The 57,671-nt window shown below is 72.8% G+C and carries 48 protein-coding genes (2 of these 48 cut by a window edge); 22 read left to right on the top strand and 26 right to left on the bottom strand.

The window, feature by feature from the left end; translation table 11 throughout:
• From G443_RS25265 to G443_RS00455, 3 genes are all read left to right on the top strand, one after another.
• A protein-coding gene (locus G443_RS25265) for a cytochrome P450 family protein (protein ID WP_026418684.1) crosses the window boundary here: on the top strand, positions 1–1,171 show its 3' portion. Its footprint begins 29 nt before the window's first position; 1,171 of the gene's 1,200 nt are visible here — the last part of the coding sequence; its start codon lies off the left edge, out of view; the stop codon is at positions 1,169–1,171.
• Between the two features lie 422 nt (positions 1,172–1,593).
• Entirely contained in the window at positions 1,594–2,634 is a 1,041-nt protein-coding gene (locus tag G443_RS00460; RefSeq protein ID WP_081715402.1) for an MBL fold metallo-hydrolase, read from the top strand.
• Between the two features lie 132 nt (positions 2,635–2,766).
• Entirely contained in the window at positions 2,767–3,096 is a 330-nt protein-coding gene (locus G443_RS00455) for an FKBP-type peptidyl-prolyl cis-trans isomerase (RefSeq protein WP_026418683.1), read from the top strand.
• A 609-nt stretch (positions 3,097–3,705) separates the two neighbouring features.
• On the opposite strand, the gene G443_RS00450 is transcribed toward G443_RS00455, so the two are convergent.
• The 12 genes from G443_RS00450 to G443_RS00395 form a co-directional block, all read right to left on the bottom strand.
• Positions 3,706–4,746 (bottom strand): polyprenyl synthetase family protein, encoded by a 1,041-nt coding sequence (locus tag G443_RS00450; protein ID WP_026418682.1) that lies wholly within the window; start codon positions 4,744–4,746, stop codon positions 3,706–3,708.
• Positions 4,747–5,286: 540 nt separating this feature from the next.
• A complete protein-coding gene (locus G443_RS00445; RefSeq protein ID WP_026418681.1) occupies positions 5,287–6,231 on the bottom strand; it encodes a sugar kinase in 945 nt (314 codons plus the stop codon).
• A complete protein-coding gene (locus G443_RS00440; protein ID WP_026418680.1) occupies positions 6,228–6,875 on the bottom strand; it encodes a bifunctional 4-hydroxy-2-oxoglutarate aldolase/2-dehydro-3-deoxy-phosphogluconate aldolase in 648 nt (215 codons plus the stop codon). The genes G443_RS00445 and G443_RS00440 overlap by 4 nt, the downstream gene beginning before the upstream one ends.
• A gap of 65 nt (positions 6,876–6,940) precedes the next feature.
• Positions 6,941–8,086 carry a galactonate dehydratase gene (gene dgoD / locus G443_RS00435; RefSeq protein ID WP_026418679.1) on the bottom strand — a complete coding sequence of 382 codons (1,146 nt, stop codon included), beginning with the start codon at positions 8,084–8,086 and terminating at the stop codon, positions 6,941–6,943.
• The gene (locus G443_RS00430) at positions 8,083–8,898 is read right to left on the bottom strand and encodes a FadR/GntR family transcriptional regulator (RefSeq protein ID WP_026418678.1); all 816 of its coding nucleotides are present in this window, start codon (positions 8,896–8,898) and stop codon (positions 8,083–8,085) included. The genes dgoD and G443_RS00430 overlap by 4 nt, the downstream gene beginning before the upstream one ends.
• Positions 8,899–8,944: 46 nt before the next feature.
• A complete protein-coding gene (locus G443_RS00425; protein WP_051313948.1) occupies positions 8,945–9,733 on the bottom strand; it encodes an SDR family NAD(P)-dependent oxidoreductase in 789 nt (262 codons plus the stop codon).
• Between the two features lie 69 nt (positions 9,734–9,802).
• Positions 9,803–11,113: a DUF4380 domain-containing protein gene (locus G443_RS00420; protein ID WP_051313912.1), complete on the bottom strand. Its 1,311-nt coding sequence runs from the start codon at positions 11,111–11,113 to the stop codon at positions 9,803–9,805.
• Positions 11,110–12,195 (bottom strand): zinc-dependent alcohol dehydrogenase family protein, encoded by a 1,086-nt coding sequence (locus tag G443_RS00415; protein ID WP_026418676.1) that lies wholly within the window; start codon positions 12,193–12,195, stop codon positions 11,110–11,112. The genes G443_RS00420 and G443_RS00415 overlap by 4 nt, the downstream gene beginning before the upstream one ends.
• A gap of 46 nt (positions 12,196–12,241) precedes the next feature.
• Positions 12,242–13,264 (bottom strand): ABC transporter permease, encoded by a 1,023-nt coding sequence (locus G443_RS00410; protein ID WP_026418675.1) that lies wholly within the window; start codon positions 13,262–13,264, stop codon positions 12,242–12,244.
• Entirely contained in the window at positions 13,264–14,781 is a 1,518-nt protein-coding gene (locus G443_RS25260) for a sugar ABC transporter ATP-binding protein (protein WP_026418674.1), read from the bottom strand. The genes G443_RS00410 and G443_RS25260 overlap by 1 nt, the downstream gene beginning before the upstream one ends.
• A 49-nt stretch (positions 14,782–14,830) precedes the next feature.
• Positions 14,831–15,829 carry a substrate-binding domain-containing protein gene (locus G443_RS00400; RefSeq protein WP_030106098.1) on the bottom strand — a complete coding sequence of 333 codons (999 nt, stop codon included), beginning with the start codon at positions 15,827–15,829 and terminating at the stop codon, positions 14,831–14,833.
• Between the two features lie 526 nt (positions 15,830–16,355).
• Positions 16,356–16,691: a hypothetical protein gene (locus G443_RS00395; RefSeq protein ID WP_051313911.1), complete on the bottom strand. Its 336-nt coding sequence runs from the start codon at positions 16,689–16,691 to the stop codon at positions 16,356–16,358.
• Positions 16,692–16,915: 224 nt separating this feature from the next.
• Between G443_RS00395 and G443_RS00390 the strand changes: the two genes are divergently transcribed.
• The 12 genes from G443_RS00390 to G443_RS00335 all read left to right on the top strand — a co-directional run bounded on the left by G443_RS00390 (position 16,916) and on the right by G443_RS00335 (position 35,484).
• Positions 16,916–20,374: a lamin tail domain-containing metallophosphoesterase family protein gene (locus tag G443_RS00390; protein WP_051313910.1), complete on the top strand. Its 3,459-nt coding sequence runs from the start codon at positions 16,916–16,918 to the stop codon at positions 20,372–20,374.
• A gap of 296 nt (positions 20,375–20,670) precedes the next feature.
• Positions 20,671–20,874, top strand: coding sequence for a cold-shock protein (locus tag G443_RS00385; protein WP_016698275.1), 204 nt, complete (start codon positions 20,671–20,673; stop codon positions 20,872–20,874).
• A gap of 1,493 nt (positions 20,875–22,367) precedes the next feature.
• Entirely contained in the window at positions 22,368–23,543 is a 1,176-nt protein-coding gene (locus G443_RS00380) for a lysylphosphatidylglycerol synthase domain-containing protein (RefSeq protein ID WP_026418670.1), read from the top strand.
• Between the two features lie 968 nt (positions 23,544–24,511).
• Complete coding sequence (locus tag G443_RS00375; RefSeq protein WP_245588776.1) at positions 24,512–25,627, top strand: NAD-dependent epimerase/dehydratase family protein; 1,116 nt, start codon at positions 24,512–24,514, stop codon at positions 25,625–25,627.
• Between the two features lie 195 nt (positions 25,628–25,822).
• Positions 25,823–26,839 carry a UbiA prenyltransferase family protein gene (locus G443_RS00370; protein WP_051313909.1) on the top strand — a complete coding sequence of 339 codons (1,017 nt, stop codon included), beginning with the start codon at positions 25,823–25,825 and terminating at the stop codon, positions 26,837–26,839.
• A gap of 74 nt (positions 26,840–26,913) precedes the next feature.
• The gene (locus G443_RS00365; protein WP_051313908.1) at positions 26,914–27,945 is read left to right on the top strand and encodes a glycosyltransferase; all 1,032 of its coding nucleotides are present in this window, start codon (positions 26,914–26,916) and stop codon (positions 27,943–27,945) included.
• A complete protein-coding gene (locus G443_RS00360) occupies positions 27,938–29,023 on the top strand; it encodes an endonuclease/exonuclease/phosphatase family protein (RefSeq protein WP_155886108.1) in 1,086 nt (361 codons plus the stop codon). Before G443_RS00365 ends, G443_RS00360 begins: the two co-directional genes overlap by 8 nt.
• Positions 29,020–30,201, top strand: a complete 1,182-nt coding sequence (locus G443_RS00355) for a lysylphosphatidylglycerol synthase domain-containing protein (protein WP_051313906.1) — start codon at positions 29,020–29,022, stop codon at positions 30,199–30,201. The genes G443_RS00360 and G443_RS00355 overlap by 4 nt, the downstream gene beginning before the upstream one ends.
• On the top strand, positions 30,198–31,397 hold the full coding sequence (locus G443_RS00350; protein WP_026418668.1) for a glycosyltransferase family 4 protein: 1,200 nt from the start codon (positions 30,198–30,200) through the stop codon (positions 31,395–31,397). The genes G443_RS00355 and G443_RS00350 overlap by 4 nt, the downstream gene beginning before the upstream one ends.
• A gap of 7 nt (positions 31,398–31,404) precedes the next feature.
• On the top strand, positions 31,405–32,367 hold the full coding sequence (locus G443_RS00345; RefSeq protein WP_026418667.1) for an aldo/keto reductase: 963 nt from the start codon (positions 31,405–31,407) through the stop codon (positions 32,365–32,367).
• A 537-nt stretch (positions 32,368–32,904) separates the two neighbouring features.
• Positions 32,905–34,791: a hypothetical protein gene (locus G443_RS00340; RefSeq protein WP_026418666.1), complete on the top strand. Its 1,887-nt coding sequence runs from the start codon at positions 32,905–32,907 to the stop codon at positions 34,789–34,791.
• Between the two features lie 69 nt (positions 34,792–34,860).
• Positions 34,861–35,484, top strand: a complete 624-nt coding sequence (locus tag G443_RS00335; RefSeq protein WP_026418665.1) for a nucleotidyltransferase domain-containing protein — start codon at positions 34,861–34,863, stop codon at positions 35,482–35,484.
• A gap of 189 nt (positions 35,485–35,673) precedes the next feature.
• On the opposite strand, the gene G443_RS00330 is transcribed toward G443_RS00335, so the two are convergent.
• Positions 35,674–36,798 carry a hypothetical protein gene (locus G443_RS00330; RefSeq protein WP_026418664.1) on the bottom strand — a complete coding sequence of 375 codons (1,125 nt, stop codon included), beginning with the start codon at positions 36,796–36,798 and terminating at the stop codon, positions 35,674–35,676.
• Positions 36,799–37,000: 202 nt separating this feature from the next.
• On the bottom strand, positions 37,001–37,525 hold the full coding sequence (locus G443_RS00325; protein ID WP_245588775.1) for a GNAT family N-acetyltransferase: 525 nt from the start codon (positions 37,523–37,525) through the stop codon (positions 37,001–37,003).
• A 426-nt stretch (positions 37,526–37,951) separates the two neighbouring features.
• On the opposite strand from G443_RS00325, the gene secA2 reads away from it, so the two are divergent.
• The 3 genes from secA2 (at position 37,952) to G443_RS00310 (ending at position 42,417) form a co-directional block, all read left to right on the top strand.
• Complete coding sequence (gene secA2 / locus G443_RS00320) at positions 37,952–40,315, top strand: accessory Sec system translocase SecA2 (protein ID WP_026418662.1); 2,364 nt, start codon at positions 37,952–37,954, stop codon at positions 40,313–40,315.
• 72 nt (positions 40,316–40,387) lie between these two features.
• Positions 40,388–40,948, top strand: coding sequence for a GNAT family N-acetyltransferase (locus G443_RS00315; RefSeq protein ID WP_081715400.1), 561 nt, complete (start codon positions 40,388–40,390; stop codon positions 40,946–40,948).
• 122 nt (positions 40,949–41,070) lie between these two features.
• Complete coding sequence (locus tag G443_RS00310) at positions 41,071–42,417, top strand: cytochrome P450 (RefSeq protein WP_081715399.1); 1,347 nt, start codon at positions 41,071–41,073, stop codon at positions 42,415–42,417.
• Between the two features lie 315 nt (positions 42,418–42,732).
• Here G443_RS00310 and G443_RS00305 read toward each other — a convergent pair whose 3' ends face one another.
• The 4 genes from G443_RS00305 to G443_RS00290 form a co-directional block, all read right to left on the bottom strand.
• A complete protein-coding gene (locus G443_RS00305) occupies positions 42,733–43,041 on the bottom strand; it encodes an ESX secretion-associated protein EspG (protein WP_253860084.1) in 309 nt (102 codons plus the stop codon).
• On the bottom strand, positions 43,038–43,265 hold the full coding sequence (locus G443_RS00300) for a hypothetical protein (protein WP_156038366.1): 228 nt from the start codon (positions 43,263–43,265) through the stop codon (positions 43,038–43,040). Before G443_RS00300 ends, G443_RS00305 begins: the two co-directional genes overlap by 4 nt.
• Before the next feature lie 1,111 nt (positions 43,266–44,376).
• Complete coding sequence (locus G443_RS00295) at positions 44,377–44,985, bottom strand: DUF3558 domain-containing protein (RefSeq protein ID WP_155886162.1); 609 nt, start codon at positions 44,983–44,985, stop codon at positions 44,377–44,379.
• A 16-nt stretch (positions 44,986–45,001) separates the two neighbouring features.
• On the bottom strand, positions 45,002–45,415 hold the full coding sequence (locus G443_RS00290; RefSeq protein ID WP_026419194.1) for a hypothetical protein: 414 nt from the start codon (positions 45,413–45,415) through the stop codon (positions 45,002–45,004).
• An 869-nt stretch (positions 45,416–46,284) separates the two neighbouring features.
• Here G443_RS00290 and G443_RS00285 point away from each other — a divergent pair.
• Positions 46,285–46,995: a trimeric intracellular cation channel family protein gene (locus tag G443_RS00285; protein ID WP_081893708.1), complete on the top strand. Its 711-nt coding sequence runs from the start codon at positions 46,285–46,287 to the stop codon at positions 46,993–46,995.
• A gap of 137 nt (positions 46,996–47,132) precedes the next feature.
• On the opposite strand, the gene G443_RS00280 is transcribed toward G443_RS00285, so the two are convergent.
• The gene (locus G443_RS00280; RefSeq protein ID WP_026419193.1) at positions 47,133–47,723 is read right to left on the bottom strand and encodes a rhodanese-like domain-containing protein; all 591 of its coding nucleotides are present in this window, start codon (positions 47,721–47,723) and stop codon (positions 47,133–47,135) included.
• Positions 47,724–48,133: 410 nt separating this feature from the next.
• Here G443_RS00280 and G443_RS00275 point away from each other — a divergent pair, with 410 nt between their 5' ends.
• Positions 48,134–49,423 carry a C39 family peptidase gene (locus tag G443_RS00275; protein ID WP_026419192.1) on the top strand — a complete coding sequence of 430 codons (1,290 nt, stop codon included), beginning with the start codon at positions 48,134–48,136 and terminating at the stop codon, positions 49,421–49,423.
• Positions 49,424–49,483: 60 nt separating this feature from the next.
• On the opposite strand, the gene G443_RS00270 is transcribed toward G443_RS00275, so the two are convergent.
• Positions 49,484–50,548, bottom strand: a complete 1,065-nt coding sequence (locus G443_RS00270) for a sigma-70 family RNA polymerase sigma factor (RefSeq protein ID WP_051314055.1) — start codon at positions 50,546–50,548, stop codon at positions 49,484–49,486.
• 73 nt (positions 50,549–50,621) lie between these two features.
• On the opposite strand from G443_RS00270, the gene G443_RS00265 reads away from it, so the two are divergent.
• Positions 50,622–50,981, top strand: a complete 360-nt coding sequence (locus tag G443_RS00265) for a VOC family protein (protein WP_026419191.1) — start codon at positions 50,622–50,624, stop codon at positions 50,979–50,981.
• 87 nt (positions 50,982–51,068) lie between these two features.
• Positions 51,069–51,659 (top strand): DinB family protein, encoded by a 591-nt coding sequence (locus G443_RS00260; protein WP_026419190.1) that lies wholly within the window; start codon positions 51,069–51,071, stop codon positions 51,657–51,659.
• A 99-nt stretch (positions 51,660–51,758) separates the two neighbouring features.
• Here G443_RS00260 and G443_RS00255 read toward each other — a convergent pair whose 3' ends face one another.
• The 6 genes from G443_RS00255 to G443_RS00230 all read right to left on the bottom strand — a co-directional run.
• A complete protein-coding gene (locus G443_RS00255; RefSeq protein ID WP_026419189.1) occupies positions 51,759–53,312 on the bottom strand; it encodes a serine/threonine-protein kinase in 1,554 nt (517 codons plus the stop codon).
• A gap of 255 nt (positions 53,313–53,567) precedes the next feature.
• Positions 53,568–54,815 (bottom strand): styrene monooxygenase/indole monooxygenase family protein, encoded by a 1,248-nt coding sequence (locus G443_RS00250; RefSeq protein ID WP_026419188.1) that lies wholly within the window; start codon positions 54,813–54,815, stop codon positions 53,568–53,570.
• Between the two features lie 321 nt (positions 54,816–55,136).
• Positions 55,137–56,372, bottom strand: a complete 1,236-nt coding sequence (locus tag G443_RS00245; protein ID WP_026419187.1) for a styrene monooxygenase/indole monooxygenase family protein — start codon at positions 56,370–56,372, stop codon at positions 55,137–55,139.
• 49 nt (positions 56,373–56,421) lie between these two features.
• The gene (locus G443_RS00240) at positions 56,422–57,003 is read right to left on the bottom strand and encodes a GTP-binding protein (protein ID WP_026419186.1); all 582 of its coding nucleotides are present in this window, start codon (positions 57,001–57,003) and stop codon (positions 56,422–56,424) included.
• Positions 56,981–57,337, bottom strand: coding sequence for a DUF742 domain-containing protein (locus G443_RS00235; RefSeq protein WP_026419185.1), 357 nt, complete (start codon positions 57,335–57,337; stop codon positions 56,981–56,983). Before G443_RS00235 ends, G443_RS00240 begins: the two co-directional genes overlap by 23 nt.
• A gap of 52 nt (positions 57,338–57,389) precedes the next feature.
• A protein-coding gene (locus G443_RS00230) for a roadblock/LC7 domain-containing protein (protein ID WP_026419184.1) crosses the window boundary here: on the bottom strand, positions 57,390–57,671 show its 3' portion. It continues 144 nt past the right edge of the window; only the last 282 of its 426 coding nucleotides appear in the window; the start codon falls outside the window, past its right edge; its stop codon occupies positions 57,390–57,392.

Below are 57,671 nucleotides of genomic sequence, written 5' to 3'. Positions count from 1 at the left end.
CCCCTTCGACGCCGCCTGCCCGCGTGACCCGCACCCCGTGTTCCGCGACCTCCGGGAACGGTGCCCGGTACGGCACACCGAGCTTCCCGACGGAACGCACGCTTGGCTGGTGCTGGAGCACGAGCTGGTCCGATCCGGACTCGCCGACCCGGCGCTCTCCCTCGACAAGGCCAACTCCCGAGACGGGTACACCGGTTTCCGCCTGCCACCCGCGCTGGACCGCAACCTGTTGAACATGGACCCGCCGGACCACACCCGGATCAGGGCGCTGGTGGCCGGCGAGTTCACCCCGCGTCGGGTGGCGGCCATGCGTCCCCTGGTGACCAGGATCGCCGAGGGGCTCCTCGACCGCTTCCCGGCTCAGGGGCCGGTGGACCTGGTCACCGCCTTCACCGCGCCCCTCCCCGTGCTGGTGATCTGCGAGCTGTTGGGAGTCCGGGGAGCGGACACGGCGGCGATGCGCGGGTGGATGGAGAGCCTCTTCGTCCCCGACCCCGACGACCCGGCCGCCGCGGGGAGGTCCGTCGCCGCGATGGTGCGGTTCCTCGCCGACGCGGTCGCCGAACGCCGGCGCGCCCCCGGCGACGACCTGCTGTCCGCGTTGGTGACCGCGCGGGACGGCGAGGACAGGCTGACCGAGGACGAACTGACCTCGCTGGCCTTCGCGATGTTCTTCGCGGGGTTCGAGAACACGGTGCACGCCATCGGCAACGGGGTGCACGCGCTGCTCGACCACCCGGAACAGCTCGTCGCGCTGCGCGCCGATCCCGGCCTGGTTCCCGCCGCCGTCGAGGAGGTCCTCCGCTACGAGCCACCCGCGCAGTTCGCGATCCGGCGGTTCCCCCTGCGGGACCTGGACGTCGCCGGCGTGGCGGTGCCGGCCGGGCAGACCGTGCTGCTCGGCGTCAGCGCGGCCAACCGCGACCCGGCCGTCTTCTCCGACCCCGACGAGTTCGACATTCACCGGGATGATGCCGGCCGGCACCTCACGTTCGGGCGGGGGCCGCACTTCTGCGTGGGGGCGGCACTGGCCAGGCTGGAGATGGAGATCGCCTTCATTACGCTGTTCCAGCGGTTCCCGGACCTGCGGTTGGCCGTTGCCGAGGAGGAGCTGGTGTGGCGTCCCTCCCACCGCAGTCGGGGACTGGCCGCGTTCCCCGTGCTGTTCTGAGCCACCGGTACGGCCGGCGCGCCGTGCCCCCGCGCGACGCCGGTACCGGCGGCCGCGCCTCGGCCGAGGGGCCGAGGTCGTCCCGGCTGGTCCGCGCGGGCGCGGGACGCCCGGTCGGTCACGGCGGCGATGCCGCGCGCCGGGGCAGGGGACCGTGCCCCCAGGTCGGTCACGCTTCCGGGCGGGCGGCAGGTCGTCGCCGGCCCGGTACCGCGTGCCGTCCGACGGCCATCGGTCAGGCACCGGCAGCGATGTGGCGTAGGACGGCGCGAGCCGGGGACGCGAAGTGACGCACGGTAACGTGATCTCGCGGGACGTGACGAGATCGCCCCGGGCCAGCCCGGACCGACCGCCGCTCCCGGCGGCTGGCCCGCGCCCGGGCCAGCCGCGCCCCGGGCGGACGACGAGAGGAGCGGCTGGGCGTGGAGGGCCCCGGGAACCCGGCGAAGGTGCGCGCGCTGACCGACCAGGTGCACGCCTACCTCCCACCCGACGGCGGCTGGGGGTGGGCGAACTCCGGCCTGGTCAGGGGCGCGGAGGCGTCGCTGCTCGTCGACACCTCCTTCGACGCCCGGCTCACCCACGCCATGCTGGACGCCCTGCGGCCCCTGACCGAGGAAGCTCCCCTCCGCCTCGCCGTCAACACCCACGGCGATGGTGACCACTGGTACGGCAACCACGTGTTGCCCTCCTCCGTCGACATCGTGGCCACCTCGGCGGCGGCGACCGAGATGCGGGGCCTCACCCCCGACGTGCTGGCGAACCTGGTCCAGGCCGAACTGCCGCGCCCCACCAGGGACTACGTCCGACGCGCGTTCGGCGCCTTCGCGTTCGCCGACACCGGCGTCAGGCTCCCGACGGACACCTTCACCGGCCGGCTCAGCCTCGACCTGGGCGGCACCACCGTCGACCTCCTGGAAGTGGGCCCCGCCCACACCTCGGGGGACCTCCTGGTCCACGTGCCGGCCTCGGACACGGTCTTCACCGGGGACATCCTCTTCGTGGGAGTCACCCCGATCATGTGGGACGGCCCGATCGACAACTGGATCGCCGCCCTGGACCGGGTGCTCGGGCTCCAGCCGAAGCACATCGTGCCGGGTCACGGCCCGCTCACCGACGCGGCGGGAGTAGTGGCCGTCCGGTCCTACCTGGAGCACGTGCGCCGCGAGACCCGGGAGCGCTTCGACCACGGGATGCCACCGGAGGAGGCCGCCGCCGACATCGACCTCGGCGAGTTCGCCCACTGGCTGCTACCGGAACGCGTCGTGGTGACCGTGGACCGGCTCTACCACGAGTTCGACCCGGACCGGCCGCTGACCGGGAAGATCGCGATGTTCGACGCGATGGCCCGCTACGACGCGTCCCGTTTCCGGCGCGCCACGGGAACAGCCGCTGACGGCTCGACGGGCGGCAGTGGTCCCTCCGGCACGGTCGCCGTCCGACCGCGGGACGGACGCCCCTGACAGACGCGTCGATCGCCGGCCCGAGGGACGCTCCTGGGCCACCTCTCCCCCACCAGGTCAGCCCCATCGCGCGGAGGGCGGGTAGGCGTCCTCGATAGGGTGCGCTCCCGGAACCACGGTGAGAGGACGATGATGAGCGCGGAACTGGGCATCGAGGACGTCAAGATCGGCGACGGGGCGGAGGCGAAGGCCGGTGACTCCGTCACGGTGCACTACGTCGGCACCCTGACCAACGGGTCGAAGTTCGACTCCTCCCGTGACCGGGGCGAGGGCTTCACCTTCGGGTTGGGCGCCGGCCAGGTCATCAGCGGCTGGGAGCAGGGTGTGGCGGGCATGAAGGTGGGTGGGGTCCGCAAGCTGGAGATCCCGCCGCACCTCGGGTACGGGGCGCGCGGAGTGCCCCCGATCATCCCGCAGAACGCGACCCTTCTGTTCGAGGTGGAGCTGTTGGCCGTCAGCTGACGCCGAGCGGGGGCGCTGGTGGAACCGCACCGGCGCCCCTTCCCGGCCTGGGGAGCGCACGATTTCCCAGCTCGGGCCCCAGCACGTCCGATCGTGCGCGTCCGCCGGTCGTGCGCGAATCACGCCCCGCCGCCTGCCAGCTGCACGAAGCACGAAGCACGAAGCACGAAGCACGAAGCACGAAGCACGAACCAGCCTTACCGCCCACACGTCGAGGTCAGAGCCCGCCGCGTACCTCCGCCAGCTGGTGGTGCGGCTGGCTGGCACTGTCCAGCATCGACCTGGCGCGATCGTCCAGGGCCACCCGCCGCTCGGCCACCGCCGCGAGAAGGGCCCTGTACCGCAGCCCCGCCGCGGGTCGTCGAGCACCGGCCGCATGTGCTCGAACAGGTGGGTTACGGCGCCTCGGGACGTGCCGCGTGGCGGAGGGGTTGCGGAGACGGGGTTCCTGGTTCTGAGACGCCGGCCCCAGCGTCCGCTCGCTGGCGGGCACGTGCCGGCGTCCCGTGTTCGGGAACGGGGTGACGACCTCGTCGCGGCCGCCTTCCCGTCACTCGGCCCGCGACGGCGGGCCGGGGACCTCCGTCCCCGCCGGCGGCCGGGGGCGGATCAGTGGTCGCGACGGGCGAGCAGCTGGGCGAGTCCGGCCAGGTCCCGCGCTGCCGAGGCGTCGACGGCGGCGTCGTCGAGGTGGCCCAGCCCTTCCGCGAGGAGGGCGTCGATCCGTTCCCGGCAGTGCTCGCGCCCTCCGGCGAGTTCGACCAGCTCGGCGGCCCTGGTCACCTCGGCGTCGGCGAGTTCCCCCTGCCGCTCGTACAGCGCGGCCAGTTCGTCGCCGGGCGGGGTGGCGGAGGTGAGTGCCGCGGCGACCGGCAACGACTTCTTCCGGCTCCGCAGGTCGGAGTGCACGGGCTTGCCAGTGACCTCCGGATCTCCCCAGATGCCGAGCAGGTCGTCGGCGAACTGGAACGCGAGGCCGACCCGTTCCCCGAACAGGCGCAGCCGGTCCACCTGGTCGTGGTCACCACCGCCGAAGAGCGCTCCGAGTCCGCTGGCGGCACCGAGGAGCGCGGCGGTCTTGCCCTCGGACATGCGCACGCACTGGTCGAGCTCGACGGTCCGGCGGTGTTCGAAGTCGAGGTCCAGGCTCTGCCCGTGCACGAGTTCGCGGACGGCGGCGCCGAGCAGGCGACCGCCCTGACGCGCCTCGGGTCGGTCGCTGACGGTGAGGAGGTCCAGTGCCAGGGTGAGGAGCGCGTCGCCGGTGAGGATCGCGAGGTTGACGCCGAACAGTCGCCAGGCGGCCGGGCGGTGTCGCCGCACCGTGTCGCCATCCATGACGTCGTCGTGCAGCAGCGAGAAGTTGTGGACGAGTTCCACCGAGGTGGCCGCCGTGGTCGCGTGGGCAGCCGTGCCACCGACCGCCTCCGAGCACAGCAGGGTGAGCGCGGAGCGCACCGACTTGCCCGCGCCGGCCCGGGTGGGACGGCCCTGCGCGTCGGACCAGCCGAAGTGGAATCCCGCCACCCGTCTGAGGGTCTCGGGGAGGGTGTCGACCGCTGCTCTCAGTTCGGGTTCGACGGCCTCCCTGCCCCAGGCCATCACGTCACGACGCGAACGTTCTCCGGCCACCACGTCCCGCACGGCCATCCTCCGACACCTGCCTTCAGCCTCGCTGCCGTCTGCTTCGCCCCGTCGGTGCCGCCGGCACCCGGCGCCCGCCCGGGTCGATTCTCGCTGACCGTGACCGCCGGTGGGGCCGGGAACCCGGTGGGCGGGGTGACCCGACGGTGCGGAAACGGTGGGGTCGTCGCCCTCGACGACAGCGTCCGTCCTCGTCGGTCCCGGCCCTCGGGAGGAGCCGCCGGCCGACCGGACCAGGAGCCTCCCACAGTCAGAAGAAACCACAGTGGGCCGGACGGCGCCCGCCAAGGTGGTGGCGGGTAGTCCGAACGGGCCGGGTGCCCGACCGGAGCAGGTCCCCTGCTCGGGGTGGGTCCCCGTGGCACCAGCGGGCCGGGCGTGACCGGGGTCCGGGGGACTCGGGCCACCCACCGGGCGGGGCGGACCGCGTCGACGGTCGGGGTGGCTCCGGTTCACCGGTGGTGCCCCGGGTGCCACTGCCACCGGCGGGACGATGCTGGCGGGTGCCGTGCTCCGACTGGCCGGCTGGCACGGGCGAGGCCCAGCTCAGCGCACGGTGCTGCCGGGTGCGAGGTCGAGCAGGGGCAGCTCGGACCTGGTGGGCAGTCCCTCCCAGTCCCCGGCGCTGGCCACGGCGAACGCGCCCAGCAGCACCGCCCGGTGGAGTCGCTCGGGGGCGTCGAGCCCGTCGAGGCGGGCCGAGAGGTACCCGGCGCTGAAGGCGTCGCCGGCTCCCACGGTGTCGACGACGGGCACCCGGACCGCCGCGACCCGCTCGGTCCCTCCCCGGTGGTGCAGGTGGGCGCCGTCGGCTCCGAGTTTGACGACGACCTCGGACACCCCGGCGCCGAGCAGCCGCTGGGCGGCATCGACCGTGTCGCCCGCCCCGGCGGCGACGAGGGGGAGCTCGTCGTCGGAGGCGATCACCACGTCCGCCCGTTCGGCCAGCGGGGCCAGGACCTCGGTGGCCTCGTCGGCGGTCCAGAGGCGGGAGCGGAAGTTCACGTCGAGGGAGACGGTCCACCCGGAGGCCCTGGCGTGGTCGACGGCGCGGCGGACCGCCGCCAGCGGCTCCGGTCCCAGGGCGCAGGTGATGCCGGTGACGTGCAGCAGCCGGGCCCCCGAGGTGAGCGCGGGCACGAGGTCCCCCGGGTTCAGGCGGGACCCGGCCGAGCCGCTGCGGTAGTAGTTCACCCGAACGACGTCGGCGACGCGCGGTTCGAACAGGATGAGCCCGGTGGGGGCGTCCGGGTCGACCACGACCGAGGTGACGTCGACGCCCTCCGCCCGCAGCGTTCGGGTGACGAGCTCGCCGGGCTGGTCGGCGCCCACCCGGCCCACCCAACGGGTGGCGTGCCCGAGGCGGGACAGCCCGATGGCGACGTTGGACTCGGCTCCCGCGACGGAGAGCCGCATGTCTCCGCCGAGGCGCATCGGCCCGGTGCCCCGGAGCGCCGCCATGGTCTCGCCGAGGGTGATGACCTCGGTCATGCGGGTCCACCGCCCTGGTCGTGCTCGCGGGCCAGCGCCCGGAAGGCCTGGGCGCGTACCCGCATCTCGGCCGGGTCGGCCCCGTCGGCGGCGCCGGCGAGGAGGGGGGAACCCACGCCCACGGCGAGGGCCCCGAGTCGCAGATAGCGGCGCGCGGCGTCGACGTCGACGCCACCGACCGGGACGAACGGCACCGAGGGGAAGGGGTCCCGCAACGCCTTCAGGTAGTCGGGTCCGCCGCCGTGGCTGGCGGGGAACAGCTTCACCGCGCTGGCTCCGGCCTGGACGGCGGTGTACACCTCGGTGGGCGTGAGCGCGCCGACCAGGGTGGGCAGGCCGAGTTCGATGGCGGTGGCCGTGCCCGGCCCGATGGCCGGGGTGACGGCGAAGGTGGCTCCCGCGTCCCGGGCCCGCCGCGCGTCCTGCTCGGAGAGGATGGTGCCGGCTCCGAGCGCGGCCTGGCCGGCACGCGCCTGGGCGAGGCGTTCGATCACCGCGAGCGCGTCGGCGCCGGTGAGGGACACCTCGACCAGGTCGATTCCCTCCTCCCACAGGATTCGGACGGCGCGGTAGGCGGCCTCGGGGTCGCGACCGCGCACGATCGCCACCACTCGCTCCTCGGCGAGGCGGTCGAGAAGGTTCATGCTGCGTCTCCTGGTGTCTGTGGGTGGTGCGTGCCCGTCCGGAGCTTCCCGGCCGGGCGGGGGGATCACCATTCGGCGAAGGAGCCGTCGTCGTGCCGCCAGGTCGGCGACCGCCACTCGTGGCCCAGTTCGTCGGCCCGCCGTACCGCGTCCTCGTCCACCAGCACCCCCAGCCCGGGCCGGGTGGGGCGGGGGAGGTGGCCGTCGACGAAGCGGAACATCTCCCGGTCCACCACGTAGTCGAGGAGTTCCGCGCCGACGTTGTAGTGGATGCCCAGGCTCTGCTCCTGGATGAGGAAGTTCGGGGTGGCGAAGGCGATCTGGAGGCTGGCGGCGAGGGCGATCGGACCGAGGGGGCAGTGCGGGGCCAGTTGCGCGTCGTAGACCTCGGCGAGCGAGCCGATGCGCCGGACCTCGGAGATGCCGCCGGCGTGGGAGAGGTCCGGTTGGGCCACGGCGATGCCCGCCTGGAGGGCTGGCAGGAACTCGTGCCGCGAGTACAGCCGTTCGCCGCAGGCGATCGGGACCGAGCTCGACCGGACGAGGTCACCGAGGAGGTGGGTGTGCTCCGGCAGGACCGGTTCCTCGACGAACATGGGGTGGGCGTCGGCGAGGAGTGGGATCACCCGGCGGGCGGTGGCGGCGGTGAACCGGCCGTGGAAGTCGACCGCGACGTCGCGGTGGGGGCCGAGGACCTCCCGGGCGGCCGCCAACCGGGCGAGTACGCCGTCGATCTCGGCGACGGTGCCGGCCCGGCTCATCCGGCCGCTGCCGTTCATCTTGACGGCGGTCAGACCGGCCTCCACCTGGGCGGCGATGGCCTCGGCGATCTCCGTCGGTTCGTCTCCGCCCACCCAGCCGTAGACACGGACGCGGTCCCGGACCGGGCCGCCGAGCAGCTGGTGGACCGGGGCGTCGAAGGCCTTGCCCGCGATGTCCCACAGTGCCTGGTCGAGGCCGGCCACGGCGCTGGAGAGCACGGGGCCACCCCGGTAGAAGGCTCCCTTGGTCATGCGCTGCCAGTGGTCCTCGATCCGCAGGGGGTCCTCGCCCACGAGCAGTTCGGCCAGTTCGTGGACGGCGGTGCGCACGGTGTGGGCTCGTCCCTCCACCACGGGTTCGCCCCAGCCGACGATGCCCTCGTCCGTCTCCACGCGGCAGAACAGCCAGCGGGGGGCGACGAGGAAGGTCTCCACCCGGGTGATCTTCACGACAGCTCCTTCATGTGGTCGTCGGCGTGCCGGGAGGACGGGGTCCCCGCGTCCCGGGGCTCGGGGGTCGAGGGCTCCTCCGGGGGGTGCCCGTCGTGCTCGGCGCCGGCGAACCGGCCGTCGGTGACCCGGCGCAGGTCCGACGCGGACTTCTCCAGGAGGTCCCGCATGGCCCGTTCCGCCGCGTCCGCGTCGCCGAGCCGGATCGCGTCGACGACGGCCTGGTGGCTGGGCACCGGGTCGTCCTCGGCGGCGCCGTGCACCAGCCGGTCGCGTTCGGACAGCCCCGGTTCGATGAAGATCTCCATCCGGATGAGCATCTCGTTGTGGGTGGCGACCAGGAGGGCCCGGTGCCAGGCGAGGTCGGCGGCGGCCGCGGCCGAGGGGTCCCCGCCGACGGCGCGGGCCATCGCGAGCAGGGCCTCGTCGAGCGCGGCGAGGTCCGCCTCCTGTCTCCGCAGCGCCGCGAACCGGGCGGCGGCGGGTTCGACGACCGTCCGCACCTCGGCGAGGTCCTGGAGGAAGGCGGTGGCGGCTCCCGCGGCGAACTGCCAGCGGATGACGTCGACGTCGAGGAGGTTCCAGGTGGCCCGGGGACGCACGAAGGTTCCCCGGCGCTGCCTGGCGTCCACCAGGCCCTTGGCCGCCAGGACCTTCAGCGCCTCCCGCAGCGCGGTCAGGCTCAGGTCCAGCTCGCCGCTGAGGCCGGCGAGGTCGATCGTCTCGCCTTCGGCGAGTTCGCCGGAGACGATCCGCACGCCGAGCAGCTCGACGGTGTTCCCGTGCACTCCGCGCCCGATGTAGGCGGCCATCCTTCTCGTCCTCCAGTCGTCCCGGCGCGTGTTCGGGCCGCCGCCGTCAGGCGGAGGCCTTGAAGGCCGTCCACCCGCCGTCGACCACCAGTCCCGTCCCGGTGACGTAGGAGGCGTCCGGTGACGCGAGGAACGCGATACCGGCGGCCACCTCCTCCGGGGTCCCGAAGCGGCGGGTGACGGTCTGCTCGACGCTGCGAACCCTGTCCTCCTCGGACACCTCGTCCCACGCCGCCGTCAGGATGGGTCCGGGCAGGACCCAGGTCACGCGCACCTCGGGTCCGTACTCGACGGCGAGCTGCCGCCCGAGCGAGGTCAACCCGCCCTTGGTGGCGGCGTAGGCCGGCCTCCCCGGCAGTCCGACGACGGCGTGCACCGAGGAGGTGAGGACCACCGCGCCCCGCTGGGCGCGCAGGTCTCCCAGGCAGGCCCGGACTCCGAGGAAGGTACCCGTGAGGTTGACGGCGAGCTGCTGGTCCCAGGACTGGCGGCTCATCTCGTGGGCGGCCCGGACGTCGACGGTATAGGCGTTGCTGACCAGGACGCCGATCGGGCCGAACGACTGGCGGGTTGTGGTCACGGCGTGGTCCCAGGCGTCCTCGTCCGCGACGTCGCTGCGCAGGCCCAGCGCCCGCCCACCGTCGTCGCGGATGGCGGCCGCGACGTCGTGCACCCGGTCGTCGACGTCCAGCAGGGCGACGGCGGCGCCCTCCTGGGCGAGGCGGCGCGCGGTGGCGGCCCCGATCCCCGAGGCCGCGCCGGTGACGACCGCCGTGCGGCCGGCGAACCGGGACTCCCCGGCACGGGGGGTGCCCTCCTGGGGTGTGCTGTTCACCTGTCCCACCTCGTCCTTCGGAAACCCGCCCGTCCTCGCCGGGCCGGTGTTGGTTGTCGATCGACCCTCTCACCCACGGCGGACCACTCCGACGTCGACCGGCGTCGCGTCCGCCCGCCGCAGCACCGAGAGCCGGATCTCGGTGGCCGCCGGGGGCAGCTCGGGGAGTTCGGGGAGCGTCGCGGGCCGGCCGGGCCGCTGCCCGTCGTGGTCCACCACCGCGATCTCGGTGCCGCCGCCGTCGTGGCAGGTGGCCCGGAGGGCGCCGACGCTGTCGGGGACGAACACCCCGGTGAGCCGCCACCGTCCCGTGCCGGGGTCGGCGACGAGCCCGAGCGGGCGCGTCCAGTACCCGGCGTCGGTCACCGAGGTGACGGCGTCCCGGGTGGCACCGAAGCGCACGTCGACGGGCAGGCTGGCGCGGTCGCCGGGGTCCAGCCAGGTGAAGGGGCCCAGTGCCTCGCACTCGACGACCCGGTCCCGGGGTTGGAGGCCGCCCAGGTGGTCGAGGGGCCGGTCCAGGGGGTGTTCCAGCCAGACCTCGACCCGGGAGCCGCCGTCCGGGTACTCGGCCTCCTCCCAGACGGGGAACCGCTGGGTGAGGGTGCCGTGGGCGGCGACGTGCGCCAGCCATCCGGCGGCGTCGGGGAAGCCGACCTTGCCCACCACGTCCTGCGCGGGGACGAGTGCGGTCCGGCCGTCGTGGCGGACCTCGGGGTTGGCGGTACCGGCGACGAGGTCCACCGTGGTGGGCCGCCCCGACCCGGCGAGGCCCACGTACACGCCGGCCTCCGGCCCGGCCTCGGCCGGCGGGTGCCCGACGAGTTGGGTGACGTTCCACAGCCCCCACCGCACCCGCCGGTCGGACACGTTGTGGAACTCCAGGTCGAGCCGGTAGCCGGTGGTGCCGGCCGGCAGCCGCACGGTGCGGGTCGAGCGGAGCCCGGTTCGGGGGTCCGGGTCGCTGGTCATGGTGGCGATGGCCTCGCCGTCCTCGACCCGGGTGGTCAGCCGGTAGGCGCCGGAGTCGAGGACCGGGTCCGGCGGTCCGGCCCACTGGTCGGGGCCGTCCCACCCCTGCGGGGCCGGCCACGTCTTGTCGCCTCCGACGTTGTTCCAGGCCGACATGGGCCCGGCGGTGGGGGTGAGGCGGACGCCGTCCCTGGGCCGCAGGTCCTCGTCGAGCAGCCGGGGGTTGTGGTACAGGTGCTCGCGGCCGTCGACGCGGACCGAGAGCACCCGGCCGCCGAGGGTGGGGGCCAGGGTCACCCTGACCAGTCCGTTGTCCAGGTGGCACAGCGGAACCGGCCCCGAGGCGTCGTGCTCGACGCGCGCGGTGTCCGGGGGTGGTGGCGTGGTGTCGCCCCGCCCGGCCGTCACCGGTCGTCCCCGTCCGCCACCAGGACCACCTTGCCCCTGCTGTTGCCGGCGGCGAGCCGGTACGCGGCGTCGGCGTCGGCGAGGGGGAACCGGTCCGAGACCACGGCCTCGGGGCGGAGCCCCCAACGCACGAGGTTCCTGGCGAGCTGGGCCATGACCGGCACGGAGGTCACCCAGGACGCGTAGAGGGTCAACTGCTTGTGGAGCAGCGCGTCGGACACCTCCGTCTCCAGGGTGCCGCCCTCCCCGACCAACGACACGCGTCCCCACTCGGCCGCGTTGTCGATGACGGTGGACCTGCCGGGGCGGCTGCCGGAGCAGTCGATCCCGGTGCTCGCCCCCCTGCCGCCGGTGAGCCCGGCGACGACGGTGGCCGCCTGCTCCGGTTCGGCGGTGGCGTCGAAGACGCCGAGGGTGTTGGCCCAGGCCCGTCGCGCCGGCGACGGTTCGACGCCGATCACCCGGCGAGCGCCCATGCCCCTGGCGATCATCCCGGCCGCGAGGCCGACCGGTCCCAGGCCGACGACGAGGAGGTCGTCCTCCCCGCTGACGGCCACCCGGCGCAGGCCCTCGTAGGCGGTGCCGAAACCGCAGGCGATCAGGGCGCCGTCGACGTGGGAGAGCTCGTCGGGCAGGTGGACGCAGGTGGATTCCTCGACCAGCAGGTAGTCGGCGTTACCGCCGTCGCGTTGCCACCCGTAGGCGGCGCGGGAGTCCGCGGTGCAGCTGATCTGGTAGCCGAGCCGGCAGTTGTCGCACAGCCCGCAGCCGGCGATGTGGTAGACGATCACCCGGTCGCCGACGCCGAAGTCGCGGCAGCCGGGTCCGGCGGCCACGACCGTGCCGCTGGGTTCGTGCCCGGTGACGACTCCCCGGTAGGCGGGTCCGTCCTGGCCCCGGTGGGTCTTGTGCTCCCGGTAGATGTAGCCGATGTCGCTGCCGCAGATCCCGGAGGCTCCCACGCGCAGCAGCAGCTGCCCGGGGCCGGGACTGGGTACCGGCAGTTCCCGGACCACGGCGGTGGAGTCGCCTGGCAGGTAGACACCGCGCATGGTGGCGGGGGTGGTGGCTGGCGCGGTCATGTCGGTCTCCGTTCGGCTCGTGACCGGGTTCTGGTGGTCGTCGGGGTCATACGGTGCGGACCGCCCGGTCCCGGTTGCTGATGGCGACGTTGACCAGGACCGCGCCGACGATGATCACGCCTCGGACGACGTTCTGGAAGAAGGAGTCGACGCCCAGCAGCACCAGGCCGTTGGCGATGACGGTGATGAAGGCGACGCCGAGCAGGGTGCCCAGCAGGCTTCCCCGGCCGCCGGCCAACAGGGTGCCGCCGATGACGACGGCGGCGATCACGTCGAACTCCAGGCCGGCGGCCGCGCCGCCGTTCCCGGAACCGAGCCGGGCCGCCAGCAGGATGCCGGTGATGGCCGAGAGCAGGCCGGTGGTGGCGAACAGCGCGATCTTGACGCGGCCGGTGTTGATGCCGGCCAGCCGGGCGGCGGCGGCGTTGCCGCCGGTGGCGTAGATCGAGCGGCCGTAGGCGGTGTAGCGGGCGACGTAGGCGAAGACCGCGAAGAGGACGAGCATCACCAGCGCGGAGGTGGGCAGTCCCAGCACCGTCCCGCCGAGCGTGCGGAACAGCCCGTTGTCGGGCAGGGCGACGGGCAGGGCGTCGGTGAGGTAGAGCCCGAGCCCGCCGAGCACGCTCCACAGGCCGAGGGTGGCGATGAAGGAGGGCACGGTGAACCTGGCGACGAGCCACCCGGCGAGCGCACCCCAGGCGAGGCCGAGCGCGAGGGTGAGGGCGATGCCGCCCCAGCTGCCCAGTCCCCACGCCGTGGCGCCCTTGGCGACGAGCACGGAGGAGAACGCCACCGCCGGTCCGATGCTGATGTCGATCTCGCCGGCGATGATGACGAGGGTCACACCCCAGGCGGCGATGCCGATGGTGGCGGCGTCGCGGAGCATGCCGAGCTGGTTGTCCAGCGACAGGAAGCCGGAGGCGGTGCTGCCGAGGACGACGTAGAGCAGGACGATCGCGGCGAGCAGGCCGATCTCGTTCAGCCGTCGGCGCCGGGCGGTGCCGGCTGAGGGGGAGGCCGAGGGGGACGCGGCGGTGCCGGGCTGGGTCTGTTGCGAAGACGTGGTCATCAGTGCTCCACACTTTCCACGGCCATCGTGGCGGCCAGGATGTTGTCCAGGGTGATGTCGGGTCCGCTGAACTCCGCGCGGATGCGGCCGCCGTGCAGGGCGACGACCCGGTCGCACACCAGGGGAAGTTCCTCGAGTTCTCCGGAGACGAAGAGCACTCCGGCTCCGGCGGCGGCCAGTTCGCGTACCAGCCGGTAGATCTGGGCCTTGGCCTCGACGTCGACGCCTCGGGTGGGTTCGTCGAGCAGCAGGATGCGGCTCCCGGCGTGCAGCCACCGGCCGATGACGGCCTTCTGCTGGTTGCCCCCGCTGAGGTTGGTGATCGGCGTCTCGGGGCGCGCGGTCTTCACCGAGAGCCGTTCCACGAGCGCGGTGGCGGCGGCGCGGACCCGGGACGGTGAGACGGCCGGTCCCCGGGAGACCGCCCGGAAGTCGGACATCACCATGTTCTCGTCGACTCCGAGCAGGGGGACGATGCCCTCCGCCTTCCGGTTCTCCGGGGTGAGCCCGACTCCCAGTTCCTTCATGCGCCGGGCGGAGGGGCGGTCGACACGGCGGCCCTCGACCTCGACCGCACCCGAGTGGGGCGGGTCGAACCCGGCGATCGCCCGGAGCAGCTCGCTGCGGCCGGCGCCGAGCAGGCCGCCGATCCCGAGGACCTCCCCCGCGTGCAGGTCGAGGGACACCGACTCGATCTTGGGTGGTACGACGAGGTCCCGGATGCTGAGCAGCGGGGTGCGGGTGCGGTCGATGGTCCTGGTCGCGGGCCGTTCCGCCGCGCTGGTCTCGCCTCCGAGCATCAGGCCGACGATCTGTTCGGTGGTGGCGTCGCGCGCGGGGACGGTTTCGACGGTGCGGCCGTCGCGCATCACGGTGATGCTGTGCGCGACCTGGCGGATCTCGTCCAGCCGGTGGCTCACGTACACGACGGCGACGCCCCGGCCGGCGATGCGGCGGACGACGTCGAGGACCATCTCGACCTCGTTGACCGCCAGCGCGGAGGTGGGTTCGTCGAGGATGAGCACCCCGGGTTGGCCGCGCACCCCGCGTGCGATCTCCACGAGCTGCTGTTCGGCGAGGGAGAGGGTCGCGACCATCCGGTCGGGGTCGATCCGCAGGTCGAGTTCGGCGAAGACCGCCGAGGCCTCGCGGCGCATCCCCTCGTAGTCGACGCGACCGCCCCGGCGTGGCCAGGCGCCGAGGAACAGGTTCTCGGCGACGGTCATCCAGGGGACGAGACTGAGTTCCTGGTAGACGGTGGACACCCCGAGTTCGGCGGCGCGGCGGACGCCGCCGTCGCCCAGCGGGGTGCCGCCGATGCGCACGTCCCCGGAGTCGGGGACGTCCACACCGGACAGCATGCGGATCAGGGTGGACTTGCCGGCGCCGTTCCGGCCGAGCAGCGCTCGGACCTCGCCGGCCCGGATCTCGAAGTCCGCGCCGGCGAGGGCGCGCACTCCCGGGTACTCCTTGGTCACGTTGCTCGCCTGGGCGGCGAGGACGTCGTTGTCGGTCACCACGTGCTCCGATCTCTGGCGAGAGGCGGGGAAGGACTGGGGGTCCGGGTCAGGGCAGCCCGTCCGGGTGGTTCTCCAGCCACTCCTGGCCGTCCTCCGGGGTGGTGTACAGCTCGATCGGCGCGGGGAGGACGAACTCCTCCGGTTCGTCGCCGGCGAGGACGCGCTGCGCGGTCTCGGCGGCCATCCGGCCGACGGCGATGCCGGAGATGTCGACGTTGCCCTTGAGGATGCTGTGGTCCACCAGGGCGTTGGCGGCCTCGGTGGACATGTCGCCGCCGAAGACGACGGTCTGGCCGACCTTGTTCCTGGCCTGCACGGCGCGGATCGCCCCGAGCGTCGCGCCGCCGGCCTGGCCGAAGAACGCGTCGAGGTCCGGGTGCGCGGTGAGGATCCGCTCGGCGACGTTGACTGCCTCGTCGATGGTGGAGCCCTGCTGGTTGGCCACGATCTCGGCGTCGGGGACCTTCGCGAAGAGGGCTTCCTCGAAGCCGAGGCGGCGTTGGACGCAGACCTCGACCTGTTCGCAGTTGACGACGCCGATCTTGGGGGCGGTGATGCCCTCGGCGAGGAAGTGGTCGGCGGCGGCGTCACCGAGGAGCCGGCCGAACTCGACGGGGTCACCGAGGATGAAGGCGGTGACGTACTCCTGGGCCGCTTCCTCGGCGATGCAGGTGTTGTAGCAGATGACCGGCACGCCGCTGCGGTGCGCGAGCCGGATGGCGGGGATGGAGGCCGTCTCGGACACCGGCGAGAGGACCAGCGCGTCGACCTTGGCGGAGCTCACGGTGTCGACGAAGGTGCTCTCGCGGGAGGCGTCACCCTGCGCGTTGAGCTCCAGGAGCTGGATGCTGCGACCCGCCTCGGCGGCCTCGTCCTGCATGCCCTTGCGGACCCCGGCGTAGTAGCCCTGGGCGTCCATGTAGACGACACCGAAGCGGCCGCCCTCCCCGATCCTGGTGCCGCAGCCCGCCAGGGCCAGCGTCGCGGCGAGCAGGGCGACCAGTGCGGACACCGTCCGTCGGCGGCCCCTCGCGATCGTCGTCATCGGCTCTCCTTCGAACCTCGCGTCCGCGGCCCCGGTGCCACGGTTGCGGGGAAGTATTGGCCGCCAACGGACACCAGGTCAAGAAAAAATACTAATTAATTAATACTGTCACCGCAGGTCGTGGATCAGTCACCGACAGCGGCGAGCGGCGGCCGGGTCCGAGGTCCGCCGGCTGGACCCGACGTCATCCGGCGTCGTGGAACCCGCGTCCGCCGACCGCGCGCGGACGATGGGGCGCCGCGGCGCGCGGTGGACACCCGATCGGCGGGCCGGCTCGCCCTCGACCGCCAGGTCGGGACACCGGGGGCACCGCAGCCCTGGAACGCGTCCCGGCGCCCCCGAGGGCGGGGCGTCCCCACGGTCCGAGGTCTCCGCCACGACGGGGAGCGCGCTCAGCTGGTCCGCCGCGGCGGGCGCACGGCGGGAGCGCCAGGAGTCGACGGCGAGCGCCGCCGGGCCTCGACCGGGGCTCGTCCGGCGCGGCACCCCGTCCGCGCCCCCTCCGGAGGGCCGGGGGCGGGGCGTCTCAGAAGAGGGAGTCCTGGGCGTCGTCGAAGCTCAGCTGCCGGGCCGAACGGGACACGAGATCGGTGACCCCGACCGCGCCGGACCGCCGGCAGCGCCGACACGTCACCCCGTCCCCCGTCGGGTGGAAGGTGGTGAAGTCCCAGGTCCCGCTCCCCACGTGGCAGGCGGGAGCCGGGACCTCGACACCACCGACCCACCGCTGGAGCCGCACCGCGTGCACCGTCGAGGACGCTCCGAGCCGCCCGTTCCGGCGGTGGAACCCCGCGCGTGCCCGCTCGGCGGTCCCCGCGAGCAACGCACCCAACTGGTCGGTCTCCGGCGTCCATCCCGTCACCTCCCCAGGATGGCCCCTCCCCCACCGCCCCGAACGGCGGGGGCCACCGCTCACCCGACCGGTGCCACCGCCGATCCGATGTGTGAACCGCGTGAGTGTTAGCCGGCCGTTCACCACCTGATCAACGACCACCGCGCCACGGTTCACCCGGGCTGTCGAGGGTTGGCAGCTGTCAGCGCGCCGCCGACACGGGCCGGCGCACTTCCGCAGCCAAGGGAGCACACATGAGCCGCCGGCTCGGAGTTCCACGACCACTACCGGCGGCACTGGCCGCCGCGCTGGCGATCCCCCTGGTCGTCATCGCCCCTGGTGAGCAGGCCAGCGCCGGCGGCACGCCGGACGTCCGGATCAGCGAACTCGCCAACGGGGGCCCCGGAGGGACGAACGACGACTTCCTCGAACTGACGAACTACGGCGACGCCGAGGCCGATCTCACCGGGTGGTGGGTGTTCCGCTGCTCCGGGGAGGGCGCGCACGTGAGCAGCCCGCAGGTGCCGCCGCTCGACGGCGTCCGACTGGCCCCCGGCGAGAGTTACCTCATCACCCGGTCGGGCAACGCCAGCACCATCGAGGACCCGGACGCCCGGTACGACGTCAGCTTCAACAACAACGGGTTCGGCGTGTACCTGGAGGACGCCGAGCACCGCATGGTGGACTCGGTCGGCGTCTACCCCGCGCACGTGCACAGCGACTGCGCCCAGGGCGCCAACATCCCGAACACGCTCGACTACAAGCGGGCGCAGAGCTGGCAGCGGGTGTCCTCCACCGGGAACAACGCCGCCGACTTCATCGCCGCCCGCCGCACACCCGGAGCGCCGAACGCGACCACTCCCGACGAGGGGGCGCGCCCGGGTGACGTCCTGTTCAGCGAGGTCGCCAACGGAGGGCCCGGCGGCACCAACGACGACTTCGTCGAGCTCGCCAACTTCGGGGACGAGCCCGTGGACATCACCGGCTGGAGCTTCTACCGGTGCACCGCCACGGGCCGCCGGGACGCCGGCACCCGCCAGCTGGACCCGCTGCCCGAGAAGGTCCTCCAACCGGGCGAGACCTACGTGATCAGCCGGGCCGGCTCGGCGTCGACGGTGGAGGACCCGGACGCGCGCTACGGCGTCAGCTTCAACGACGCCGGCTTCGGCGCGCTGCTGGAGGACGCCGACGGTGCCATCGTCGACGCGGTGTCGGTCTACGACCACCTGGACAGCGCCTGCGCCCAGGGCGAACGCCTGCCGAACACCCTCGACTACGGGTACGGCGAGAGCTACCAGCGCCACCGCTCCACCGGGGACAACCGGGCGGACTTCGTCAAGGCACCCCGCACACCCGGCGAGCTGGTCATCCACGACCCGGAGGACCTGGTCGAGGAGCCCTTCGAGTTCGGCCCGGTGCGCATCAGCGAGTTCGCCAACGCCGGTCCGGGTGGCACGAACGACGACTTCGTCGAGATCGCGAACTACGGTGACGAGCCGGTGAGCATCGACGGGTGGTCGCTGCACCGCTGCGCCGGCACCGGGCGTCGGGTCACCACGCCGCAGTTCACCGCCCCGGCGGGCACGACCCTCGCCCCCGGTGAGACCTTCCTGGCCGCCCGCGCCGGCTCGGAGCTCGCCGACGTCGCCGACACCACCTACCCGACGAGCCTGAACGACGACGGTTACGGCGTGTGGCTCCAGGACGCGGACGAGCGGCTGGTCGACGCCGCCGGTGCCTACGTCCGCACCGCCGACTTCGGGTACCAGGACGTCACCAGCCCCTGCGTGCTCGGGTTGGCCCTGCACAACTCGCTGCTGACCTCCGAGGGGGAGAGCTACCAGCGGGCGCGCTCGACCGGGGACAACGTCGCCGACTTCGCCAAGGCGCCCCGCACTCCGGGCGAGTTGGTGACCCCGGAGCCCCGGGACCCGGCGGTGCCCGACCCGGCCGATCTGGAGCCGGTGGAGCTGGACACCCGGGCCCGGCCCTGGACGCCCGAGCTGGGCGGACCGGCGGATGGCGCGGTCGTGGACCGGGACGCGGAGCTGACGAGCCGGGTGCACCACCCCAACGGCGACACGATGCGGGTCTCATTCCGGGGCGCCCCGGTAATCCCGGTGGTGGACTCGGCCACCAAGTCCTTCAGCGGCGCCACGTCCGAGGCTCCCCCGAGCGTCCTCCGGGTTCCTGGGGAGGAGCGGGTGGGACGTCCGCACGTCCCCGGGGCTCCCGGTGCCGAACCGCTGGTGAGCGAGGACCGCTCCGGTGACTTCCCCTTCCAGCGCTTCGAACTGGTCGTCGGCGAACACCTCCGGGACGTCCCGGAGTTCCACGTGAGCTGGTCGGGGCGTTCCAGCGGCCGCAACGAGCTCCAGCTGAGGGCGTGGGACCACCGCGCCGGGCAGTGGACGCTGTTGGACGCGGGGGCTGGCGTCGACGGGGAGGAGATCGGCCTGCTGGGCCGGGTTGACGTGTCGAGCATGGTCCGGGGCCGGACGGTGAACCTGCTCGTGCAGGACGGCCCCCGGACCGGTGAGTCCTTCGGTGGCTCGGAGGAGCCGAACCAGGAGTTCGCCAACCCCCACGAGTACGACTTCTCCGTCGCGCACGTCACGGACACCCAGTTCCTCGCTGAGGACTTCCGCGAGGCCTACACGGCGATCAACTCCTGGCTGGTGGCCAACCAGGAGGCCAGGAAGATCGACTACTCGTTCCACACCGGCGACATCATCGAGACCTGGATCCGCGGCGTCGACCGCGAGGAACGGGCCCGCCACGAGTTCGAGTTCGCCTCCGACGCTCAGCGGCTGCTCGACGACGCGGGCCTGCCCAACGGCATCCTGCCCGGCAACCACGACAACAAGTGGGGCCTGACCAACGACCTGTACAACGAGTACTTCGGGCCGGACCGCTACGAGGACAAGCCGTGGTGGGGTGGGTCGTGGCGCGAGGGCGACAACAGCAGCCACTACGACCTCGTCGAGGCCGGCGGGCTGGACTTCCTGATGCTCAGCGTCGGCTACTTCGCCGACCCGGAGGAGATCGCCTGGGCCCGTCGGGTCATCGAGGCGCACCCGGACCACAACGTCATCCTCGGCACCCACGAGTACCTGCGGCCGGAGGGCGAGCGCGCCACCCGGGAGAACGGGCGGTGGACCGCCCAGGGCGACGTCTTCTGGGACGAGCTCGTCGAACCGCACGACAACGTGTTCCTGGTGCTGTCCGGCCACTTCCACGGCGTGTCCACCGTCGTCCAGCACGAAGTCGGCGATGGTGACCGGACCGTGGTCGAGATGCTCGCCGACTACCAGGCGTTCGAGGTGGACGGGCAGCGCAGGACCGGGTTCCTGCGCCTGCTCCAGTTCGACGCCGACGCCGGGCGGATGGCGGTGAACACCTACTCCCCGTCGCTGGGCGAGCACAACTCGTGGGAGTACGACGGCGAGGGCCGCTACGGCGACGCCGACGACGAGTTCGTGCTGGACGTCGACCTCCTGACCCCCAGGAAGGTGGAGACCACCGGTCTCGGGCTGCTCGGGCCCGTGGCGGAGATCGGCACCGTCCCCACCGAGTCGGGGCGGGAGGCGGCCCTGGAGTGGAGCGGGCTGCGAGAGGGCACCCGCTACGCCTGGTTCGCCGAGGTGAGCGACGCCGAGGGCGTGACGGCCCGCTCCGCGGTCCGCGGGTTCACCACCAGCGGCGGGCGCTGACCCGGAGAGGCGAGTGGGGGCTCCCCGGCCACCGGGGAGCCCCCGTCCGCGCCTCCCGGCGGCGCGGTTCCCGGACCGCCGGGAGGCCGACACGCGAGGTGATCGACGGGCGGTCGGGAGATGGATGTGATTCACTGTCGTCGGTCGTCGTTTTGTGTTCGTGTGACGCGCTCGCGAAACGTCGTGGTGGGCATGTGGTTTTCCTCAAGGCAGAGTCGGGGAACGCTCCCGTCTGAGACGACCCGGGTCGCGGCACCGGCGGCGACACGTACACGCCATCCACAGAGGAGACAGGCATGGCTCAGGGCACCGTGAAGTGGTTCAACTCCGAGAAGGGCTTCGGCTTCATCGCCCCCGAGGACGGCGGTCCCGACGTCTTCGTGCACTACTCGGAGATCCAGGGCAACGGCTTCCGCACCCTGGAGGAGAACCAGCGGGTCAGCTTCGAGGTCGGCCAGGGCACGCGCGGCCCGCAGGCCACCGGCGTGAGCGTCATCTGAGGCTTCGTCAACGACGGCGAGGGCGCGTTTCCCCCCGGGGGAGCGCGCCCTCGCCGTGTCCGGGGACCTCGTAGCCGCATCCCCGCCCCGCGACGGCTCCTCGTTCGCCCCGAGCCCGCCTGAGCTCGGGCCACCTGCCGTCGTCCGGCCTCGGGGCGTCCGTGCCCCGCGCCAGGCCCGGGGACGAGAGGCGGCCGGGGGTGCCGGGCCCGTCCCGGAACGGGTCCCCACGCCCGGTGGCCTTCGCGCGTGGTGATCGCGAGCGCCCAGCCCGGCCCGTGGACCGCCAGTCCCCGCCCCGGGGGGGGCGGTCGGCCTCGGGTGAGACGGCTCGTGCCGACACCGGATCCGGTCCGACGACGCCGCTCCCCGGCGTCCGCGTCGCGGAGGGGGCGACCGGACGTGGTGCTGGCACCACCTCCACCGCGCCGGGACGATCCCCGGGGACCGCGCGGACGACCTCGACCCCTGGCGGCACGAGGACGCGTGGTCCGCCCCCGGCCCCGGCACGCCGACCAGGTGCGACCACGTGATTCACCGGCCACGTCCCGATCCGACCCCGGAGCGCGGGGAAAACGAACACGATATGCACCCGGCCGCCAGTTCTCTCCTCCGAAAGAAGGAACAACGGCGGCGTTCCCGCCAGCCCCCGTTCTACTATTTCACCCGTCCGGACGACACATTTCCCGTCTCATTTCGCCGGGCACGACGACGCCCACTCCGTCACTCCGGGTCACCACCTGGCGGCTCGTGTCGCGCCTCCCGCCGGCGGCGAGAGGCGCTCCCGGTGGCGGGTCACGAAGGCCTCGACGGACACGGCAAGACTCTCACCTGGGCGAACATCCACGCGACAGGGGGCATGGGCCTTCCCCGATCACCCCATCCCCGGCCAGCGGTCCGGCCTCCCCCCGCGTCCACCGACCGTGACACTCCCACCACCAGGACGAGGACTACCTCCTTCCCGCGCGGAAGTCGTAGAGTTCCGAAGAGGCGACCGCCGAGAAAACTGGTGGGAAGCGAAACAATGCTGTTCTCACGCATCGGTCCGGGTGCGGGGACGTTTCTCGGCGAGGAGCGACCGGTTGTGTTCTCTCTGCTGGTGGGCCGCCGGACGAGTCCACCTCCTCGCCGTGGCGCGGCACACCGCGCGGCCGGTCCCACTCCGCCCGTGAGAGGTGCCGCCACCGGCACCGGGCACGGGCCGAGCACTGCCGAGACGTCCGCGAGGCGACCTCGTCCCGGTTCGTGGCCCTCCTCCAACGGCCGGCCCGGCCCGGTTCCTCCGCGAGGAGACGGTTCCGCCCCCGAGTTCGACGGCCAGGCCGCTGGCGAGCAGGCCCGCCTCCCGTCCCCGGCTCGCCCGTGCCCCCGGGTCGGCGGCCGCGACCGGGGCGGCGCATCCCAGGTGAGTTCCGTGCGTTCAACCCGATCCGCACCGCAGGACCGTCGGACCACGGTGGGCGGTCGGCCACCGTGGCGTTGGAGGAGCACCGATGACCGAGAAGACCAAGGAACCGGTCTCGCCGGACCGCGAACCGGCCGCCGGCACCGCCGTTCGCGTGGCTCCAGAGGGCGAACCAGCTCAGGACCAGCGAGGCAGGGCACCGGCGACGCCGTCGAACGACGGGGCCGGGCCGGACACGGCTGCCCCCGGCCAGGAGGAGGCGCGCGCGCCAGCCGGGAGGGCGCGTCACGCGGCCCACACCCTGCGGCGGCTCGTCGCGCTCCCCTGGGTCCGCGCGACGATCACCCTCGCGATCCTCGTCACCGCCGCCGTGATCGTGACGCGGGGGCTGTGGGACCAGCGTGGTGAGATCGGGGACGCGGCGCGCGACCTCAGCCCCCTGGTCCTGCTGCTCTCCTTCCTCCCGGCCCTGCTCGGCGTGGCCCTGATGGCGTTGGCGTGGCGTGAACCCCTCCAGGCGCTGTCCACCCCGCTCGGAGCGCGGGACACCGTTCGGTTGTACTCGGTGGGGGTGTTGGGCAAGTACGTGCCCGGCCTGGTGTGGTCGGTGGTGCTCCAGGCCTCGCTGGCCGCACGCCACCGCGTCACCGCCACGCACCTCACCGCCGCCTTCGGCGCGTTCCTCATGGTCTCGCTGACCGCCGGGATCCTGGTGGCGCTCCCCGTGTCCGCGCTGATGTTCGACGGCGGGGTGCTGGTCTTGCTCGGGGGGCTGGCGGGTGCGGCGGCGGCCCTCGTGCTCATCCCGTGGTCGCTGGCCCTCTGCCTGCGGTGGGCCGCCCGGCTCCGCCCACTGCGGTCCAGGCTGGTGCCGGTGGCGGTGGCCCCGCTCCGCCGAGGCGTGTGGATCTGCGCGCTGTTCTGGTTGGTCACGGGCGCGCACCTCTGGGTGTTGACCGTCGGGTTGGGAGCCGATCCCGTCGAGGCGGTGCTGCCAGCCGTGGGTGGTTTCGCGCTGGCGACGGTGGCCGGCAACATCGCCTTCGTCGTTCCCGACGGCCTCGGCATCCGCGAAGGGGTGCTGGTCGCGCTCCTCACCACCTGTCTGCCGCTCGGTGCGGCGGTCGTGGTGGCCACCGCCAGCCGGGTGTTGTTGGTCCTCGCGGACGTGGTGTTCTTCCTGTGGGGCAGCTGGTCCGTCCGGCGGGATGCCCGGCGGGGTGCCCTGCCCAGCCGGCCGGCGACGGTGGGGACCTCGCCCTGAGCCTGGCGGGTCCTCCGGCGACGCGACCGGAACCGCGTCGCTCAGTCCCTGTCCCGCGCGGCGAGTCGGAGCGGGTCGGCGGCGACCGGCCCTCGACCGGGTGGGCCCGCACCACGCGGCCGGGACCGGTGTTCCGCCGGGTTCGGCGGGGCGGTTCGGTGGGCCTGGTCGCCCGCGCCGTCGCGTCACCCGCCGCCGGAGCGGGCCCCCGGCGCCCGGCCCCGGTCACCAACCCGTCCCGCCCAGCCCTGATCGTCCGGCGGCACGTTCGGGGTCGCGCCGCGCCCGCCGGCTCCACGGCACCGGCTCGGGAAGGGCGGGGCCCGCCGTCCGCGCTCCCGCGTCGGAGGACCCGCTACCGGTGTGACGGTCCTGATGCTGCACGGGCGACGGGCGACGGGCGACGGGCGACGGGCGACGGGCGACGGGCGACGGGCGACGGGCGACGGGCGACGGGCGACGGGCGACGGGCGACGGGCGACGGAGCCCAGCAGATCACAGCTGCCCGGTGGTGCGGGCGGGACATGACCAGCCGGCCACACCCGACCGGGGATGTGGCGCCCCCGGCGCGAGCCGCCGGGGAGGACCGCCGCCCTGCCGGCGCCAGGCACCGCGCCAGGGGGCCGCTCCGGCGCGCTTCCCCTCGATCGACGGGTCCGGCCGCCGCGGGTGTCCGCCGGATGGCGTCAGCGGCACTTAAGGATCGATCGACCCTTCGGCCCCCTCGAGTAGGCGTTCCGGAGGCCACCCAACTCATCCCAACCGCGCAATTCCGGACCGCCGACGGAAACTCCTTGCACCCGCATTCAGCACTGGTTAGTGTCCGTCCGGAACATTCCAGACGGCACCGCCGCCGATCACCGTCTCCCTTTTTCGGACACCCCGGATTCGGCGAGTTGGCGGCGCTGCCAACCCCTTCGGGCTGTCCGACGTGGCGGGAGCACGTCCGGAAAGCTGGAGGGCACATGATGTCGGGACACACGGAGAAGAACTCCGCCGCCGAGGTGGGGACGCGGGGGGCCCGGGAACCGGGGGCCGCCGCGGAACCCCGGCGCGTCGTCGTCACCGGGGCGGCGGGGATGCTCGGGACGGCGTTGGTCGCGCAGGACTGGCCCGAGGTGCGGTGGGTGGGGGTCGACCTGCGCCCAGCACCGGCCCGGACCCGGGACCGCGCGACATTCCACACGGCGGACATTCGGGACACCACCACGCTGACCAGGATTTTCAGCGGAGCTGATGCGGTGGTGCACGCGGCGGCGGCGCTCCCGAGCCACCGCGCGTCCGAGATCAGGTCCGTCGACGTCGACGGCACGGACTCGGTGCTCCGCGCCGTCCGGGCCGCCGGTGTCCCCCGACTGGTGCACGTGTCGTCGACCGCGGTGTATGGGCTACCGAAGGACTGCCCCACTCCCGAGGACTACCCGTGCCGCCCCGTCGACCCCTACAGCGAGGCGAAAAGGGCGGCGGAGATCCTGGTCGAGCGAGAACGGGATTCCGGGTTGTGCGCACCGGTCCTGCGCCCGAAAACCTTTCTCGGGGAGGAACGTCTCGGCCTGTTTTCCATGCTCTTCGAATGGGCGGACGAGGGCCGGTCATTTCCGCTCCCAGCAGGAGGGCGAAAACGGGCCCAAATGCTGGATGTCGACGATCTCTGCGCGGTGGTGCGCGCGACGTTACGAATGCCGGACGCCACGGTGAACGACACGTTCAATGTTGGTGCCACGAGGTTCGGCACGTTGCGGGAGGATTTCCAGGGCGTGCTGGACGCGGCCGGGCACGGCGGGCGGGTCGTCGGTGTGCCGGTGCTGCCGGCGGTCGCCGTGCTCCGAGGGCTGGCGGCGCTCCGCCTCTCCCCCGTCTACAAGCGGTTGGTGCACAAACTCGTCCGGGACTCCTACGTGGACACCAGCCGGGCGAGCCGGGTGCTCGGGTTCGAACCCCGGTACAGCAACGGGGAGACCCTGCTGCGCACCTACGAGTGGTGGCGCGGACGGGCCACCGACCACGCCGTCACACGCACCGGGCGGACCCACCGGGACCCGTGGAAGCAGGGCGCGCTGCGCCTGGCCAAGGCCTTCTTCTGATCTCACCCCCCGAACGGGGGCCTCACCGGCACGCCGGCCGGACTCCCCGGACCGGTGCGCCGCGTGCTGCTCCGCCAACCCCTGATCGGCTCCCGAACACCGCTCCCTCGCCCGGCGACGATGCCGCGCGACCGAGGCCAGCCCCGGACCGCCCACCTCCGGTGGGGGACTGGACAACCGGACGAGAGGAACCGCGTGGACCACGCACTGGAGACCAACCAGACCCCGACGCTGCCCGCTCCCCGACCCGGGGACGTCGATCCGCCCTCCACCCCGCCCCCGACCGGCGACGCCTCCGCCAGGGGGAGCGCACCGCTGGCCCCGGCGAGATCGGGGCGCGCCGGGCCCCGGGACCTGTTCCGCCTGGTCCGGCCCAAGCAGTGGGTGAAGAACGTCGTGGTGGTGCTCCCCCCACTGCTGACCGCACCCGCCGCCGTCCTGCCCGGACTCTGGCCGCTCCTCGCGACGGTGCTGGCCTTCGTCGCGGCGTCCTCCACCGTCTACGTGCTCAACGACCTGCGGGACAGGGAGGCCGACCGGCTGCACCCGGTGAAGAGGAACCGCCCGCTCGCCAGCGGCCGGGTCAGCACCGCGACCGCGTGGTTCCTCATCGCGGCGGGGTGCGCCGCGATGGTCCTCTGGTCGCTGCTGCTCCCGTGGGCGGTGTCCCTGGTGATCGGCGGCTACCTGGCCCTGAACCTCGCCTACTGCCTGGTGCTCAAGAACCGCCCGCTCGTCGACGTCTCCGTGGTGGCCACCGGGTTCGTCCTGCGGGCGGTGGCCGGTTCGCTGGCGGTCGGCGCCGCCATCGACCCCTGGCTGATGATCTGCGTGTACTGCGCGTGCCTGCTGTTGGCGGTGGGGAAACGCCGCCACGAGCTGACCCTGGTCGAACGTGACCCGGCCGCGCTGGCGCACCGCCCCACCCTGGCCAGCTACTCGGTGACGTTCCTCGACCACGTCATCGTCGTCACGCTCGCCGCGGCGCTGCTCAGCTACGCGAACTTCGTCGGGTTCGGTCCGACCGCCGCGGCCTCGGCGCTGGTGGTCCTCACCTTCCCGCTGGCGGCCTTCGCGGTCTTCCGGTACCTCCAGCTCGTCACGGTGCGGCGGACCGGCGGCGACCCGGGATCCGACCTGTTCCGGGACGTGCCGACCGTCGTCAACGCCGGCCTGTGGCTGGCGGTGCTCGTCGTGGCGGGTGCCCTGTGAGCGCCGGGCGGGTCGCGCCGCCGGGAGGAGCCGCCCCCGATCCAGGGCGGGGCGCACCGGACTGGACGCCGTTGGTGTCGGTCATCATCCCCAACTTCAACTACGCGCGCACCCTCGGCCGCTGCCTCCAGGCGGTCCTCGGGCAGACCTACCCCCGGGTGGAGGTGCTGGTCGTCGACGACGGCAGCACCGACGGCTCGGTGGCGGTGGCGAGCCGGTTCGACTGCCGGGTCATCCGCACCCCGAACCAGGGGGTGTCGGCGGCGCGGAACACCGGTGTGGCGGCCAGCCGGGGGGAGGTGCTCTTCTTCCTCGACTCGGACGTCGAACTGGCGTCGGACGCGCTGGCCACGGCGGTGGAGCTGCTGCGCCGGGAACCCGACGTCGGGTCGGTGTGCGGCATCTACGACTCGGTGCCGCTGGTCGACGACGGTGCCGTCGAGCGGTACAAGGTGTTCCACGGGCACTTGTGGCGTCGTCGGTGCGCCGGGGACGTGCGGGCTGCGTTCTTCTCGCTCGGGGCCATCCGCCGGTCGGTGTTCGACCAGGTCGGACCGCTGGACGAGAACCTCCGCTCCACCGAGGACGTCGAGTACGGGGCGCGGATGGCCGAGGTGTCCCGGATCGTGCTGAGCCCCGAGGTCCTGGGCCGGCACGATGACGACGACCGGCTCGGTGTCCTGCTGCGCAAGCAGTTCACGCGGTCGGTGCCGCTGGTGGCCCTCTTCGCCCGGCCGGGTGGGGCGCGGCCGTCGACCCGGGACACGGCCTACCGGCCGGTGGCGGTCGGATCGGCCGCGCTGTCCCTGGCCTCCGCCCCGCTCCCGCTGTTCCTGGGGTGGCCGGGCGCCGCGGTTCCACTGGCCCTGTTCACCGCGTTCGCGTTCTGCGATCGCGCGCTGTTCCGCGCCGCCCTCGGCCACGGTGGTGCCCGGTTCCTGGCGGCGGTGGTACCGCTGCACTGGCTGATGAACGTGACCACCGCGGCCGCCGCCGGGTGCGGGGTCCTGCGCTGGGTGACCTCCCGTGGTTTCCGCCGGCGCTACCGGCCGGCGGGCGAGCGGCCGGTGAGCCATGCGCTGCGTGAGGGGGTGGCTGGTGGCTGACGCGGTGCTGACGCGGAACCCGGGCCCGCCACCGGGCGGCGGCGGGCCGGACGCGGGCGGGGGTGGGCGGGCGCGGCACGTCCTCCGAACGCTGGTTGGCGTCTCGGCCTGCGGTTGGACGGCCTTCGTGCTGCTCAACCTCGTGGTGTCCGGCCGGTGGCACCTCTGGCTGGCCTTCTCGGTGGTGCCGCCGATCGCCTACCTGGTCGGTTCGGCGTCGCTCGCGCTCGCGGTGCCCCTGGTACGGGGCGGCTGGCGCCTGCTCGCGGTAGCCCTCGTCGGCCTGGTCGCGGCGGTGCCGCAGAGCGGTCTGACCCTGGGGGTGCTGACGCCCGGCCCCGGGGACCCGGCCGGCCCGACCGTGACGGTGGTGTCCTGGAACACCGAGTACTGGGATCGCACCGACGACTCCGATGACTTCTACCAGCACCTGCGTGATCTCGACGCCGACGTCTACCTCCTCCAGGAGTACCTGGACTTCGTGGACGGCCGCATCGTGTCGATCGACGAGGAGGCGGCGTTGGAGGCACGCTTCCCCGACTACGACATCGTGATCAGGGGCCACCTGGTCACGCTGTCCCGGCTCCCCGTCCTCGACGTGCCCGCCGTCGGTCACCGCGACGTCCTCCGGGTGGACGTGGCCGCTCCGGGAGGTGCCGCGTTGTCCACCTACAACGTGCACGTGCGGGCCCAGATGGACCCGACGTTGAGCCCGTTGTCCGGCGAGTTCTACCGGACGCTGCGTGCCCGCGACGAGCGGCGGGTCGCCGCCTACGACGCGCTGCGGGCGAGTGCGACCCGGGACGAACGCCCGGGGGTGATCGGGGGTGACCTCAACACCACCCCGGCCATGGGCGACCTGCGCCGGATCCGCGACCTCGGCCAGGACGCCGCGGACGCGGGGTCCTCGGTGCACCCGGTGTCCTGGGACCTGAGCTCCGCGCTCCGGCTGTGGCGGTTGGACTGGATGTTCGTCCGCAACGGCGTCGTGGCCCACGACTACCGGCTGGAGGACCCGGCGGGCCTGTCCGACCACTCCGTGCAGATCGCGCGCATCTCGGTAGGAGGGGACCGGTGAGCGGGTACCGCGACGCCCGGGACGTCGCCGGGTTCGAGGCTGACGGCGCCGCCGTCGCGTCGGCACCACACCCCCAGCGGGAGACGGACGGGGCGGGGCCCGGAGGTCCCGCCGTCGGCGCCAGTGCGCCCGCCCGGCACGACGAGGGGCCGAGGACGCTGGTGGCGTCGCTGCTCGCCACCGTCACCAGACTGGCGGGCCTGCGCTGGCTGCGGACCACGGTGACGGTGGGGATCCTGCTGGCCGCCGCCGTGTTCGTCGGGCACGGCATCGTGGAGCAACGCGACGAGCTGGGGGCCGCGCTCGGCGCGCTCCACCCCGGGTTGTTGGCCGCCGCGTTCGTGCCCGTGGTGCTCGGGGTCGTGGTGACCGCCCTGTCGTGGCGGGCACCGCTGGTGGCGCTGGCTGGTCCCGTGTCCGCGCGTGACGCGGTTCGGCTGTTCGCGGCCGGCGCGATTGGGAAGTACGTACCGGGGGTGATGTGGTCGGTGGTGCTCCAGGCCCAGCTCGCGGCCGGGCTCGGGATCAGGGCGGCGCAGATCACGGCGGCCTTCGGCGTGTACCTGGCCGTGTCGGTGGCGACCGGGGCCGGGGTCGCCCTGCCGGTGGCGGCGGCCCGGTGGGAGGACGAGTGGCTGGTGTTCGGCGCCGTCGCCTGCGCGGTCCTGGTGCTGCTGCTGACCCCGTGGCTGCTCCGGCTGGCGACGCGCCTGGCCACCAGCGTTCCGGCGGTGCGCGCCCGGCTCGCGCCGGTACCACTGGCCCCGCTCCGCCGTTCGGTGTGGTTGTGCGTGTTGTCCTGGTTGGTGACCGGCGCGCACGTGTGGGTGCTCGCGGTCGGGCTCGGAGCGGACCCGGCGGCCGCCGTGCTGCCCTCGGTCGGCGGGTTCGCCCTGGCGATGGTGGCGGGCAGCCTGGCCTTCCTCGTGCCCGACGGCCTCGGGGTCCGGGAGGGCGTGCTGGTCCTCATGTTGAGCACGTGCCTCCCGGTGCCGGCGGCGGTGGTGGTGGCGACCATCAGCCGGCTGCTCCTCGCTCTGGCGGATGTCACGCTCTTCGCCCACAGCTCCTGGTCGGGGCGCCGGCGGGCGAGGCGGACGCCGTCCCCCGTGGTCGCGGTCCCCTCCGCCGGCCGCGTTCCCCCCTCGATCTCCTCCTCGGGAAGTGATGCCTCGTGACCTCAGCTCCGTCGCCGGCCGTCGACTACGACCTGTGCGTGGCGGTCAACTACTACGCGCCCTACGTCAGCGGGTTGACCGAGGTGGCCAGAGTGGTCGCCGAGGGGCTCGCCGAGCGGGGGTGGCGGGTTGCCGTCGTCGCCGCCCGCCACGACCCGGCGCTGCCGACGCGGGAGCGGTTGGGGGGTGTGGACGTCCACCGGACACCGGTGGTGGCCACGGTGGGCCGGGGCACGGTCAGCCCGTCCTTCGCCTCCACCGTGCGGCGGGTGGCGCGTCGCTCGCGCGTCCTGCACCTGCACCTGCCCATGTTGGAGTCGGCGGCGGTCCTGGTCCCCCGGCTGCGGGTCCCGGTGGTCAGCACCTACCACATCGACCTGTGGTTGCCACCCGGTCTGGTCAACAGGATCGCGACGGGGGTGGTGCGCCGGTCGGTGCGCACCGCGCTGCGCCGCTCGACGGCGGTCGTGGTGAACAGCGAGGACCAGGCGAGGCACTCGGAGCAGTGGCCGACGCTGACCGACGCCCGGCTCACCGCGATCCCCGCTCCGTGCCTGGACAGGTCCGGCGGTGAGCCCGGGTACCGGGAGACCACCGGCCCGCACATCGGGTTCCTCGGCAGGATGGTTCCCGACAAGGGCCTGGAGTACCTGGTGCGGGCCTTCGGTGAGATCGAGGACCCCGACGCGCGCCTGCTGTTGGGCGGGGACTACGAGACCGTCGCCGGTGGCAGCGTGATCGGCATGGTCCGGGCGGCGGCGGCGAGGGACGACCGCATCCGCGTGCTGGGCCTGCTGCGCGGGCGGGAGATCAACGACTTCTACTCCTCCGTGGACGTGTTCGCCCTGCCCTCGGTCGCCGAGTCCTTCGGCATCGCGCAGGCGGAGGCGATGATGTGCGGGGTGCCCTCGGTGACCACCGACCTCCCCGGCGGCCGTTTCCCGGTGTTGGCGACCGGGATGGGCGAGATCGTGCCGCCCCGCGACGTCCCGGCGTTGCGGGACGCCCTCCGATCGACCCTCACCTGGGACACGGCGATCCGGGAGGCGGGCCGCGACCGGGCGCGCCAGGAGTTCGGGGTCGAGAGCTGCCTCGACCGCTACGAGAACCTGTTCCGTTCCCTGCTACCCCCCGCCGTCGAGGGCCGGCGGGAACCTCCCGCCCACCAAGCTGACCGACACGAGACGAGGTCGTGAGAACACCGTGACGAACCCCATCGGCGACAACCCCACCCGTGGCCCCGAGACTCCCGGACCGTGGTTGGGGACCATGTACTTCGGCACCCGGGTCGACGAGAACCGCTCGCGGGAGATCCTCGACCGGTTCGCCGAACGGGGAGGCCGCCACCTCGACACCGCGAACTGCTACTGCTTCTGGGCGGACGGCGGTACCGGCGACGAGTCGGAGGCCGTGCTGGGCCGGTGGCTGTCCGACCGAGGAGCGCACCAGGAGATGGTGGTGGCGACCAAGGTCGGCTCGCGGCCGGCCACCCTCGGGGCGCCGTGGCCGGAGCAGGCGGAGGGCCTGTCGGCTGCCGTCATCCGCGAACAGTTCGAGCGCAGCGCCGAGCGGCTGCGCACCGACTCCGTGGACCTCCTCTACGCGCACGTGGAGGACGAGTCGACCGACCTGGAGGAAACGCTGGGCGCGTTCGCGGAACTGGTCGCCGCCGGTCAGGTGTCCCACATCGGGTTGAGCAACCACCGCCGCGAGCGGACGGTGGCCGCGCTGGAGCTGGCCGCCCGGCACGGCTGGCCCCGGTGCTCCCACCTCCAGCAGCGGTACACCTACCTCGTCCCGGACCGTTCGGTCCCCTTCGGTCCGCAGCGGGCGTTCGACGACGAGGACCTGGCGCACGCCAGCGCGGAAGGCCTCAACCTGGTCGGCTACTCCCCCCTGCTCTCGGGTGCCTACACCCGGCCGGACACCCCGCTGGCGCCGGAGTACCGGGGCGCGGCCTCCGCACGGCGTCTCAGGGCGCTCCGCGACGCGGCGGACGCCGTCGGGGCCACCGTCAACCAGGTCGTCCTTGCCTGGATGTCGTCCGGTGATCCGGTGGTCACGCCCATCGTGGGGGTGAGCGCGGTCGCCCAGCTCGACGAGGCGCTGGACGGCGCCCAGCTGGTGCTGCCCGAGGAGGTCCGAGCCGCCTTGGACGCCGCCTGAGTTCCTCCTCGGGTGGCGGCACCGACCGTCCGCCCTGGCCGGGAGGTCGGCGGCTGGCGCCGACCTCCCGCTCCGGTGGCCACGCCCGCGAGCGGAGCAGCTCCGGACGCGTCCGGGGCGGGGCGGGGCCGGGCACCAGCGGATCGGCAGGGCGACTTCCGGGGGCGGGGTGGTCGGCCGCCGTTCACCTGACGGGGGCGAGGGCTCTCCCGGGGTCCCTCCGCCGCTCGCCCCAATCCTCGAAGGACGTCCGCTCGACGAACTGGCTGGTCAACCAAGGAATCCTCGGCCAGGAACCGCCGCGGCCCCGGTGGTGGGCGCGCTAGGCTGGACCACCCGGCCGAACGCCGCGCACTCCCCGTTCCGCTGTTCCCGTGCTCCAGGCCCCGCCCGTCCAACTCCGCACCCTCCGTCCGACAGCTCAGCCACCCCTCGGTCCGGTGTCCCCCGCCGCCGACGAGGGGTGCGGCGAGAGCAGCGCGCCCGGGCACTCCACGGCGTCCGACCGGTCCAGCCGCGATCCCGTCCGGAGGAGCCATGCTCGGGTACCGCATGTTCGGCGAAGTCCACGGCGACCGAGACCACCTCGTCAGAATCGTGCTCGGCCAGTTGCGTTCCTGGTTGCGCGGCAAGGGCTACGAGGCCGACGCGCTGACCCCCGGGCGGTCGGTGCGCCTGGAACGGGACGTGGAGGGAGCTCTGCTCGAACGGCGGTTACGGGACGGCTCCCACCAGGTGCGGGCTCGGATCCGGGAGCCACGCGGCTGGGTCACGCAGCTGACCGTCGCGGTGCCCAGGCGGGAGCGGGACCGACCGTGGCTGTGGCTCGACGTCGAGTCCCCCGGACCGCGAGGAACCAGCGACCGCCGCGTGTGGACCGGAACACCCCGGTTGGCCACCGCCCTCACCGAGGTGCTGGACGTCCGCGACGGCGCGCACACCCTGCGCCCCGCGCCCGCCCGCGTCGGTGTCGACGACACCGACTGGCTGCTCACCGTCCTGGCTGACCCGGGGCGACGGGGACTGGCGATCCTCGCCGGATCGTCCGGGGGTGACGACGTGGAGTTCGCCCGGTGGGAGGGCCTGGCCGGTCGGCTCCTCAACCAGACCACGGGGCTCGCGACCACCTACGTGCTCGATCCGGCGGCGACCGAGGCGTTCAACCGGGACGCCGGCCCCGCCTACGCCGTCCCGCCCTGGAGCCTGCGCAGCTACCGCCCAGGTCTTGACCTGACCGACCGCGTCGGCGCCCGGCAGCACCGGTTGCTGGGGCTGTCGCGGATCGTGGAGTCCGACGATCGCGAGAACGCCAGGATCCTGGGGTGGAAGGCGCGGGAGGTCGCGGAGAACTCCCCGCTCCCGGGCGCGGTGCTCCGGGCGCACCGCGCGCTCGAGGAGGAGATGGACAGCCTGGTCGTCGCGGGCCTGTCCGGCGACGGATCACCGGCAGCCCCCGCCCGCCCGGCGGTGCCGCCACCGGCCCGAACCGCCCCCGACGACCACGGGAGCGAGCCGGTCCCGGAGGAGGCCGGCGAGCCCACCGGCACCCCCCGGGACGAGCCGGCACCGGAGGGGGTGCTCGTCGACCGGGCACGGTGGACCGCCCTGACCGAGGCCCTGCTCGCCGCCACCGGCAGCGCGGAGGTGACGGTGGAGTCCCTGACCGCGCTCGGGTCGCTCGGTTCCGCCGCCCGGCACGCCCGGTCGACGCGCGAGTTGATCGCGGAACGCCTGCGGGAGCGGACCTCCGAGATCGACCGGCTGCGTGAGGAGCGCGACCTGCTCCGACGGGGCTGGGAGGACGAGCAGCTGGAGCACGCGGAGACCGCCGAGGAACTGCTGACGGTCGAGACCCGGCTGCGCCGGACCCTCGCCCTGTGGGCGCGGGACGCCCGGGTGTCCCACCTGGAGCCCCCGTCCGGCGACGACGACGCCCGACCGCACACCTACGAGGAGCTCTTCGAACACCTCGACAAGCTGGCGCACGTCGCCTTCACCGGGGACCAGCAGATCACCCGGGCCCTCGCGGACAAGGACACCCTGTGCGTGTGGGTGGGCAAGATCTGGGCCGCCCTGGTCGCGCTGGAGGACTACGCCGCGGCCAGCGCCGAGGGCCGGTGCGAGCGGGACGTCGCCGGCTACCTGCGCGACCTGCCCCGGGGCTGTCGGGGCGTCTCCGCGAACCGCCACGCGCACAACGAGACGAACGACGTGCAGAACAACCAGTACTTCAGCTCGGCCCGCACCTTCCCGGTACCCGTCGAGGTCCGCCCGGAGGGCAGGGCCTTCATGGGCGCCCATTTCAAGATCACCAAGCAGGGGATGACCAGCCCACGCCTGCACTACCTCGACGACACGGCGCACTCCGGCCGGGTCTACGTCGGGTACATCGGACGCCACCTGCCCAGCAAGCGGACCAACTAGGACTCCGACCAGCCGGCCTGAGCCCTCTGGTGGACCTCGGGGGTTCACGGGAGGTGGCAGGCTGGGGAGGTGATCGCGGAGGATGACCTGGGACGGTGGGACCCGCTCGGTGTTCCGGAGGTGGCCGCCCTGCTGGCCGAGGTCGCCGCCCCGTGGTGGGTGGCCGGCGGGCACGCCGTCGAACTCGCGGTGGGCCGGCCGGTCCGCGCGCACTCCGACGTCGACGTCGTCGTGTTGCGGCCGGACGTCGCGACCTTCCGGCTCGCCCTCGCCGACTGGGAGCTGTGGGCCGCCGACCCGCCAGGCACCCTGCGGCGCTGGGACCCTGGCGAGCCCCTCCCGACACGGGTGCACGACATCTGGTGCCGCCCGACGGCTTCGGCTCCCTGGCGCCTCCAGCTGATGGTCGACGAACGCGTCGGCGGGGAGTGGGTCTCCCGCCGGGATCCCCGGGTGCGCCGCCCGGTGGCCGGGCTCGGCTGGCGGACCGCGACGGGGGTTCCGGTGCTGGCGCCGGAGGTGCAGCTCTACTACAAGGCGGCGGCTCCCCGGCACCGCGACGAGATCGACTTCGCCGCGGTGCTGCCCCGACTGGACGAGGGGCGACGGACCTGGCTCCGGAACCACCTCGGTGCCGACCACCCGTGGCGGACCAGGCTGGACGACGAGGGGCCTACTCCCCGGCGGGGATGAGGCACCGGTGACGGGTGGGGCCCCTCTCCCGGTGATCCGGTAACCGCCCCGTGGTCGGCGGGTCGGTACGGCCCGACCGCCCCCTCCCCGGGACCACCTCGGGACTCCCGCCCGGCGAGGCCCGGGACGCGGGACGGGACGGAGGGGCGCTGGCCGGGCTGGCACCGCGTGGCCGGTGGCACCGGCGTCTCAGCACGCTGGTGGATCCCACCCGGCGAGCAGCTCGGTCGACGCCGACTCGAACCAGCGGCGGTCCAGGCCCACCCCACTGCCGCTGACCAGCCGGAACTCGACACCGTTGGCCGCGCGCCCCACGCAGTCGAAGGGGCCGTGGTCCTCGTCGATCCAGCCGAGCCATACCGTGGTCCCCCGCAGGGTCGTGGTCGTCCTCGTGGCCCACTCGTGCGCGGAGGGCCGGGGTGGTACGACCAGCCGCCCCCGCCCGGTGCGCTGCGCGACCAGGCGCAGCTCCCGTCCACGGTCGGGGCCGCCGCTGTAGAGGACCTCGACCTCGGTGCGGCCCTCGGCGTTGGTGAAGCGGGCGGCGCTGTCCACCGCCAGGCCACCAAGGCGCTCCGGGAGACCGAGGGCGCCCAGCAGCGCCGCGTGGTGGGGCGGCGTCACCCAGTCCCCTTCGTGCGCGGTGTCCCCGTCCCGGTCGAACCGCCAGATCCCGGTCGGGACGACGACCATCTCGACGTCGTGGTGCCGGGCCCAGTAGCTCAGTTCCGCGAAGGGAACGGCGGCGAGCCGGGACGGGGCGTCGGCGTCCGCTGGTCGCAGCGAGCGGTGCAGGTCGAGGAGCTCCTCCTCGGTGAACTCGCCGTCCAGGACGGACAGCTCGACCATGGTCCGCCCCAACCGCGCCGAGGTCCCCCTGTTGCCGAGGTAGTCGACCCCGAACCACAGCACGTGCCGCCCGTCCAACGGTCGCGCGGAGGTTCGGCTGCGCCAGAGGCTCGGGTGGTCGAGGGCGGGCACGGCCCAGTCGTAGAGGAACTGCTTCACGCGCAGGCGCCGGCCCTCGCCGACCACCTCGAACCGGTAGGCGCAGGGGTTGGCGCGCGACCAGGGGGACCTGCCGACGTCGCTGCCGTCGGGGCGGCCCGGGGGCGCCTCCCGGCGCAGCGTGCCCGCCCGGGCCACGCACCCGGTGGGGAGGCGGTCGGGGACCCACACCACGAAGGAGCACCAGGCCTGGGCGTCGGTCGGCGGGACCTCCTCGGGGACGGCGGGCAGGTCGGCGGGATCCGACAACACGCGGAACGGCGGATCACCGGCCGGTGCGCTGGTCGGGGGGAACGGGGTCGTCACGGCTCGCCCTTCGTCGGGTGGTCGGGGAGGGACGAGCCTGACACCTCGACCGCGGTCGAGGTCAAGATCCGAGGGAGGCGCCCGGGCGCGGCACCGGGGTGCGACTGGTCCGATGAGCCCGTGGCCCGGTTGCGGCCGGGGGTGACGGCCTCCCGCCCACCCGGAGGCGGAGCGGCGGGGCTGCTGGAGCGGCTGCGTCTCGTCAGGGGTCGAGGGAGAACGGCAGGCCGCGCTCGAACACGAGTTCGACTCCGTCGACCGGGTCGAGGCGTTCACCGACCTGGCGGAAGCCCAGCGAACGGACCAGCGACAGGGACTCCTCGTTCGTGGGCGCGACGCTGGCCACGCAGGTCAACGCGGCACCGCTGGCGTTGGCCCAGTCCGCGAGGGCGAGGACCGCCTCCCGCGCGTAGCCGCGACGGCGGTCCCCGGGCAGCACCTCGTAGCCCACCTCCGCCCGCCCCCGGTCGTCCGGCCGCCCGTGGAAACCGGTCACCCCGACGATCCGCCGCTCGTCCCGGTCGACCATCGCCCGCACCAGCCAGGGCAGTTCGGCGGGGTCCTCGGCGAGCTGGTCCAACCGGAGGCGGGCGGGCACGGTGGCGGGCCACTCCGGCGGCACCACCACGCCCAGGGCCCGCTCCAGCCCGGGGACGTCGCCGACCACCACCAGCGACAGCGCCTCCGCGTCGAGTGGAACCAGGTCAAGTCGTTCCGAGCTGATCACGTCACCCACTCCTCCAGCGAACCAGACGTCGCGCCGAGGAGAAAGACGATTTCCTTTCACGTTCGGGGAGGGGCCGGCTGCCGGCACCGCCACCCGGGTAGCGGTGCCGGCGAAGCGTCGAGGCCGTGCGGGCCTGCCCGGAAGGGGACGCGAACGCGGGCATGGCCGCCGCGTCCCAGCCCACACCCCCGGCCCTGGCCGGGGCCCCAGGCGGGCGCTCCCGTCCCGGGAACGCCCGCTTCCCCGGTGCCACCACCCTCCCGGAACGGCCGCGCACCACCAGCTCCCGGTCCCCCGGAGCGCTGCGCGGCGGAAGGCGGCCGGGATGCCCCTGGCCCCATCGACTCATCCGGTCAGGCATGGTGGGATCTGAGTGAAACGGGCATTCAACAGGAATTCCCACGGGTGTGCTCCGAGGAAGGCGGCATGGGCCGACTGAGCAGTGCGTTCTGGAAGGTGCTTGGTGGTTCGCGGCGGCGGGCCTTCTCGCGTTCCCGGGCGGTGGTCGCCACGGCCGCGAAGCTGGAGGGTGAGTACCGGGAGCTCACCGAGTCGGACCTCGCCGAACGGCTCGCGGCACTGTCGCGTCGGCACCGACCGGTCGACGGGGACGACGGGGCCGGGAGCACGGCGACCTTCGACCGCGACGAGCTGGTGCGCTTCCTCGCCCTGGCCAGGGAGGTGAGCAGGCGACGGTTGGACATGCCCGCCTTCGACGTCCAGCTGCTGGCGGCCGCGCGAATGTTCGCGGGGGACGTCGTGGAGATGCTCACCGGCGAGGGCAAGACGCTGGCCGGCGCCATCGGCGCGACGGCGTTCGCGCTGCGGGGACGGCAGGTGCACGTGATCTCCGTCAACGACTACCTGGCCCGCCGGGACGCGGAGTGGATGGCGCCGCTGTACGAGGCCTTCGGGTTGAGCGTGGCGTGGATCTCCTCCACCTCGACCCCCGAGGAACGGGAGGCCGCCTACGCGGCCGACGTCACCTACGCCGCCGTCAGCGAGTTCGGGTTCGACGTGCTGCGGGACCGGTTGGGGACCGACCCGATCGTGCCCGCGCCGCAGGTGGCGCTGGTCGACGAGGCGGACTCCGTGCTCGTCGACGAGGCCAGGGTCCCCCTGGTGCTGGCCGGGTCGACCGCCGGAGCCGCCCCGGACAGCATCATCACCGACCTCGTGCGGGCGTTGAAGCCGGACCTGCACTACCGCACCGACGAGGATGACCGGAACGTGTTCCTCACCGAGAAGGGGGCCGCGGCCGTCGAGGACGCCCTCGGCGGGGTCGACCTGTACTCGGAGGAACACGTGGGCACCACGTTGTCCCAGGTGAACGTGGCCCTGCACGCCAGGGTGCTGTTGCGCAGGGACGTGCACTACCTGGTGCGGGACGGCCGGGTCCAGCTGATCAACGAGTCGCGGGGCAGGGTCGCCGAGCTCCAGCGCTGGCCGGACGGCCTCCAGGCCGCCGTGGAGGCCAAGGAGGGGCTCGCGGTCAGCGACACCGGTGAGGTGCTGGACACCATGACCGTGCAGGCGCTGATCAGCCGCTACCCCACCGTCTGCGGGATGACGGGGACCGCGCGGGCCGCGGACGAGCAGCTCAGGACCTTCTACGACCTCGGGGTGTCGATCATCCCGCCCAACCGGCCCTGCGTCCGGGTGGACGAACCGAGTCGCGTCTACGCCACGATCGCCGACAAGGAGGCCGCGATCGTCGACTACATCGCGCGGACCCACGAGACGGGCCAACCCGTCCTGATCGGGACGATGGACGTGGCCGAGTCCGAGCACCTGGCGAAACTGCTCGAACGCGCCGGCGTGGACTGCGTGGTCCTCAACGCCAAGAACGACGCGGCCGAGGCCGCGATCATCGCGGAGGCCGGCGCGTTGGGGGCGGTGACGGTGTCCACCCAGATGGCCGGGCGGGGCACCGACATCCGGCTGGGCGGGTCCGACCAGGCCGACCACGAGAAGGTCAAGGACCTCGGCGGCCTCTGCGTCGTCGGCACCAACCGGCACGTCTCCCGCCGGTTGGACGAGCAGCTGCGGGGCCGCGCCGGCCGGCAGGGCGACCCCGGCCGGTCCATCTTCTTCAGCAGCCTGGAGGACGACCTCGTCGTCCGACACGCCCCGGACGCCCGGCTGCCCACCACCACCGAGGAGGACGGTCAGGTCACGGGGCTGGCGGCGGAACGGCTGCTGGACCACGCCCAGCGGGTCGCCGACGCCGCGCTGCTGGAGATCCACAGCAACACGTTCCGCTACAGCCGGCTGTCGGAGCGCCACCGGGCGATCCTCGACGAACGGCGCGAACTGCTGCTCGGCACCGACACCGCGCTGCGGGAGCTGGAACGGCGCTGCCCCGACCGCTACCGGGAGCTGAGCGCCGAGATCGACGAGGAGGTCCTCGTCTCCGTGGCCCGCCGCATCACCCTCTTCCACCTGGACCGCTGCTGGGTCGAGCACCTGGCGTTCCTCAGCGACCTCCGGGAGAGCATCCACCTGCACGCCCTGGGCAAGCAGAACCCGCTGGACGAGTACCACCGGGCGGCGATCCCCGCGTTCAGGGACCTGCTCGGCGAGGTCGACGAGCGGGCCGCCAGGACCTTCGAGGAGGCGACGATCACCGCCGAGGGCATCGACCTCGACGACGCCGGCCTGGTGCGGCCCACCGCGACCTGGACGTACCTGGTCCAGGACAACCCGTTCGGTTCCGAGCTCGACCGGGCGTTCCGGGGGATCAGGCGCATGTTGGACGGCCGGCGCGGACGCGCGGACGACGAGGACTGACCGCCGCTTTGATGCCCCGCGTCCTGGTCGGACTCGGGTGACCTCGAAGCACGCCCGCGAGGAGGAGACGCCATGCTGGTTCGGGAGGGCACCGAACGGGACCTGCCCGTGCTGCTCACCCTGTTCGACGGGGCCGTCCGCTGGTTGACCGCCCGAGGGCGGGAGGCCCAGTGGGGCAGCGTGCCCTGGTCCGAGCGGCCGGAGGCGGTGGACCGGCTCCGGGGCATCGCCACGGCGGGTGGGTTGCTCATCGCGGAGACCGGCGGAACACCGACCGGGGCGCTGTCGACCAGGGAGGTACCGCCGGAGTACGTGGAGCCGGTGGAGGAACGCGAGCTGTACGTGCACCTGCTGATCACCGACCGCGAGTCGGCTCCTCGGGGGTTGGGGCGGGCCCTGCTCGACCACGCCGTCGGGCAGGCCCGCGACCGGGGGATCGACCTGGTCCGGGTGGACTGCTGGGCCGGTGGCGGGGGCGCGCTCGTGGACTACTACCGGAGCACCGGGTTCACCCCGTCCCACCGCTTCGAACGGAACGGCTGGCCCGGCCAGGTCCTGACCCGCCGGGTCTCCGACGAGCCAGCCGTCACGGCCCCGGTCGGCCGGGGAACGGCGGATCGGGCGGTCCCGTGACAGGTCGACCACGGCTGGACCCGGTCTCGGCCCGCCGACCAGGGTGCGCGGCTCGTTCCCTTCCCGCTGGCCGCCTTGATCGCTAACCTCGGCGTCCTGGTGGCGGCGGCAGGGAGGCGCGGATGTCGGGGGGAGTCCTCCAGAGGTCCGGGACGCGGCACACGGTGTGGCGGTTCCGGAACCGCACGGTGCGCTACCGCCCCGGCGACGCGTTGTTGGCGCTGCGCGCCAGGCGCGGTCCCGTCACCCGCCTGCGGGTGGGGTCGCGCGACGTCGCCTTCCTCCTCGGCCCCGAGGCCAACCGGTTCGTCTTCGCGAACTCACACCTGTTCCGGTGGCGGGAGGCCTTCCAGAGCCTGGTGCCGGTGGACGGGCCCACCGCGCTGATCGTCAGCGACGGCGCCGAGCACCGCCGCCGGCGACGCCTCGTCGCGCCGGCGATGCACCACCGCCAGGTCGCGCGATACGTCACCACCATGGCCGCCAGCGCGGACGAGGCGGTGGCGGACTGGCGGCCCGGGCAGGTCGTCGACGTGTACGCCACGTTCCGGCGGGCGGTCCTCCGGAGCACCCTGGAGTCGCTGTTCGGACGCCGGCTCGCGGCCGACACCGCGTTCTTCGGTGACCACCTGGAGGTACTGCTCCGACTCCTCGACCCGCTCCCCCAGCTCAACGGCCCGAGGGAACGCCTGGCAACGCCGCTGTGGCGTCGTGCGACCGCCGCCCGCGAGGTGGTGGACGAGCGGATCCGGAACGAGATCGCGCGGGTGCGGGGCGGCATCGTCGACTCCGACGACCACGTGCTCGCGGCGTTGGTGAACGGGGTCGACGAGGAGGGCACCGCCCTGTCGGACGCGGAGATCAGGGACCAGGCCGTGAGTCTGATCGCCGCCGGCTACGAGACGACGAGCGCCGCGATGGCGTGGGCCGTCTACGCGATGCTCTCGACGTCGGGGGTGTGGGACCGGGCGCGAGCCGAGGTGCTGGCCGAATGCGGCGAGGAACCCCCGACGGCGGCCGCGTTGAAGCGGTTGACGTTCCTCGGCGGGGTCGTCCACGAGACGCTGCGGCTCTACCCGCCGGCGGTGCTGTCGGCCAGGACGGCGGCGGTGGACCTCACCGTGGCTGGCCAGCCGGTGCGGGCCGGGACGACGATCCTGTTCAGCCCCTACGTCACCCACCGGATGCCGGGGGTGTGGGCGGAGCCGCTGCGGTTCCGCCCCGAACGGTGGGACCCGGCCTCACCCGTCCACGAGAGACCGACGACCGCCACCTACCTGCCCTTCGCCGCCGGACCGCACCGCTGCGTGGGCTCCGTGTTCGCCACGACCGAGCTGACCGTGATGCTGGCGCGGTTGCTCACCCGGACCTCACTGCGCCTGGTGCCGCAGTGGATCCAACCCACGAGTTTCGCGGCCATGCGCCCTCGGTGGGGGTTGCGGGCCGTCGTGTGCCCGGGCCGGGGCTGAGCGCGGCGGGCGGGCACCGGTCGGTGGCCGCACCACGGGTGACGGGCGCCACCTGACCAGCCACGTCGCTCGGGCCGCCGCCGGACGCCAGACCCCGCCACCGGTGTCAGGGGCGAACGCCTGTCCTGAATCTGACCGGGGTGGCCCGCAACAGGGAACGGGCGGACGGATGGTGTGATCCGACCGCCCAGTGAGGCAGCCATGCTGTCAGCACGTCACAGGAACGGCGCTTCGCCCTGGTTGGCCAACTCCTCCTGGCCCCAGCGATGTCGGTGTTCGGGTAGCGCTCCAGCATCGCGGCCAGCTTCCGTTGGGTCATTTGGTGGAACTGTTCCCGTCGATGCAGTTCTCCCGGTCGGTTTGGAGCAGTGCCCAGACCGCGAGTGGTGGCCGGGCGAGGATCTGGAACGCGTCCTCCAGGAACGGGTCGAGGTCACCGTGCCGGACCAGGCCCCGGGCCTCCAACTCCTGCCACGCTCGTTGGTGCAGCATCCTGCGTTCGTCCTCGGTGGACCCGAAGCCGACCGTTTTCAATGCCGCGGGGAGCGTGGCCCGGAGCCTGGTCTGGATCACGTCGACGGCGATCGCCGGTAGCGTGATGCGCCCTCGTGGTGACACGCTCACCGTCCGGTCGGAGGTTGGTCGCCGAGCACGGAGGGCGCGACCAGGCGGCCGTCACCGAAGACGTCGTCGGTCTCGAGCAGGTAGTCGGCGCGCTTGTGCTCGCCGTCGTCCTCGCCCTGTCCGCCGCGGCCTCGGGCACCGCCGCCGGCCATGCCGCCTCCGCCGCCGGCCGCGCCACCGCCCATGCCAGCGCCACCGCCCATGCCGCCGCCGGCGCCGCCCATACCGCCACCGGCCATACCGCCGGGGCCACCGGGTGTGGAGCCGGGGCCGAAGCCGCCACCGCCGGGGCCGAAGCCGCCGCCGGGGAGCCTGCCGCCGAACCCGCCGCCGGGCCCGCCCGGGAGGCGCCCGCTGCCGGGCCCGCCGGGGCCGCCGCCCCTGGCGGCCTCCCGCCGGGCGGCATGCCTCCGGGGGACATCCCGCCGGGGGGCATACCGCCCCACCCGCCGCCGGGGCCGCCACCGGGGAGGGGGCCGGCGCCGGGGGCAGGTTGCCGCCGGGGAACTGCCCGCCGGGGCTGGGGGCGACGAGGTCGGGGCGGACCGCGCCGGGTCCGTCTCCGATGGGGGTGACGGGGGCTCCGGGGTTGGGCGCGGACGGGCTGGGGGGCGTGTAACCGCCGCCACCGCCACCGCCCCCTCCGCCGGTGCCGTTCCAGTTCATCCCGCCACCGGGAGTGCCGCCACCGTAGCCGCCGCCCCCTCCGCCGCCGCTACCGCCGACACTGGGCACCGACGGCGCGCCACCGGGGATCCCGTTCCCGATGGAATCCGGGTTGGTGGTGCCCTTGGCGGAGTAGGAGGTGCTGGGGACCTCCTCGAAGGAGGGGACGGACATCAGAACGTTGTTGGTCTCGTTCTGGTAGGTCTGCATGACCTCGCGGGCGGCCTCGTTCTCCGCTTCGTAGGCCTCCATGCGGTCACCGTGCCCGGTCCAGCTGGAGGGGAGGATGACCTCGAACCCCTCCTTCTTGGGCTCATCCTGCCCCTCGGGGATGTTCAGGACGGCGACATTGCGGCTGGTGCTTTGGGAGGAGACGCCGGAGCCGATCGCCTGTGCTTGGTCCTTGGCCTGTTCCGCGTAGGTGACCAAGGGGAGGGTGGCGGCTCGTGAGGTGTCGGCCGCTTCTCCCTGGTGGGCGTCGGCTGCTCGGGCGAGGGAGGTTTTGATGTGGTCGGCGAGTTCTGCGAAGCGGATGGAGACGTCGCTCCACTCGCCGTAGACGTCGCTGGCGTTTCCGCCGTGGCCTTCCCCGGTAATGTCCTGCCGGAGTTGTTTCGCGTTCTTGCCAGCGAAGGTCTCACACGTCGTCTCGAGGTGCATGATGTCCCCTTAGGAAGCCGCTGGCAGTTCGGCGATCACTGCCTCGGTGAATTCGATCGCGGCCTGGCACGCGTCGAAATCGTCAAGCGTGTTCCGAACGAAGTTTGTGTTCAAGTACTGGTCGTCAGCGATTCCGGTGTACAGCACGCATCGCGATTCATCCTCGATGGTGTGGGCGTGTACCGCCGGGTATTCTCCGACCATCATCTCGTCGAAGACGCCGTACCTGTCGCGGATCTGGTAGATCCATGACAGCCCGCCGTCTTCGGTGTTCGCGCGTAGGGTGGCTCTGCTGCCCTCGTGTTCAGTGGAGTCCCAGGTGCAGCTGTTCTCAAAGCCGGTCCGGGCTGAACCTGCGTCGTACCCCATAGCGCTGACTTCCTGGTCGGAGATCAGGGCGCACGGCTCGATATCGGTCGCGTCGAGTGGGGTCGAGACGGGTGGCGCGAGTAGCTCCGTCTCACGTGGAAACTCCTCGGTCAGACTCGGGGCCGCAGTGCTCTCGGTGGTAGCGTCAGTGGTGTCTGGCTCCGAGGCATCCTCGGTCGAGCAGGAGGCGAGAACCAAGGCGGCCGCCAGGAGCAGTGCGCCCATGACACTACTGCTGTGTTTCTGCACGAAAGTTCTCCTTACCTCAGATGGCGACGTAGTCGCCGCCGGATCGACGACCGTTGTTCAGGGCCTGTCGTTCCCAGTAGTCCGGAGGCAGACTGACCTGGCTGACCTCGCCGTCGTACTCAGGTAGCGTGGCGGACTGCTCGAGCTCCAGGTACTCCCGAAGCATTTCCTCGAAAGCAAAGATGGTGTTGTCGAGCTCAGCACGGAGCTTGGCTGCGGTCGCGGCGAGTGATCCTTCGCCTGGGTCGCCCCCCAGCCGAGCGAGCTGATCTCCCGCGTTCATGCTCACGCCGTCGTCACCCCGCGTGGAGCGCTTCGCGGAGATGGCAATTCCCCGGTCTTCCAACTCCGCGACAACCTCCCGTGCTTCCTTGAGTTCCGCGATGGCCCGAGGCAGGGCCTCGGGGTCCACTTCGTAACTGCCGCTCACGGCGGTTCCTCCCCAGGAGATCCTCAACCAACAGCACACTGTGCGGGCGCCCGAGGCTGCTCGGGCCTCGCTGGCCCGCACACCCCCTCGCGTCAGACCCTCGGCGACACCGCCGGGTCAAACAGAACGGTAGCAGCGTCGGCGGTCCCGACAGGGGGGAAACCGACCAAGCTGCCGCAGCCCTGTGGGAGGACCCGGGCGGAGCCTCCACAGGATGTGTGACGCCCGCGGATTCGAGCCTTCGGGAGGGGCGGTGTCTGTTGCGGGCTGGTCGCCCACGACCAGCAGCGGCCCGTGGGCGGCAAGTGTGTCGAACAGGGCCCGGAGTTGGGGTTGTTGGGTAGTGGCCGGTCGTGCAGCCGAGTCCAGGCCCACGGCGTGGCGGGAGTCCTTCCCGACGTCGAGACCGAGGAACACGCCGACGTTGCTGGTCATGCGGGTTCTGCCGTTCGTTGTGGGTGGTCACCGGTCGGGCATCGAGCGCCGACACCCCCGTGACGACGAGACCGACCGTGGTGGTGGCCGTGTCCCCTGTCAGCGGTCCCTCGATGCCACCAGGTCTGGTGACACCGCCCATGGGATCATGGGTTCGCCTGGGGCGTGAGTCATGCCGGACCTGGGGACCACGGCTCCTGGCCAGGAGCAATGAAAAGGTAACGGGGAACGGCGTCCTTCTGGGACGCTCCTGCCCCGGGGCGCGCCGCGCCGACCGGGCGGGTGCCTCCCCGGCCTCGCGGGCGAGTCGACCGCTCGCCTCCCGGCTGGTCGCTCCGTGGGACACTCGCGGGCGCCAACAGCCCTCCTGCCACCGCACCGCGTCGTCCAGGTCGTGGGGGCGATCGTGACGGTGCGGGGAGAACGGACGAGACGTGAGCGGAACCACCTCGATCGTCGCCCTCGAAGGGCTCACCCGGACGGTCGACCTGATCGGTGTGGGCGCGAACGCGGTGCTCGGCGGGATGTTGGCCCGCTCGCGGAACTTCGACGCGGTCGGGTTCCTGGTCCTCGCGATCGTGTCCGGTCTCGGTGGTGGTCTGATCAGGGACACCCTGCTCCAGCAGGGCACCCCGGTGGCCCTGACCGACTACGCCTACCTGCTGACCGCGCTGGGCGGGGCGCTGGTGGCGTTCCTCCTCCAGTTCGAGCACCGGGTGTTGTGGCGGAGGGGGTTCCCGGTCGTGGACGCGGCCGCCGTGGGCTGTTGGGCGGCGGCCGGCGCCGGGAAGACGCTCGACGCGGGGCTGGGCTGGCTGCCGGCGGTGCTGCTCGGCACGATCACCGCCGTCGGCGGCGGGATGACACGGGACATCATGCTCGGTCAGATCCCCAGGATCTTCGGCGGCGGTCCGCTGTACGCGACGTGCGCCGCGATCGCGAGCGGGGCGTTGGTCGTCCTCGCCGGCCTGGGCCTCCGGGAGATCGGGGTCCTGGCGGCGCTCCTGCTCGGCACCGGGCTGTGCCTGGTGTCCCAGTGGCGGGGTTGGACCGCGCCGAGAGGCCGGACGTGGGGCGGGGGTCGCGCGGGCCCGCCGGAGGGCTCCGGACCGCCCGAGGGACCTCCCCCCGCGCCGGGCTCGTAGGGGCGGTCGGCCACCGCCACGTCGAGCGGGCCGCCTCCCGGAAACCCACCCACCACCCGATCCGGGGCCGCCCGACCACCCACCGCCGCGCGCACCACACCGGGCGAGCCGGGCCCGCCCGGGTCACCGCTCGCGGATCAACTCCGTGCGGAACGGCCCGCGCCCAGCACCTCCCCGATCCGGCTCGGTGCCGGCTCCCCCGCCCGGTTGTAGGGCAGGAGCCGCAACACCCGGGCGAGACCGCAGGTGTTCGTGAGACCGGCGAAGGCCAGTCCGCCTCCGACGAAGGCGGCCAGCCAGCGCCAGCGGGGCCACCGCAGGCTCGCGAGCACCGACGCCAGCACGACGCTGCCCGCCGTCAGCCGGACCTGGCGTTCCAGGTCCCACCGGGCCCGGCCACGCGTCACGGCGTGACCGTTGGCCGTCCACTCGCCGATCCCCCCGTCGAGCACCGTGACGTTGCCCAGGCCCGCCTCCGCCAGCAGCCCGCGCGCCTGCCGCGCGCGGGTGCCGGTCGCGCAGATCAGCACCACGGGGTCGTCGTGGACGTCCCGCAGTTGGGCCCGGTGCCGCCGGAGCAGGTCGAGCGGAAGGTTGTGGCTTCCGGGAACCCGCACCGTCTCGAACTCCGACGCGGTCCGGACGTCGACCAACCGCACGTCGGGATCGGCCGCGACCAGGCGCTCCACATTTGCCGCGTGCAGCAACATCTCTTCAGTGCTCGTCACTCGAAGCTCTCCGTCTCTTCCCGTTCTCCGAACGTCGGGCGGAGGCACGCCACGGTTCGCCCCCGCGCGGCGTGCGCGCCACCACGTTCCCGCGTGGCCCCGACGTTCCCCTCGTCGCGGGCCGGTGGTCCCCGCATCCAGGGTGCCGGCTGCCCGAAGCCGCTTCAATACGCCGTCGGGTTGGCCCTCCAGCGTGGACCTTCATCCGATCGGACACAAACTATCGGGTGAAACCAGGACGAAGAGCGGCGGAGAGATCCGTGGTGGTCACCGCCGTCCGCCGATCGCTCGTCCCGCTGACGGCGGACCGTTGGTCCAGGGACCCACCGGTTGCGGGATTTACAGGGAAGCGGGACAACTTGAAAGCTGGTCACATCAGTCCCTGCCCGTCCCGCGCCCGAGGAGTGCCCGTGACCGGAACGTCGTTCTCACGCCGGAGCCGTCGGGGGCTCGCCGCCCTGGTGGGACTCACCCTGCTCACCCCCACCGCCACACCGGCCCAGGCCGGGGAGGCGTCCCGGAACCGGCAGGAGCCGGTCATCGCCTACCACGAGTGGAGGTCGGCGGCCGACCTGACGCGCGGCGAACTGGACGGGACCACGGCCGCTCCCGACGGCGGCGCCCTCGTCGTGGGCACACCGGTCGGAACCGTCGACCGGGACGGCCCCGGCGGCACCCGTACCTACGAGTACGCGACCTGGACATCCCCCGAACGGCGGGACGACCTGGCGGCGACCGAGCTGGTCCCGTCGTGGAACGCGGTCACGCCGGCCGGGACCTGGCTGCGCGTCGAGGTGCGGGCCGTCACCGCACAGGGCGGGCGCACCGGCTGGTACTCCCTCGGCGACTGGGCGTCCGGTGACAGCCACATCCTGCGCACCACGGTGCCCGGGCAGTCCGACTCGCACGCCCGCGTCAACGTGGACACCCTCGTCGCGGCCGGAGCGACCCGCTTCGACGGCTACCAGCTGAGGGTCACGCTGTACCGGGAGGCGGGGAGCGACCTCACCCCCGAGCTGGTGATGGCGGGGGCGATGGTGTCCGACGTCCCCACGCGGTCGGAGGTCCCCACCGGCCCCGGCGCCGGCGCGTGGGGGACGGAACTCGCGGTGCCCCGGTACTCGCAGAACGTGCACCGGGGGAAGTACCCCGAGTACGGGGGCGGGGGCGAGGTCTGGTGCAGCCCGACCTCCACGACGATGCTGCTCGAGTACTGGGGAGTCGGGCCCTCCGAGGAGGACCTGTCCTGGATCGAGGACGGCTACGTCGACCCGCAGGTGGCCCACGCGGCCCGCCACACCTACGACCACGACTACGCGGGCGCCGGGAACTGGCCGTTCAACACCGCCTACGCGGCCCACTTCGGCCTGCGCGCCCACGTCACGCGGCTGGCATCCATCACGGAGTTGGAGGAGCACATCATGGCGGGTATCCCCGTCATCACCTCCGTGTCGTTCCGGGCGGACGAGTTGGACGGCGCCGGGTACGGCACGAACGGCCACCTGTTCGTCGTCGTCGGTTTCGACGACGAGGGGAACGTGATCGTCAACGACCCGGCCTCCCCCGACAACGAGGCGGTGCGCCGCGTATACGACCGCGACCAGTTCAACACCGTCTGGCTGCGCACCCAACGCGAGGGCGGCAGCGGGCCCGGGGGCATCGCCTACGTCATCCGCGACGCGGACACGCCGTTGCCGTGACACCCGGGCCGCCCGGCCCGGTGGCGGCCGACGGCGCGGGAAGGGCCAGCGGGCTCGGGGTCACGTCGTCGCCTCCTCCGTTTGCGGTTCCCACACGGGTGGCAGCCCGAACGGCGGGAAGTGCTCGGCACCCAGGAACGAGGTGAGACCGGCGATGCGGTCGCCACGCAGGGACAGCACGGTGACGGACCAGGCGCGGTGGACCACCGCCTCCTCCTCCCGCAGGTAGAACGCCACCGCCGGCTGCCCGTTCGCCGTCGTCCTCCGGTAGCGCCACGAGCCGCAGGACGACAGCGGCACCCGGACGGCGAAACCCATCACCGCGTCCCTGCCCGCGTACCAGTCCTCCAGCGGGGGCATCGACCAGGTGACGTCCTCGGTGAGCAGCGCCACCAACGCCCGAGCGTCCCCCCGTTCCAGCGCCTCGGCGTAGGAGGTGACGATCTCCCGGACCTCGCCGTCACCCAGGGCGCGCAGGGTGCGCGACTGTGAGACGGGGGGAACCCTCGTCGACACCGCGAGACGCGCTCGCTGGAGGGCGCTGTTCACCGAAGCCGTCGAGGTGCCCATCATGGACGCGACCTCGGCGGCGGAGTAGCCGAGCACCTCCACGAGCAGCAACGCGGCCCGTTGGTTCCCCGGCAGGTGCTGCAGCGCGGCGACGAAGGCGAGTTCCACGGCCTCGCGCTGGTCGTACCGGGCTTCGGGTCCGGAGGCCACACCCTCCGGCACGCCGTGCGGGTAGGGCTCCAGCCAGGCCACCTCGGCACCGGACGACCCCGGTGTCGCGTTCGTGTTCGCCGGGCCGAGGTCCACCGGCAGCGCCCTGCGTCGGCGTCCGGCGAGCTGGTCCAGGCAGGCGCGGGTGGTGACCGTGTAGAGCCAGGAGCGCAGCGACGCCCGTTCCTCGAAACGCGACAGCCCCCGCCAGGCCCGCAGCATGGCCTCCTGGATCGCGTCGTCGGCGCCGTGCGTGGAGCCGAGCAGGCGGTAGCAGTGCGCGTGGAGCTCGGGCCGCAGGGGCCGCACGAGGCGGGTGAAGGCGTCCTGGTCGCCGTTCCGGGCGAGGACCAGGTCCGGTTCCCGCGCGCTTGTCACCGAACCGGGACCGGGAGGGCGCGTCACGACCGATGATTCTGCCGCACGCCGTCGGTCTCCCTTCCGGAACCACCACACCAAGCCATCGGAGGGCAGCGACATGACAGCTGGGCAGCACGCGGAACCACCGGTCTGGTTCGACATCTCCAGTCACGACGCTCCTCGCGCACGGCGCTTCTACCGGGAGATGTTCGACTGGCCGATCCGGGAGATCGACGGCGGCTACGCGCTCGTCGGTGAGGACGACGGCCCCGTCGGAGGCATCGGTCAGGCCGGCCCTGGCAGCCCGTACACCGGGATCACGGTCTACTTCCGGGTGGCGGACGTCGACTCGGCCCTGGCCAGGGCGGAGCGGCTGGGCGGGACCCCGGTCCTGGAACCGGTCGACGTACCGGGGCAGGGCCGCATCGCCGCGTTCTCCGACCCGGATGGCCACGTCGTCGGGCTGTCGAGCGGCTGAGCCCGGCCCTCCTCCCCTACCGGGCGGAAGGCGGCCCGTCTCCCGCCCGCTCCCCGAGCACCACGAATGGAACCGGAAGGTGACCACATGAACTCGGACCACGCGAAGCACGATCTGCTCCGTCTGCTCGACGAGGCACGGGAGACGATGCTCTGGAAGTTGGAGGGGCTGTCCGAGTACGACGCCCGCCGGCCGGTGACGCCGACCGGGACCAACCTGCTCGGGTTGGTCAAACACGTCACGTCCGTGGAGATCGGTTACCTCGGGTACGCCTTCGGCCGCCCCTACCCCGAACAGCTGGACTGGATCGGCCCCGAGGCGGAACCGAACGCCGACATGTGGGCGACCGAGGCGGAGTCCCGCGAGGAGGTCGTCTCCCGGTACGGCCGGGTGCGGGCCCACTCGGACGTCACCATCCACGAGTGCGACCTGGACACCCCGGGCCACGTGCCGTGGTGGCCGGCGGGCCAGGCGACGGTCACCCTGCACCAGGTGCTGGCGCACGTGGTGGCGGAGGTCCACCGGCACGCGGGTCACGCGGACGTCGTGCGTGAGCTGCTCGACGGTGACGTGGGCCGGCTGCCGGGGAAGGAGGACGTCGCCGCCGGCTCTCCGGAGTGGTGGTCGGCGTACCACGCGCGCCTGGTCGAGGTCGCGGAGGGCTTCCGCCGGCGCTGAGAGCGGGTGGCCGCCGTCGTTCACCCCGTGGGCGGCGGCGGTCAGCGCACCCGGTCTGGTTCGGAGGGCGCTCCGGCGGGGGCGCCGGGCGCGACGACCTCAGAGGGGGACGGGGATGGAGTCGATCCGGTACTGGCCGCCGACCTGCACGACCCGGACGACCACCCGCTCGGAGCCGCCCCCGACGTAGTTGAGGGTCACCGACAACCGGCCGGCGTTGTCCCCCGTCACGCCCTCGCCGTGGATTCCCTGGTAGGAACCCCCGGTGGCGTTCTCGGACCAGTACTGGGCGAAGCCCTCCCGGCCCCCGTACATCTCCTGCGCCCTCGGCGTCAGCATGTTCCACGCCGTGTCGCTGCCCGGGCTGGCGAAGAAGGGCTGGAGCCAGGGGCCGACGCTGCCCCACTGGTTGACGGTGGCGGAGGTCTCGGTGCCCTCCTCGATGGGGTCGCCGAAGTCCTCCTCCAGCTCCTCGGCGTCGGGGACGACTCCCTCGTCGTCCTCCTCGTCCTCACCGGGCGCCGGCTCGTCCGCGCTCTGGCTGGAGGAGGGTGCCGCGTTCTCCCCGGAGTCGCCCGTGGCGTTGTTCACCATGATGATCCCGGCGATACCACCGCCGAGGACCAGCACGACCACGGCCGCGATGACCATCACCTTCGCGTTGACACCACCGCCGTCCCCACCGGCGGAGCCACCCGCCGCGCCGGGACGGGTCGTCGCCCTGGTCTCGGCGGGGATCGGGGTGGGGGCCTCCCTGGTCTTCTCCGCCTTCGTCTCGGGCGGGATCGGGGCGGCGGCCGCCTTCGCCGGCGCGACCGACTGCGGCATCCAGGGAGCGGCACCGCCCTTGGCGACCGCGGCGAGCGCCTCACTCGCCTTGCGCATCGTCGGCCGGTCGATCGCCTCGGACTGCAGGAGGCTGGTCAGCACCGAGGTCAGCGGCCCGGCCGCCTCGCTGGGCGGGTCGAGCCGGCCGGCGGCGACGGCGTGCAGCAACGCGAGCGGGTTCTGGTTCTGCGCCTCCGGGTACGGGCTGCGTCCCTCCACTGCCTGGTAGAGGGTGATGCCGAGCGCGAACACGTCGGAGGCGGGCGCCGGGTCCTGCCCCCTGGCCACCTCCGGAGCCAGGTAGGCGGGCGTTCCCGCCACCATGCCGGTCTGGGTGACGGTGACGTCGCCGACGACCCGGGAGATCCCGAAGTCGGTGATCTTGGCGACGCCGCCGTAGTCGATCAGGATGTTGCCAGGCTTGATGTCCCGGTGGACGATGCCCGCGGCGTGGGCCGCGGCGAGGGCCGCCGCGACCTGGCTGCCGATGAGGGCCACCTCCTCCGGCGGCAGCGACCCTCGGTCGTCGAGGACCGCCGCCAGGCTCCTGGACTCCAGGAACTCGATCACCAGGCACGGGTCGCCGTTGTGCTCGGCGACGTCGAAGATGGCGATGGCGTTGGGATGTTGCAGTCTGGCGGCGATCCGCGCCTCGCGCATGGCGCGGCGCCGCGCCATCTCGGTTTCCTGCGCGGTCAGCTCCGGCCGGAGCAACAGCTGCTTGATCGCGACCATCCTGTCCAGGCGCTCGTCATGCGCCTGCCAGACCACGCCCATGGCGCCACTGCCCACCCGCTCCAGCAGACGGTAGTGGCCCGCGATCACTTGCCCCTTTTCGATGACCGGTTACCCCTCGTACACACCCCAACCCTGGAGTGGGGTTGATCTGCACCAACACCCCATACGGTAGCCGACGCGGGAACACGCGCCGACACCGTGTGGACCTTGATCCGGGAACTGAACAGGTGTTTCGCACCCACGCGACGACCAAGCGGTCGGCCGTCCGGGGGAACGGTCCAGACGGCCGACCGCTCACTACACCGTTCGGAGCAGGACGACCGTGCCGTCCCGCTCGGCCGGCTACGCCGCGTGGGAGGTGGTCACCTCGGCGAGGTAGGAACGCGTCCTGTCGGGATCGAGCAACCAGTTCCGGAAGTCGGCGGTCCGGTCGAACCCGTTGGCGAAGCGATCGGCCACCTCCGGGTGCTCACCGGCGGCGCCGAGCACCTCCAGCACGTGGGGCGGCGGGGGCGCGAGCATCGCGTTGGTCCAGGCGGTGACGGTCTCCGCCTCGGCCCAGTAGGACTCGAAGGCGTTCCGCATGAACGCCTCGTCCAGCGGCCCGTCGCCGGCGGCGGTGATGGCATCCAGGTACACGGCCGCGCACTTGCTGGCGTTGTTCGACCCCTGCCCGGTGATGGGATCGTTGGCGACGACGACGTCGGCCATGCCGAGCGCGAACCGACCGGAGGGCAGTCGCCCGACGGGCTGGCGGACGACCGGCGGGTAACCGCCGACCAGGGTCCCCTTGTGATCGGTCAGCTCCACCCCGCGGGCCCGCTCGTACTCCCAGGGGACGTACCGCCGCATGAGCTCGAGCGTCCTGGCGAGGTGGGCGCCCGGGTCGTTGCGCACCTCGGTGAAGCAGTCGAGGGGCCCGCCGGGGATCCCCTCGAAGAACAGGATGTCGCAGCGGCCGCTGAGGGTCAGGGAGGGCATGACGAACAACTCCCCGATCCCGGGGATGAGGTTGCAGCGCACCGCGTCGACGTCCGGGTGCTCGGGTCGGGGGCCCAGTCCGTGGACGTAGACGACCGAGAGCGCGCGCTGGGTGGAGGTGTGGCAGGACCGGGCGGCGTCCCGGTCGAAGAGGTCGACGAGTTCGCCCTTGCCGGCCGCGACGACCGTCAGGTCGAACATCACGGTGAGGGAGTCCAGGTCGGACAGGCTCACCGGGTGGATGACCAGGTGGCCGCCCGCGCGCTCGAACTCCTCCAGCCAGCCCGCCATCTTCACCCGCTGGTCCACCGACTGCGCCGGCTCGTCCAGCCGGCCGAGCCAGTCGATGGCCCGTCCGCCGTCGGGTCCGGCGACCGAGACGCCGAGGCCGTGCACGGTGGGCGCCTGGTCGGCCCAGAAGTCGATACCCAGTTCCCTCTCGTTCGCCAGGGAGCTGGCGAACATCATCTGGGTGGACATCACCCGACCGTTCCGGATCTCCTCCGGCGTTCTCGCTGACATCAGGGTGACGTCGTAGCCACGACCCACCAACCCCAACCCCAGTTGCAGCCCGGACTGCCCTGCTCCGACGATGAGTATCCTGCGCACAGCGGTTCCTTCCTTGTCCGAGAAAGCCCGGTGGTCTCTCCCCTGCAACCGGACAGGCACCTGTTCGCCGACGTTCGTGACGCCTCGCACCACTCTCCCCGAGTGGACGCGAGCCGCCACCCCCCGATGAGGTGAAACCGGGCCACCGCGCGCTCGGGCGGCGGCCCGTCGAGTCCTCCTTCGCCAGATCTCCGTCCCGGGGGTCCGACCGCCCACCCGGCCGGACCCACACCAGCACACCCGCCCCCGGTGGGGCGGGAAATCCTCCCGACACGCCCGCACGGCTCCCCGACCGCGCCCGGACGAGTGGTCGCGGCGGTCTCAGGCCGCCGGTTGCCCGAGCGAGGCCAGGTAGGCCCTGGCCTTGTCCTCCTCGAACAGGAAGTTCGTGTAGTCCTCGGGGTTGTTGAAGCCGTTCGTGATCCGGTCGCCGACGGCGGGATTCGTGTTACCGGCGGCGAGGACCTCGAGCACGTGCGGTTCCGGCGGGGCCAGCAGGGTGTTCGACCAGCGCGTGGAGAACTGGGCGTACTCCCAGTACCGCTCGAAGGTGGCGGTCATGAACTCCTCGTCGAACGGGCGGTCGCCGTGCTCGACGATGCTGGTCAGGTAGGACGCGGCGCACTTGCTCGCGTTGTTCGCTCCCTGGCCGGCGATCGGGTCGTTGACCACGACGACGTCCGCCATCCCCAGCACCGCACCGCCGGAGGGGAGCCGACCGACGGGTTTGCGGACCATCGGGTTGACCCGACCCGTCAGGTTCGACCGCTCGTCGGTGATCCGCACTCCCGCGAACCTGTCGCGCTCCCACGGCGCGTACTCCTCGAACAGCGCGACGGTGCGGTCGAGCTGTTCCCGGGGCCCCGGCGAGTCCCCGAAGCGGTCCAGCGGCCCCCCGGGGATCGCCGACACGTAGAGGATGTCGCAGGGACCGGTGTGCGTGAGGCCGGGCATGATGTACAGCTCGCCGTGCCCACCGATGAGGTTGATCCCGATGATGGTGATGTCGGGGTCCTCGGGCGCCAGCCCGTGGGTGTAGACGATGGCCACGGACCGCTGGGGGCCGGTGAACCGCGACCGGGTCGGGTCGCGGTCGAACATGTCGACCAGCTCACCCCGCCCGGCCGCCACGATCGTCAGGTCGTAGAGCCGGGCGAGCCCGTCCAGGTCGGACACGGAGGCGGGGTGGATGATGACGTTGCCGCCGCGATCCTGGAACATCTCCAGCCAGGTCGCCATCTTCACCCGCTGGTCCACCGACTGGGCGTAGGCGCTGAAGTCGCCGTGCCAGTTCACGAACCGGGTCCCGTCCGGCGCGGTGGCCGAGAGGTGTTTGCGTTTGATCTGGGGCGTCTCCGGCTCCCAGAGGTTCAACCCGTGGTCCCGCTCGTGTTGGAGGGCGGTGTCGAACATGACCTGGGTGGAGGTGACCCTGGCGTTCCGTATCTCCTCCGGCGTGCGGGCGGAGATCACGGTGACCTCGTAGTCCTGCTCCTGGAGGCTCAGTGCCAGTTGTAAGCCCGACTGCCCACTGCCCACGATAAGAATTCTGCGCATCGACTCCACTTTCCCCGAACCGTCTCGGTGCCGACCACGACGAGCCCCTTCACCCGGTCACTGCCAGCGCGTGCTTGATCGCCTCGGTCAGCACACCCCTCGCGTCGACGCCCTCCCGGGCGTCGCAGTTCACGATCGGGACGTTCGGGCCGACGGCAAGCGCCTCCCGAACCTCCTCCAGCGGGTAGACCGGTGCGTCGTCGAACTGGTTCACCGCGATGATGAAGGGGACGTCGCAGTCGTTCTCGAAGTAGTTCACGGCCGGGAAGCAGTCGGAGAGCCGCCGGGTGTCCACCAGGATCACCGCGCCGAGCGCGCCCCGGACGAGGTCGTCCCACATGAACCAGAACCGGGGCTGTCCCGGGGTGCCGAACAGGTACAGCACCAGCTCCGAGTCCAGGGTGATCCGCCCGAAGTCCATGGCGACGGTCGTGGTGGTCTTGTCCGGCGTCTCCTCCAGGTCGTCGACCGGGGCGCTGACCTCCGTCATCAGCGCTTCGGTGCTGAGAGTCGGCACCTCCGACACCGATCCGACGAAGGTCGTCTTGCCGACCCCGAATCCCCCGGCGATGACGATCTTCGCGGAGATCGCCGAGGCGCCGTCGCCCTCAGGAGATGGTCTGTAGCCCACGAAGCACCCTTTCGAGCAGGTCTCGTTGGTCTTGCTCGCTGTCGATACTGGTCGCGTGCACCCGCACCCGGCCCTGGTCGCTGAGGTCGCAGACCAGCACCCGGACGACGCCGAGCGGAAGCTTGAGCCTGGTGGAGATCTCGGCGACGGACTGCCGGCTGCGGCAGAGCTCGTAGATCCGCCAGGACTCGGGGATCAGGGTCTTCTCCAGCGCCGGGTCGAACTCCACCACCGAGATGAGAGTCTCCAGCAGGAGCGGCCGACGGGATCGGGTGCGCCCGCCGGTCACCAGGTACGGCCGGACCCGGGCGCTCTTACGCGAATTGTTGGTCACGACGCTCCTCGTTCCTCACGCGTCACCCCGGCACCGGGCCGGCGGGTGACGGTCACGAAGTCTTCGCCTCGCTCAGCTCGGTACGCAGTTCGGGGGTGAGCACGTGCGCGGCCTTCTCCACCAGCAGGGTCATCTGGTAGGCGACCACCTTCATGTCGCACTCGCCGGACGCCAGCACGGTCAGGCACGACCCGTCGCTGACGGACATGATGAACAGGTAGCCCCGTTCCATCTTGATGATGGTCTGCTCGCAGGCCCCCTGTTGGAAGAGTCGGGAACTGCCCTGGGCGAGGCTGAGCAGGCCGCTCGACATCGCCGCGAGCTGTTCGGCGTT

This window comes from Actinoalloteichus caeruleus DSM 43889 (assembly GCF_000429185.2).
GTDB classification, from domain to species: domain Bacteria; phylum Actinomycetota; class Actinomycetes; order Mycobacteriales; family Pseudonocardiaceae; genus Actinoalloteichus_B; species Actinoalloteichus_B caeruleus.
The sequence above is the reverse complement of the archived record's forward strand: the minus strand, read 5'-3'. Positions and strand labels throughout refer to the sequence as shown.

Excerpts from the sequence above, each read along its gene's own strand:
- G443_RS00455 (WP_026418683.1), top strand. The coding sequence starts at position 2,767 with ATGAGCGCGGAACTGGGCATCGAGGACGTCAAGATCGGCGACGGGGCG.
- G443_RS00450 (WP_026418682.1), bottom strand. The coding sequence starts at position 4,746 with ATGGCCGTGCGGGACGTGGTGGCCGGAGAACGTTCGCGTCGTGACGTG.
- G443_RS00445 (WP_026418681.1), bottom strand. The coding sequence starts at position 6,231 with ATGACCGAGGTCATCACCCTCGGCGAGACCATGGCGGCGCTCCGGGGC.
- G443_RS00440 (WP_026418680.1), bottom strand. The coding sequence starts at position 6,875 with ATGAACCTTCTCGACCGCCTCGCCGAGGAGCGAGTGGTGGCGATCGTG.
- G443_RS00430 (WP_026418678.1), bottom strand. The coding sequence starts at position 8,898 with ATGGCCGCCTACATCGGGCGCGGAGTGCACGGGAACACCGTCGAGCTG.
- G443_RS00415 (WP_026418676.1), bottom strand. The coding sequence starts at position 12,195 with ATGACCGCGCCAGCCACCACCCCCGCCACCATGCGCGGTGTCTACCTG.
- G443_RS00410 (WP_026418675.1), bottom strand. The coding sequence starts at position 13,264 with ATGACCACGTCTTCGCAACAGACCCAGCCCGGCACCGCCGCGTCCCCC.
- G443_RS00400 (WP_030106098.1), bottom strand. The coding sequence starts at position 15,829 with ATGACGACGATCGCGAGGGGCCGCCGACGGACGGTGTCCGCACTGGTC.
- G443_RS00390 (WP_051313910.1), top strand. The coding sequence starts at position 16,916 with ATGAGCCGCCGGCTCGGAGTTCCACGACCACTACCGGCGGCACTGGCC.
- G443_RS00385 (WP_016698275.1), top strand. The coding sequence starts at position 20,671 with ATGGCTCAGGGCACCGTGAAGTGGTTCAACTCCGAGAAGGGCTTCGGC.
- G443_RS00380 (WP_026418670.1), top strand. The coding sequence starts at position 22,368 with ATGACCGAGAAGACCAAGGAACCGGTCTCGCCGGACCGCGAACCGGCC.
- G443_RS00375 (WP_245588776.1), top strand. The coding sequence starts at position 24,512 with ATGTCGGGACACACGGAGAAGAACTCCGCCGCCGAGGTGGGGACGCGG.
- G443_RS00340 (WP_026418666.1), top strand. The coding sequence starts at position 32,905 with ATGCTCGGGTACCGCATGTTCGGCGAAGTCCACGGCGACCGAGACCAC.
- secA2 (WP_026418662.1), top strand. The coding sequence starts at position 37,952 with ATGGGCCGACTGAGCAGTGCGTTCTGGAAGGTGCTTGGTGGTTCGCGG.
- G443_RS00315 (WP_081715400.1), top strand. The coding sequence starts at position 40,388 with ATGCTGGTTCGGGAGGGCACCGAACGGGACCTGCCCGTGCTGCTCACC.
- G443_RS00310 (WP_081715399.1), top strand. The coding sequence starts at position 41,071 with ATGTCGGGGGGAGTCCTCCAGAGGTCCGGGACGCGGCACACGGTGTGG.
- G443_RS00300 (WP_156038366.1), bottom strand. The coding sequence starts at position 43,265 with ATGGGCGGCGCCGGCGGCGGCATGGGCGGTGGCGCTGGCATGGGCGGT.
- G443_RS00265 (WP_026419191.1), top strand. The coding sequence starts at position 50,622 with ATGACAGCTGGGCAGCACGCGGAACCACCGGTCTGGTTCGACATCTCC.
- G443_RS00260 (WP_026419190.1), top strand. The coding sequence starts at position 51,069 with ATGAACTCGGACCACGCGAAGCACGATCTGCTCCGTCTGCTCGACGAG.
- G443_RS00245 (WP_026419187.1), bottom strand. The coding sequence starts at position 56,372 with ATGCGCAGAATTCTTATCGTGGGCAGTGGGCAGTCGGGCTTACAACTG.